Raw genomic sequence first — 56,866 nt, 5'->3', positions numbered from 1 at the left:
TCATTTTTTCAACTTGTTCTTGACGTTTTTGCAGCTCTACCAAGACTTGACGATTGTCCTCTGTCAAGGGTTGAGACAAGGTATTTGCCTCAAAAGCAGCCTGCCACTCTTCCTGTTCACTTAGGTCATAAATCTGGATTTTCGCCTCAGACTGCAGCGCTAGTAGGAGACTGTCCAAGTCATCTTTGGGCAAGATGAGAGACAGTTTTTGCATCTGACTAACGGCCATAGCTTGCTACCACCTTTTCTACAATGGCTTCAACTAACCCAGCTCGCTTATCGGTCATCGCTTGCTGTACTTTGGCATCATTGCGCGCAACCGTTTCTTCCAGATCTTTCGTTAAACGGACGAGTTTTTCCTGGGCATTTTTTTCTGCCTCTGTGACCAATTGCTTGGTTTCCTCATCGTAATGCTGTGCCACTGTTGCAAGGCGATCGCGTGAATCCGTTCGGATTTGTTCGACTTGAGCTTCATAGCCTACGATCACGCCTTGAGCAGCTTGCTCGATCTCTTGCATCATCTCGAGTGTTGCATTCGACATCGTCACACCTCCTTATTCAACTATCATTCTTCGAACAACAGTACAATTATCTTAAATTATACCACAATTCATACCGTTTGTTCAGGCCCAACTGGGAATTTTCAGAAAATTGTGGACAACCAATAAGACCTTAGTTTCAAGTTTGGTAGCGCTCTCTTCTTTTCTCATATCCTGTTACTAGTTTCAATATTTTTTGGTTGCTTTTACTTGAATAAAAGGGTGTCTCCATGTTATAATGTGTAATATATTATAGGAGTATCCTGTTATTTCATCTCGTGAGAAAGGAGGATTGCTGTGAAACAAGATCAAGATTTACGCGCCATTATCGCCAGCCATGAAGCTGAGTTAACAGATATGGAACGCGACATTGCCCAATATTTTTTATCGTCAGAAGCACGACAGCACTCCCTGTCCTCTTCTCGTGTAACGGAGTTACTCCACGTCTCAAAGGCAGCTTTAACGCGTTTCTCTCAAAAATGTGGCTTTTCCGGCTATCGGGAGTTTGTCTATCATTTTAATGAGGAAACAAAGAATCAAAAACAAGTGCAAGAACATGACGAACTCACTCTCAGCGTCTTGCAACGCTACCACCATATCAGCAACGTCACTGAAAGTCTGGCAAAAGATTCCCAAGTGGATCGGGTAGCTGAGCTGATCAATCAAGCGGACCGAGTCTATTTCTTCGGGATTGGTAGTTCCGGTTTAGTCGCTCGAGAAATGAAATTGCGCTTTATGCGACTAGGCGTTGTTTGTGAAGCCCTGACTGATCAAGACGGCTTTGCTTGGACGACCAGTATTCTCGATTCCTCTTGTTTAGTCATCGGCTTCTCATTGTCAGGAGGCACAAACTCCATTACAGACAGTCTTCTGAATGCGAAAGAAAAAGAGGCTAAAACGGTTCTTTTGACTGCTAACCCGGCTGCTAACCACCAAGGATTCACAGAAGTGTTACCAGCCGCACCCCTTCCTAGTAGTACCTATATCGATCGTATCTCTGCGATTTTACCACTCCTCATCGTGGTCGATTTAATCTATGCCCATTTCCTTAATAAAAGCCGAGAACAAAAGGAAATTGTCTTTAATAGCTACTGGGAAAACAAAAAGCTTTCTAGTCAACGTTCTCGAAAATCATAATATAGTCTCCCTATTTAAAAAGCATGAAAGATAAGGTTTTCTTCGTCTTTCATGCTTTTTGTGATGAAGCAAAAACAAGTCGTCAATGCGACTTGTTTTATGTTCCATGTTTTTGTCTAAAGTGGTAGTAGGCCCCCAACATACCCGCGGCATTTTGATGGTGAGCAAATTCTAAACGGATCTTATCTGCTAGGCTAGGAACCAGTTCCGCACACAGAGCTTGATAGATTTTAGGTTTGAGAATCGCTTCCTGAGCCATAATGCCCCCTCCAAGAACGATGACTTCCGGATTGACCACATAAACGATATTAGCCAATCCTTTTCCAAGATAGGTCACCATCCGATCAATTCCAACCATACAGATTTTATCTCCTTCAGTTGCCTGCTTGAAGATCCGGCGACCATTCCACTGTTCCACAGGGTCACCATGATGTTCTGCCACATACTCGACTAAAGCCGTCGTTGAAGCCAGATCCTGAAAGGCACCGTCTGGCAAATGAAGATAGCCAACCTCACAGGCTGAATTGCTAAAGCCATGAAAGACTTGACCATCCAGTAAGAGGCAACCGCCGATCCCTGTTCCAATTGTCAAGCAAACAGCATTGTTCGATCCTTTTGCATGACCTGTTGTGACTTCTGCAAGACCGGCACAATTGACATCATTTTCAATCTCGCAAGGGATCTGAAAGGCCTCCTCAATTTCCTTTTTGAACTGAGTTCCAGCATAATTAGGAATTTGTGGTCCGGCATAAAAGATTTCTCCCTTATCCGGATCGACCATCCCTGCTGAGGAAATCGCGACCCCTGCTAAGGTATGCTTCTTCAAATAACGGGCTACTATTTCCTTTGTTGTTTTAAGTATATGAGGTCCTCCTTTTTGGGCCTCTGTTGGCATTTCATGGGTCTCTAAGAGTTGCCCGTTTGCATCGGCTAGACCATATTTGATACTCGTTCCGCCGATATCAATTACAACATATGGATTCATCTAGACCTCCTTTGATCAAAGGAATCTGTCTTTTGTGTCCTGAATGAGTTGAGCAGCACGTTGAATCACTTCTTGATCCGCTTCTACTACTGGCGTCAAAGGGGAGCGAACAGATCCCAAGTCCAAACCTTCATTGATGCGCAAAACCGCTTTGATGACCGCATACATATTGCCATGAGCAGACGTCAAGACTCCGATAATATCATTGATGGCAAACTGCAAGGCACGCGCAGTCTCTAAGTCTTTCTCAGCAATTAGCTGATTGAGCTTCAAGAATAGCTCTGGCATAGCACCATAGGTGCCACCGATACCAGCATGTGCTCCCATGAGACGGCCACCTAAGAATTGTTCATCCGGACCATTAAAGACGATATGGTTATCACCTCCTAAAGAAGCAAAAGTTTGAATGTCCTGAACAGGCATCGAAGAATTTTTCACCCCAATCACCCGTGGATTTTTCAACATTTCCTTGTAAAGACTCGGTGTCAAAGCTACCCCAGCCAATTGCGGGATATTGTAGATGACAAAGTCTGTATGGGGTGCAGCTGCACTGATTTCATTCCAGTAGTGGGCCACACTGTATTCTGGCAAGCGGAAATAGATCGGCGGAATGGCCGCAATGGCATCCACTCCTAGTTTTTCTGCATGTCGTGCCAATTCCACGCTATCCTTGGTGTTGTTGCAGGCTACGTGAGCGATGATGGTCAATTTTCCTTTAGCTACTGCCATGACTTCTTCCAAGATCAGCTTGCGATCGGCCACGCTCTGGTAGATACATTCGCCAGAGGATCCGTTGACATACAAGCCCTGCACACCTTTCGCGATAAAATATTCTACGAGAGCACGCACCCGCTCCGGGCTAATTTCCCCTTGGTCATCATAGCAGGCATAAAAAGCAGGGATGACTCCTTCATATTTTTTTAAATCTGACATATTTTCTCCTTTTGTCACTATTGAATTCATTTTATTCTTGGTAGTGGGCAAAAATCTTTTCCATTAATCCAACTTGTGCATAAGCCAAGCTTGAAAAACCGAACAAGAAAAAGATCATGAGTCCCAATAGGAAAGCTAAGACTGAGCTTGCAAGAGCCATACATAGAAGTAAGAGAGCACTTCCCATGACGAAGAACCAAGGAAAATGGAGCCCTGTCACAATCATGGCTTTTTGCAAACACTCCTTCCAATCCAATTGGTAACGGGCTGCAATTGGATAGGCCGCTAGCATGACCAGAACTAGGAAGATAAAGAGCCCTAGACACACAGCTTTTAACACCTGCATCGGCAAGGCTGTCTGGCTCCAAAAGAGCAACAAGTCAAAGAGACAAATACCTGCAATAAGCAGTTCCAGACTTCCTAGTCGCAAGCCTATCTTCCAATTTTCGTGAAAGGCGTTGATGTAGGTCCGAATGACTGGTAGGCGACGTTGGTGTTTGATGGCAAAAACCGTTTGATACAAACTAATTTTCGCAATTCCAATCGTGAGAACTGGTAAACAACTTAGCACAAATAAAAGATTAACGGTTACCAAGTCGAGCACCTTCTCACTGATGCGCATCACTACATTGTCCGTGTTAAAGACGGATTTGATCAATCCTGCCCCCTTAGATGACATAGGCACTCCTTTCTAACATGATCAATCGATCGCAATTTTAAATAGATACTTTTTCACAATATCTTCTTGCCCTGCATAGCCATTGGGCTGGTGAGGCTCCCCTGGAAAGAAAATCGCAAAATTATGATAACCCAGATGAAGCGGATAAGACTCCTGACAATGGACAAAACCGATGTCTGATGCTTCATCAAATGCGAGCGCCTCACCTGTCACACGAGATCCATAACTCGAAAACTCATGCCCTTCTACTAATAAATGCAAATCGGCATATCTTTTGTGGTGTTCAAAGCGATCATTTTCTGCTTTGTTGAGTGTATTTTCTTGAACGACGAGAAAGACCTTATCCCCATCAATATCGTATCTCCCCAATTCAAAAGAATCCTTCCGATGCTCATAGAGAAAGTCAATGGCCTGATCTAGATTGGGGTGGATCCCTTTGTAAAAGGTGATGTTTTTTAAATCATCAAATATCATATTCTCATCCTTTCGATACTTCTCAGCCTAGAAAACCTATCTGCACACAACTATCGTTTGTACAAGTGGATAACTTATCCTTTGACCGCTCCCATAGTAATCCCTTGGGTGAAGGATTTTTGGAAAACGAGGAAGACCGTAACGATTGGAACCGCTGCTAGGGCTGCCCCAGCCATGATCAAGCCATAGTTGGTTGCCATTTCAGCCTGCATGGTCGCAACCCCTAGTGAAATGGTCAAGTTTTGACGAGAGGTCAACATAACCAATTGCATAAAGTAGTCGTTCCAAGTGTTGATGAAGGTGAAGATGGCAAGGGCTGCAAATCCCGGTTTGACAATTGGGAAGGCAACGCTCCAGAAAGTTCGCAACTCTCCACAACCATCGATCTTAGCAGATTCTAAGAGTTCTGTTGGGATGTTTTCACTAAATTGCTTCATCAAGAAGACACCGAATGGCCATCCAACCAGTGGTAAGATCACCGCTGCAAGGGTATCGTGAATTCCCATGAAGTTGATAATCCGTACCAATGGAACCAAGACAACTTGCTTCGGAAGGGCCATAGCTGCGATAAAGATAGCAAAAAGAATTCGTTGACCATAAAAGCGTTTCTTAGCCAAGACATAGCCCGCCAAGGAAGAGGTCATACACACCAAGAGCATGGTTGCAAGGGAGATAAAGACACTGTTCCACAACCATTGTAGGGCTGGATTTTGTACCATCAACTGTTGGAAGTTTTCCATGGTTGGTGTCTTTGGCCACCATTGAGGTGGGATCATAATGGTATCTGGCTGAGACTTAAAGGCCCCTGTCAAAATCCAATAAAATGGGAAAATGAACAAGACTGTCAAAAGGAGCAAAATGATCGTTGAAATCACTGTAAAGGCAGTGATGGGTTTCTTTTGTGTTGGTTTCATCTGAGACTCCTTTCTTTAGTATTCTACGTCGTTTCCGAGGATCTTGAATTGCGCAAAACTGATAATGGCAATCATCACCGCAAGGAAGACACCCATGGTGTTGGCATAACCGTATTCAGAGAGTTTAAAGGCTTTTTCATAGAGGTAGTACATAAGGGTACTTGTTGAGTAGTTCGGACCACCGGATGTCAACAATTGGATCAAGGCGAAACATTGGAAAGAGTTAATGGTCGTAATGATGGCAATGTACAAAGTTGTTGGCAACAAGCTTGGCCATTTGATTTTCCAGAAAACTTGGAATTCTGTCGCACCATCCACACGCGCGGCTTCTACAAGTGAATTGTCAATATTTCCCATGGCCGCAATGTAGAGGATGATCGGCTGACCAACTGAAGTGGTCAACAAAATAATGATGATGGCCATCAAAGCCCAGTGTTTGTCCCCCAACCAAGAAATGTTTTGGTTGATGACATGTCCAGATTTCAATACAAAGTTCAAAATCCCTGATAGCGGATCATAGATCCATTTCCACACAACCGTTACCGCTACACTCCCTGTAACAACAGGAAGGAAGAAGACGAAACGGTAGAAGGAACGCGCAATGGCATTTTGATGATAGGTCTGAGAAGCCACAAACAAGGAGAACAATACGACGATCGGAACCGAGCCGATAACGATAATGACGGTATTGATTAAGGACTTCACAAAAACTTTATCCGCAAACATGCGGGAATAATTTTCTAAACCGACAAACTTGAAGGATGTCATAGAATAGTTGAAGAAACTTGTCACAAAGCCCATAATCATGGGGGCTAGGACAAAGACCGTAAAGAAGATTAAAATGGGTGCTAGGAATGCGTAGGAAACGAGTGTCTCCCTCATTCGGATTTTGTTTACCTTCACAGTAAGGCACCTCCTAGTGTTCTTTTTCTATTTTCTGTCTACCTCTTTTCTACTCATTTATTGCGAATTGAGAAAAGAAGATTCAGAAAGAATGAAGACCCCTTCGTTCCATTCCAAATAGAGAGCTACGGATTCGAAGGGGCCTGCATATTCTCATTTCTATGAGAGACTTAGATTTGCTTCATAGACTGATTATTTTTTCTTAATAGTTTCATTTGCTTTTTCAGTAAAGGTCTTCAAAGCTGGTTCTGCTTTTTCATCTCCATTTGAAACAGATTGCAACATTGGGAACCATAGAGTCCGCATTTCTGCAAAACCATCGATTGTGTTGTAGTATGGAGAGTAGTATTTTGTCCAAGTGCTGATGGTTTCCATCCGTTTGTCATCGTACAACTTACCAAATGAACTACGAACTGGGAAAGCTCCTGTACGCACAACATCTTTTGGACCCCATTTTTTATCGTCTGCGATGAACTGTACAAATTTTTTAGCAGCAGCAATTTTCTTTTCATCTTTATTATTGAAGACCGCAAATCCATTGACAAGGTATTCCAATTTTGGCTTGCCTGAATCAGATGGGAATGGCACTTCTACTACTTCAACCTTACTTGCATCCAACAATTTCGCTTGAATACCGTTTTGTGAAGGTGCCCACAAGATGGTATAAGAAGTTTGACCATTCGCAAAGTTTTGGATGTCTGCTCCACCATCGAATTGAGAACCATTCATCAGCAAGCCGTCATTGATCCATTTAGAAGCTTTTTCCAAACCTTTGACAAATTTTGGATCATCCGTTGTATATTTAGTTACTTTTTCATCTGTAACAGAACCACCGTAAAGGTTGGCGATAAAGGCACGAGTACCTTGGTCTCCACCTTGACCATTACTGAAGAGTGATCCTGGTGTATAACCCTTGTCTTTCAAAGCTTTCAAGACTTTTTCAAAGTCGTCTGTTGTCCAACCTTCTTTGACAAGATCCAACACACCCGCATCTTTAAGCATCTTCTTATTCATAGCCATGTAGAATGGTGCTGAACTAATTGGATACATGTAAGCTGTATCGCCTGCCTTGCTGGCTTGGATGATATTTTCATTGTTAACATCTTTCACGAAATCATCTGTAAAGAGATCGTTCAAATCTGCCAATTTACCATTTTTACCGTATTGGATAATCCGCCCTGGTGCGTCAAAGAGCACATCTGGAGCAGTTCCTGCTTCGATAGCTGTCGTGATTTTTTCAGGGCCTGACTTGAAGTCGATGGTTTCTAACTTCACTTTAATATCTGGATTGGCTTTTTCGAAAGCTTCGATAATAGATTTTTCGTAGGTTCCTACACCATCATCAGCTTTCTCTTGAGTAAAGACTGGGAAGGCCCACCAAGTGATTTCTGTTTTACCAGAGTTATCGCTTGAAGATTCGGATTTAGATCCTCCGCCAGATCCACAAGCTGCGAGTGCTAGAAGAGCTGCACCAGCTACCAACGAGCACAATACTTTTTTCATTTTCATGTGATTTCTCCTAAAAAGTGCGGTAAGATTTCTCTTACAGGGGATTATCCTCAATGAGGACGCCTATTCTTGTTTCAGATTCGACTACTCTCTATAGGGTCTCCTCCTCCTTCAATCTTCTGTTTTGTTTTCTCATTTTAAGGCTGCGACAAAGCGCTCGGTGATCTCTTTTGGTCGGGTAATAGCGCCACCTACGACGATGCCGCGAACTCCGAGATCATAGATTTTCTTGGCCTGATCAGGATAGTGGATCTTGCCTTCTGCGATGACATCCACTCCTGCTTGGCAGAGGCTATGGATCAGTTCAAAATCTGGTCCATCGACCTTTGGACTGTAGTCCGTATAGCCGGACAGGGTCGTTCCGACAAAGTCTACTCCCGCCTCAACAGCTGTCAATCCTTCTTCCAAGGTAGAGATATCAGCCATCAAAAGTTGATCGGGATATTTTTCTTTGACTTGACGGATAAAGTCACCAATCAAAAGACCATCATGACGGGGACGTTTGGTACAATCCAGGGCAATGACCGCGATGTCCAAAGCTGCTAATTCATCGACTTCTTTCATGGTTGCCGTGATAAAAGGTTCTTCAGGTGGGTAGTCACGCTTGATAATCCCAATGATTGGTAACTTGGTCACTTCCTTGATTTCCTTGATATCCCGGACACTGTTGGCTCGGATCCCGACAGCTCCACCCTGCTCAGCCGCTTTGACCAAGAGAGGAATGACTCCTCCTTCTTCTGTATAGAGCGGTTCATGAGGGAGAGCTTGACAAGAAACAATGATGCCATCTTTGATTTGTTCAATCAGTTCATCTTTTGTAATCTTTGACATAACTCCTTCTCCTTTGATAATAAGGCAACTCGAGTACTTGTAAATTGATTATAATCTATTTTTAAAGCACTTACAATATTAATCGTGCAATTGGATTATAGTTTCACATTTTAGGGGAAAATAAAAAGATCTCTGAAACTAGTTTCAGAGATCGACATGATGACGATTCACTAGGCCATCTTTTGAGTTGCTTTTTCCTTTACGACAAATACAAAACCGATAGAGCCGACGACAGCTCCAAGCAAGATCCAGTAGACCATATCCGATGAAGCAATTGGGCCTACCAAGAGACCTGCTAATAAAAAGAGATTGATATACAGTCTAGTATCGCGATAGAAGGTCCAATTGAAATGGTAGCTACCTTCTGGGTACTGCCGTGTCGATACAGACGGTTGAAAGACCTGCAGAAGAATCAAAATCCCTACAAAAGCAAGATAAGCTAGGCTAACTACCGAAAGCGGAGCCTGCATCGTCATAACCACAGTTGCTAAAAGCAAGACCAAGAGCCAGAAATGAAAGTCCATCCAGAATTCACGATGATAATAAAACCGTTTCATAAGATCACACCTTTCTATTATGTAATCGTTTTCTGCACTTATATTATAAGACAAGGAATTTTTTTTTGCAAGGTGAAATCGGTTAGTTGGGGTTGAAAATAGGACCAGAATATCTCTGGTCCGTCTAAAAAAACTATGAACAAAGAGTAACGAGCACATCATTCACTGATGTCATTTTCGATAATCACCTTGAGTGCGTGGTTTTCACCCGCATGTTTAAAGACATCATAGGCTTTTTCAACTTCTGAGAGTTTGAAGTGGTGGGTGATAAGTTTGGTTGCATCGATCTTGCCTGACTTCAAGACATTGAGCAACATTTCAGTGGTATTGGCATTGACAAGACCGGTGTTGAGGGTAATGTTCTTGATCCACAAATCGTCCAAATTGAAGCTAACTGGTTTTCCATGGACACCGACATTGGCAATATGACCACCGACAGAGATGACGTTTTGGCAGACATCGAAAGTAGCAGGATAGCCCACACATTCCATGGAGATATCGACACCACGACCTTCGGTCACTTCATTGATAAAGTCCTTGATTTCAGCGATATCACTGGAGCAGATGGTATGAGTTGCTCCAAATTTCTTAGCTGCTTCAAGACGAGATTCAGATAAGTCCACCATGATAATCGTAGCTGGCGAGAAGAATTGAACAGTCAAGAGAGCCGCAAGACCGATCGGACCAGCTCCAACGATACAGACATTGTCCCCTGGTTTCACATGAGATGGAAGCACCCCAATTTCATAAGACGTTGGGAGAATGTCTGAGAGCATCACCAAGGCTTCGTCATCCACCGTTTCAGGCGCATGATAAAGACTGCCATCCGCATGTGGAATGTGGACATACTCTGCTTGGGTTCCGTTGATCAAGTGACCCAAAATCCAACCACCATCTTCACAGTGAGAAGGAAGACTACGTTTACAGTAGTAGCAGGTGTTACAAGCTGTGACACAAGAGATGATGACCTTGTCTCCCACCTTGAAGTTGCTAACCGCATCACCGACTTCTTCAACAATCCCAATTCCTTCGTGACCTAAAATCGTGCCTTCTTTACAAGCAGGGACATCTCCTCCTAAAATGTGAAGGTCTGTGCCACAGATGGTTGTTTTCAAGATCCGCACAATTGCATCTGTTGGGTTCTTGATCTCTGGTTTTGGTTGGTCGATCAGTTGCAGATTGCCTGCAGATACATAAGTTGCAGCTTTCATAAGCGACTCCTTTTCTTTGTTGGTTTGATAAAACCATTTTATTTTCGTTTCTTTGTGAATATTATAACATATTAAGTAAACGCTTACAAGAATTTATGAGCACATTTTTAAAAGTTTTTTGAGCAAACAAAAACATTCCTCTTATCTCTACCTGAGGAATGTTTCAATCACCTTGTTCTAATTGTTGACGCTGCCTATAGTACTCTTGCTGCTCGCGCTCACGCTCTTCTTCTAAGCGCTCTTCATAGCGCTTGAGTTCTGCCTCAAACTCTTCTTGCAAGGCAAATAAACGCTCCAAGCCACTTTGAACCTCCGCACTTGGGGCTTGAAAATGAAGGGCACTCAGCCAGTCTACTAAATTTTCTGTATGTTGGCGGACATCCATACGCATATCCGCATAATCCCACTCCAACTCGCTAAGTTTCTGGTTGAAGCGGTAATGTCGATCTTCTAGTTGTTCTAATTCACTATTTCCTGAATGGTACATCACATACCTCCTTTAATCGGACTCAATAAAATCGGCTTTTTCACTGATTTCAGTGCTGCTTCTGCCGCGTCCGCTGCTCCTCCTGTAAATCCATCTTTCAAATCATTAACTAGAGTTGTTGTAGCAAAAGAGCGCATTTTTTCGGATTGACCGCTCAAAGTCACCTGCAAACTCATCCCTTCCAACATCATCAAGGCTTTTTGCGTTGCAATCAAACTCCGAATTGCAATCCGCTCTTGCTCCTTTTTAATCTCTCGATGGAGCTCCTCAACGCGTTCTCTATCCTCTCCCAGGATCTCTAACATCTTTTTCTCCTACTTATGAAAATCAAAGGCCACTGCTTGTCCCTTGTCCAAGTCTACCAATTGGGTTGACGCAGCCTCCAGCTGCCCTGCCAAGTCTGACAAGCGAGTGGAATAGGCTTTTGCTTGAGCGAGGTTCTCCGCCTCTACCGCTTGGTCCCAACAAATATCCATGGAGAACTCTCCTAATAGTTGCTCCACTTCTGCGTCTGTCAAAAATTGGGCCATGCTGTGGGCCATTTGTGACACCTCCGCAACCTTATGGGAAACCGTCTCCTTGGCCACTTCTAGCTGATCTTTGAGCTCGGCCTCAAAGACCGTCGCTTGCGCTGAAGCATTTTGTGCTACTGCCAGTACCAATTCCTCTCGTAATTGAATGGTCTGGGTACCAGATGCTCCTGCCAATTGCTGATGGAGACTCGGAATGCTGGGCCTTTCCTGCCCATACATGGAGACCACCGAAGCAGATGATGGCTGATTTTCTGAAGCGGACGTTGCCCGATCTCGTTGGGGCATTTCAATAATTTTCTGTGCCTGATCTTGCACTTCACCTTCTAACTCCATTTGAGATGGCCTCCTTTCTTGGATTTGTTTTCTCGTTTCCTATAACTGAAAAACTATCCTAACCCTTCAACTACAAGCAGATTCACATACTATAGGGTATCATAAATTAGCCCGTAATGCTATAAAAATAGCACAGATTCTTAAAAAAAGTCTAATTTTTTATGAAAAAACGGTTCGGAGCTCTGAAAAACAACAAAGACAGCCAATCCCTCAGCTCCCTTTTTTCGATTGAAACCTGAAAAGGCCATCAAAAATCCCCCGCTCTTTTGAGCGAGGGATAGCTGATAAACATCAGTTGTTCCTTGGCGTCTTATTTACGACGTCCTGGACGTTCCTTGTAACCATAGTATGCATCTTCGATGATTTCTTGCATATGGTCTACCATTGGAAGACGTGGGTTAGCTGGTGAACATTGATCTTCGTAAGCAAGGAAGGCCAATTCACGAGAATGTTTCTTCCATTCTTTTTCATCAACCCCTTGTGCTTTGAAGTTCATTTCAATACCACAGCGTTCACCAAGTTCGTACACAGCTTTTGCGTAGGCATCAACGGCTTCTTCTGGTGTAGAGCATGGAAGTCCTAACATACGAGCGATATCTTGGTATTTTTCATCTGCACGGTAGTAGTTGTACTTAGGCCATGTAGCTGTCTTGGCTGGGCGTGTACCGTTGTAGCGGATAACGTACGGAAGCAAGATCGCATTGGTCCGTCCGTGGATGGTGTGGAATTGTGCACCGATCTTGTGGGCCATTGAGTGAGAAATACCGAGGAAGGCATTGGCGAAGGCCATACCTGCGATCGTTGACGCATTGTGCATCTTTTCGCGTGAATGGAAGTCCGCATTCTTCACTGAGCTTTCCAAGTTTTCAAAGACAAGTTTGATAGCTTGAAGGGCAAGACCATCTGTGAAGTCGCTAGCCATTTGTGATACGTAAGCTTCTGTCGCGTGCGTCAAGACGTCCATACCAGTGTCTGCTGCAACAGATCCTGGAACTGTCAATACCAAAGCAGGGTCTACGATGGCAACGGTTGGTGTCAATGAGTAGTCAGCGATTGGGTATTTACGGTTGTTTGCTTTATCAGAGATAACGGCAAATGGTGTTACTTCAGATCCTGTACCAGATGTTGTTGGGATGGCGATGAATTTCGTCTTCTTACCAAGCAATGGGAACTTGAAGGCACGTTTACGGATATCCATGAATTTTTGAACCAAGTCACGGAAGTCCACTTCTGGTTGTTCGTAGAAGAGCCACATAACTTTGGCCGCATCCATTGGTGATCCACCACCAAGAGCAATGATCGTATCTGGTTTGAAGGCACGCATGATCTCTGTACCACGTTCAACAGTTGTGATATCTGGATCTGGTTCTACGTCTGCAAAGATTTGATAAACCACCTTGTTGCGACGAAGGTCAAGCTGTTCGATGATACGATCAAGGAAACCAAGCTCTACCATAGCGTGGTCTGTAACGATCATGACACGTTCAACGTCACGACATTTTTGTAGGTATTCAATTGAATCACGTTCAAAGTATGTTTTTGAAGGTAGTTTCATCCATTGCATGTTATTTCTCCGGCGTCCGACTTTTTTGATATTCAAGAGGTTGATGGCACTAACGTTGTCCCCAACAGAGTTGCGTCCGTAAGAACCACATCCAAGTGTCAATGATGGCAAGAAGGCATTGTAAACATCCCCGATACCACCGAAAGTCGAAGGAGAGTTGCAGATAACGCGAATAGCTTTAACTGCTTTACCAAATTCTTTTGTCAATTCTTCATCAGCAGTATGGATGGCTGCTGAGTGGCCAAGACCGTTGAATTCAACCATTTGGCGAGCTTTGTTAATTCCGTCTTCACGGCTTTCAGATTTCAAAACAGCGATAACTGGTGACAATTTTTCACGAGTCAACGGTTCTTTTTCACCAACTTCTTTACATTCTGCCGCAAGGATATTGGTTCCTTCTGGTACAGAGAAGCCAGCTTGTTCAGCGATCCATGCTGCCGGTTTCCCAACGATGTCCGCATTCAATTTTGCACCCGCACAGTTCTTGCTGTTAGCTTTCACACCGAAGCAGAACTCTTCAAGAAGGGCTTTTTCTTTTTTGTTGACAAAGTAAGTATGGTAAGATTTGAATTCTTCAACAAACTCATCGTAGATTTCTTTATCGATGATGACCGCTTGTTCAGACGCACAGACCATTCCGTTGTCAAATGATTTAGACATGACGATATCGTGGGCTGCTTGGCGGATGTTAGCTGATTTTTCAACATAAGCAGGTACGTTTCCGGCACCTACCCCAAGAGCTGGTTTCCCACAAGAATAAGCCGCCTTCACCATGGCATTCCCACCGGTCGCGAGGATCGTAGCAACTCCCTCGTGGTTCATCAGTGCACTCGTTGCTTCCATAGAAGGTTGAGTAATCCATTGCACACAGTTCTCAGGCGCTCCAGCTGCAATTGCCGCATCGCGTACGATTTGTGCTGCATGAGCTGATGATTCTTGAGCAGATGGGTGGAAGGCAAAGACGATAGGGTTCCGTGTCTTCAAGGAAATCAAAGCTTTAAAGATTGCTGTTGAAGTTGGGTTTGTTGTAGGAGTGATCCCGCAGACAACTCCGACGGGCTCAGCAATAAGAGTCAAACCAGTGACGTCATCTTCTGAAATGACACCAACTGTCTTAGTGTGACGCATGTTGTTTACAACGTGCTCACAAGCGAACAAGTTTTTAGTCGCCTTGTCTTCAAAGACTCCACGACCAGTTTCTTCATAGGCATGAAGAGCAAGCTCACCGTGTGCGTCAAGAGCAGCTACAGATGCTTTTGCAACGATGTAGTCTACTTGTTCCTGATCCAATTTGCGCATTTCTTCAAGCGCAACAAGCGCTTTTTGCACCAACTCGTCTACGTGTTTTTCAGCAGCGAGTTTCTTTTCTTCAGGTGAGAGAGTTTTTTTATCAGCCATTTGATGCTTTCCTCCAATGTTTGAAACCCTTATCCTTTTCCGGAACTTTTTCTTGTTTTCAGAAACTTTCAAGAATAGTGTAAGAAATTTCGATTTGTTAATTATTTCACAATATAATTGTACTCTATTTTGAGATTTTTGTAAACACTTCCAAGCAACTTTCACAAAGATTTTTTTGAAATTTGTGAAAGTTTTATCAATTTAATTGCTGTAAAAGCAATTCTTTAGCAAAATTGTGAAAAAATAATTAAAAAAATTTTTTCTTCACAAAGTGATATTTTCAATTGATTTTTGTAAGCGTTTTCTTGATCTTACTAAAAAAAGCAACTTTTTACAAGTATAAAGTTGCTCTTTGTTTTGTTTTGTTAGGATTTGTTTTGTTTCAGTTTCAGAGATACTTTTTTACTTCTTGACTGGACCTTTTTCAGCCTTGTCAAGAGCTTCTTTGACTGTTTGAGCATAGAGTTCCCCACCATTGGTTTCCATATTGAAGTGAACAGAGTCTGTTCCCACCCAAATATTTGGATTTTCCATGGCTACTTGATACCAGTCTGCAATGGTGATAAAGTCGTATTTCTTGGCTAGTTCTAACTCATAAAGACGAGTTTGAACCGATTCGCTGGACTGATCGTTGGCATATCGACCATCATATGGTGTCACAAGGATTAAGCGACGGCCTTTTGGAAGTTTTTCAACATACTGATCCAGCAACTCTTTGTAGTTGCTTACAGTATTGGTTCCTAGGGCAATGACCACATTTTTTAGGAGAACTTTATTGGAGATATCGGTCTCAAAGACCTTCATTCCATTTTCCAGCTGACGGCTCACCACCGCATCGATCTGGATGCCAGGGATCGCTTTAGTCAGGTAATCCTGCGCCCGCAAGTTAACGGAGTCACCGATCATGGTCACACCATTTGAGACGTTATAGTCTGTTGCAGTCGCATTGTCCACCTGCGTCCGCGTAACCTGCATTTTGCTATCTGCTTGATTGAGCCCACTCACAACCAAACTCTCATCAAAAGCTCCGACTGTTGGTGCAAAGGCAGAGATTCCGAACATCAAGAGAGCCAGTGGAATCATGAGGTAAAAGATAGGCTTGGTCAAAAAACTCAGATCCATCTTCATACCAAAGACACGAGGCTCCTTGCCTGCAATGGTTGGCTCTAAAATATAGAAGGAAAGAGCCGTTAGAATCAAGGAAACGATCGTCGTCACAAGGGCTGCCATCATATTTCCCAAGTGTTGAGAAAAGATGATAAAGAAAGGCCAGTGGAAAAGATAGACACCATAACTGGTATCTGCCAAGAAATTGAGGATGGCTGGTTCCTTTTTATCTGGTGTCTTTTCATGGAGAATACGGGCCGACAGAATCATGGCACAAGCTGCGATTGTCGCCGCTAAAAAGCCAAACAGATAGGTCCACAAGCTATCAAATGGCAAGAAAAGACTGAGCACAAACAAGAAGGCAAAGCTTCCGCCCAAGACCGACAAAGTCTTTTTCATACTCCAAGACTGCACCAGCTTTGTAAAGTTCGGGCTGACATTAGCAATCCCTGTTACCGTTGCTAGGCACGATCCCGCAAAGAAGGGGAAGATGTGAGTGAAACTAGAGAAATAGATAGTGGAGAAGTTAGCTGTCAGAAAGGCGCGGATGAACATGGACAAGAAGGTAAAGAGAAAGAGCCCGCTGGATGCTAAGAAGAGCATACCTCGGTATTTTCCAACCGTCTTAGCCCGCTTAGCCAAGAACCATGCTAGGAGCGCCCATAGTACATAGTAATGCACTTCTAGGGCCAAACTCCAGGTATGAAGAAAGAGATGTGGAATGAAGTTGCTTTCGTAACTACCACCAGTTGCCATCTCAAAAAAATTGGTCACAAAACCAAAGACCGCCGCAATCTGTGTCCCAATACCAGCCACGTAGTCCCGTTGCACCATAAAGGTAAAGGGCATCACGACCAAGACCATAAAGACAAGGGGGGGTACGATCCGGTAAAAGCGCCGTTTCAAGAAAGCCAAGTAGTCGATTCCTTGCTTGCGCGCAAATTCATCGATCAAGAGCGCTGTAATCAAAAATCCTGAAAAGGTGAAGAAAATATCTACCCCAATGAAGCCTCCAGGAAAGGCTTTTTGGAAGAAATGGTAAAGCAATACCAATAAGAGTCCTGTGACACGGACGAGTGAAAACCATTTAATGCGCATTCTGATAAATCCCCTGCTTGAATGTTCCTTTGTATATGACGTTGGCTTCTGTGGTTAAGGTGCCTTTGCCCTCGGGCTGACCATTGACAAACTGCCCTTCATAGGTCCAGCCATCCTTGGACTTAAATTTGCCATAACCACTAAAAGAGCCGTTGACGAGGTTTCCTGTATAAGTATCGCCGTTTTTAAAGGTGACGGTTCCCTTGCCATTCATCTTGCCACGAACTAAACTTCCCTTGTAACGGATAGCGCCCTTGTCCAAGGTCAAGACACCCTGACCCGGAATAGATGAAAAGAAGACCAGCAAAGCAGATAAGACAATCACTACCAATGCTACTATTTCTAAATTTTTTCTTGTTAGATAGACCTTATAAGTCTCTAAAAATTCTTTCATATTCTGTATTCTCTCACATATCAAACTCTTCAGAAGTTGCTAGCTGATCTAACCAAGCTTCACAGCCCGCCAGAACCCTGCGATAGGTTTCCTCAAAATCACCGGTATACCATGGATCTGGCACACTTTCATCAGCAAAAAGATGGATCTTATGCTCTGTCCCTGCAGGAGCCATTTGTTTTAGATCTGCAACATTGTTTTCGTCCATCCCTAGGATCAGATCAAAGGCATAAAAATCCTCTTCCTTGATCTGTAAGGAAGTCTTAGCTGGATCATAAGGGACTTGGTATTGTTGAAAGATTTTCTGGGTCCCCCGATGGATGGGATTGCCATGTTCCCAACTAGAGGTGGCCCGACTTTCAATCTCATACTGATCGGTCAAGTCCTTCATGACGAACTCTGCCATGGGGCTCCGACAAATATTTCCTAAGCAGACAAAGACGATTTTTTTCATGACACCACCTAACTCCTTGTTCGGACTACCCAATTTACATGAGCTCTTCGCTTTCCACTATGGAAAACCAGCATACTATGACTATTATAACAAAAATGTGACAGAAAGATGACAAAGGGGCTCTATCATTTTAAAGAAAAATCAGATTCCCTTTTCAAATCTGATTTTTTTCTCTATTTTGGAAAACGAACCTCTAATTGAGGCCATTTGGTCTGCCAATTTTTCTTTTTCATACGTTCCGTATACACCGCCAAACGCTCTGGGCTGGCTAAAAAATGAGGAGTCGGCTGAACGATGAAGTCTTCGATATCCCTGGTTCCATAGGGGAGAAAGAGCTCCAACTGACCATCTTTCCTTAGGCGAACCGCAAGAGCCGTACACTGCTCGGGGTATTTAGAAACCGCATCACAAGCACTGCGATAAGGGGCCGTCCCGGGGCTATGCTGGTGCATGTAGACTTGATTCTTCACTTCCCAAGCGTACTGAGGATAGGTCTTCTTTAATTCCTGCTCGATCTGCTGCGTCTCCTCATAGCTGATCGCAGGGTCATAAAAGACCAGATCCAGATCCGTCATCGCATCAAACCCAGGTCTTCCAGAGAGCTGGTTCCAGATGAAATTTCGCACCGCACCCGCTGCAAGCCAGGCATCTGCCAAGCCTAGATCTCGAATAATGGTTAAGACAGTCATCATCTCCGGATCCGCTTGGATTTGTTCTACTATCACTTTTTCCGTCAGCATCTTCTTCTAGTCTCCATTGTAGGGATAACCCAGGTGTTCATAAGCCTTGCGGGTCGCCACGCGCCCTGTCCGGGTCCGCATGATAAAGCCTTTTTGAATCAAGTAAGGCTCATACATATCTTCTACGGTCTCGCGCTCTTCGGCAATATTGACCGATAGAGTCCCAAGCCCGACCGGGCCACCGCCGTACATTTCAATCATGGTGCGCAGGATCTTTTGATCGACATAGTCCAGTCCTTCATGGTCCACATCCAGCATAGAGAGGGCCTTGTCCGTAATGGTATCGTCAATCAAGCCATCGCCCATAATCTGAGCAAAATCGCGCACCCGTTTGAGCAAGCGGTTGGCAATCCGAGGAGTCCCACGACTGCGAAGAGAAAGCTCTTCGGCAGCCTCGTGGGTAATTTCCATCTCAAAGATCTCGGCGGTCCGCTCGACAATCTCTGTCAGATCATCTTGCTCATAGTATTCCATGTGCCCGGTAATCCCAAAGCGAGCGCGCAAGGGATTGGACAGCATACCCGCTCGCGTCGTCGCCCCAATCAAAGTAAAGGGAGGAAGGTCCAGGTGGACACTCCGACTGGTCTCACCAGCGCCAATCATGATATCGATGTAAAAATCCTCCATGGCACTGTAAAGCACTTCTTCGACTGACATAGGCAGACGGTGGATCTCATCGATAAAGAGAACATCGCCCGGCTCTAGGTCATTAAGGATAGCTACCAGGTCACCAGCCTTTTCAATGACAGGACCGGAAGTCTGCTTGAGATTAACACCCAGCTCATTGGCAATGACAAAGGCCATCGTAGTTTTCCCCAATCCCGGGGGGCCAAAAAGAAGGACATGGTCCAGCGCTTCATCCCGAAGCTTAGCCGCTTCAATAAAGATTTTCAGCTGGTCCTTGACCTTATCCTGGCCGATATATTCATGTAAATATTGCGGGCGCAGCGTCCGTTCAACAGCCTCTTCATCGCCCATGATTTCATTGTCTAAAATTCTACTCATACAGTCTATTATAGCAAAAAATGACGTCTCTGATGATTTAAAATCATATTCTATTCGATATATTACTAATTATTGATTGTCGATTTTCGGAACCGATTTTCCTCTTAAAATAACTTGTTTCTTTTTAAGGATCGTAGTTCTCACTACCGTTCGAACTGCATCAATGTACCTAAGTTCGTCTGCGTCCCGATTGGACTTGACTCACTAAGGTACGTAGAAAAAGCCACCGGTTTTGGTGGCTCTTATAGGGAGATTATTATGAAAAAGTTTTAGGAGTTTTATCATTCAAAGTTAGGAGGTCTTTGATGATGGTATTAGTATACGATAGGAAGCTTAAACTTTCCTTATAGTTTTTCTAAATTTTTTTTGAGAAAAAGAGGAGGTCTCAAGCAAGAATTTCACATCCTTGTTTGGCCACTCCCCTTTCCTCTTTATTTCTTAGCGATGGCATGGTAGCTAGTCTTACTGGTAAAGACTTGACCTGCTCTCAGGATAACCTTTTCAGCCTGGTCACTGTGAATGGCATCTGGCACTGTTTGGAATTCTAGAGCCAAGCCATTGTGCTGAACCATTGGTTGGCCTTGCAGACGAACGGTTTCATCTACGAAATTGGCTGAATACACCACCAAGGCGGGAGCCTCTGACTTGAAGGTCAAGAAGCGTCCAGATGGTTGATGGTAGAAGAAGCCTGCATTTTCATGTCCATCTGGTAGAGCGAAAGGATGGTCCAATCCTTCTACCAGGCGGATTTGCGAATCTGAATCCTTAAAGAGATCCTCTAACAGCATGGCTTGGTAGAGATGCTGAACGATTGGACTTTCTCTATCCACAGTGTGAAGAGGGACGCCATCTGGGTGGATAGGGTAAAGCCCCTGATGATTGATCTGAAAGACATGGTCATTAATCGGCTGAGTGAAGTTGCCTGATAGGTTGAAATAGCTGTGGTTGGTCGGGTTGACTAAGGTGTCTTGATCCGTTTCTACCCGATAAGCAATCTCGAGTTCACCATCTTCCGTTAAACCATAGGTCACCCAGATCTTGAGATTTCCAGGGAAACCGCCGGTCCCATCCGCCCGTTCTGTATAGAGAGTGATTTCTTGGTCCGTTACCGACTCCACGCTAAACAAGGCACTGTCCCAACCAGTCGACCCACTGTGGTTGCAGTTGGCACCGTTATTAACTTCCAAGTGATAGGTCTCTCCATTGAGTTCAAAACTGGCCCCCGCAATCCGGCCCGCTACTGGACCAATACTAGCCCCATATTTAGGGCTGTTGCCTACATAGTTCTCAAAGCGATCAAAGCCTAGGATAATATTAGCAAACCGGTCTTCTTTATCAGGTGTCACATATTCTAAAATCGTCGCACCATAAGTCATGACAGACAATTGGTAGCCCTTGTCATTTTCGAAGCGATAAGCACGAACTTCCTGATTCTGCCATTCCCCAAACACGCTTTCTTGATACTGTTTCACAAATCTTCTCCTCTCACTGTTTTTCTCCATTATATCAGTTTCACAAGATGAAACACTCCACTTTTTATAGAAAAATAATGGCTATTCTTTATCAAATGGATGAATGATCACCCCTTGTACAACCCGATTGACGGTACCAGTCGGTGAAGGTGTGTCTGGGCGATTTTGAACCTTGAGCGAAGTCAAGAGAGAAATCAACTGACCGTAGATAATGTATGGGAAGGCACGGTAGATATCTAGAGAGTCTGCTGATGCTTCCACCAACACTTCTCGTACATGCTCAATGCCTGCAGCTTGATCGGACAAGAGAACGACCTGACGGGCAATCTGATCCCCAGCCACTTCTCCAACCAAATCCAAATCGTATTGGCGCGTATAAGGATCAATGGAGCCAAAGACCAAGACCAGAGTCTGCTCATTGATGAGGGATTTCGGTCCATGACGGAAGCCGACAGGACTCTCATACATGGTCGCGATTTTACCTGCAGTCAATTCCAAAATCTTGAGCTGGGCTTCATGGGCTAGCCCAAAGAAAGGTCCCGCTCCTAGATAGATCACGCGCTCGAAGTCTAGATCGACCACTTCCTTGACCTCACGGTCCTTCTCCAAGATCTTCTCTGACAGATGAATCAATTCTTCTACCCGTTTTTCTTTGGTTTTTTCCTCACTTGGATCAAAGACCAAGAGAGCTGTCAGGAGCATAGAGGTAAAGCTCGAAGTCATGGCAAAGCCAGCATCATTGGTTTCTTTAGGTTGGAGAAGCAGGAGGTTGCGCTCATCTCCGTGGGCCTGCTGGGCCAGTTTTCCTTCTTCCGCACAAGTAATGGTGATCTGATAGAGTTCATCGACCAAGTCTTGAGCTAACTCAACTGTCGCAACACTTTCAGGTGAGTTGCCACTTCGTGCAAAGGAAACTAAGACCGTCGGCACTTCTTTTTTGAGATAGGTTTGTGGATGCGCCACGATATCGGTCGTCGCAATGGATTGGAAATTCCAGTGGCGTTCATCGTGCACTTCCTGCAAATATGGAACTAAGGTATCTCCCACATAGGCTGAGGTCCCAGCCCCTGTCAAGATGACCTTGATATAGGCATGCTCTTGCCCAATTTTTTCTAAGAAAGCTTTTATTGCCGCTTGTCTTTCTTGGTACAAGCGAGCTGTTTCCTTCCAAACACTTGGTTGTTGGTAGATCTCACGCGTGGTGATCTCTGCTCCTAGCTCCTGCAAGTCTTCTTTTGTATAGTCTAACATAGAACCTGTTGTTCCTTTCTACAATCTAACATTGATAAATGGGAAAGGAGCCTGAGATGATACTCCCAGACTCCCTACCAACCTACTCATCTTCATCATCATCAAGGTTTGACAAGAGGTCATTGACCTTGACAATACTTTCTTTTGCACGTTCAGGGTAGTCCCCTTCGCTACCAGTCAGACTGCTATTGATGAATTCGATAACCATCGGAAGATTCATCCCTGCGTATAAGTCAATCGCACGTCCTTCAAGGATCAAGCGGCTCACAGTGTTGCAAGGAGTCCCTCCTAATAGATCTGCAAATACAATATAGTCTTCTAGGCTTTGAACTGTTGCTTCAAATTTAGCAGTAAAGTCTTCTGGCCCTTCTTCTGGTAAGAGTGCAACTGTATGGATGGATTCTTGTGGTCCCATAATCATCTCTGTGCTGGCTTTAAGCTCTTCACAAAAGTGACCATGGCTGACCAATACTAACTGTTTTGCCATACCTTACTCCATTATGCCATTCCAAAGAAGAAGTGGCCAAATGCTGAGAATGCGATTGCTGCAAGGATGATGAGCAAGATAGCTTTTGTAGAGTTCATACCCTTACGTCCAAGCAACCAGTAGATTACACCTGTGATGATAGCTGGTACCAAACGTGGGAAGATAAGGTTGAGCATATCTTGAATTTCAATCGCTTTGTCCCCAATGTGTGGAGTCCAAGAAACTTCAACACCAATCATGCTGGCAATCAAGGCACCAACCATGAAGATACCCAGAACGGCAGCTGCATCGATCAAAGCTGTCAAGGTACTTTGCATGTTGTTGATGAGGTTAACCCCTTCTTTATAGGCAAATTCCAATTGTTTCCAACGGAAAATGTCATAAGCAACTGCCACAGCGATCCACAAGAAGATACCGGCTGGGTTTCCTGCAACAGCCAAAGTTGCTGCGATTGAACCCATAATAGCTGGTACCAATGATCCAAAGATTGAGTCTCCAAGAGGAGCGAATGGTCCCATGAGACCTGTCTTGATCCCGTTCACCGCATCTTTTGATTTGACACCATCTTTTTCTTCCAAAGCAAGGTCAAAACCAGTGATAATGGTGTGGAAGAATGGTGAAGTATTGAAGAATTGCGTATGCAATTTCATCATTTCTTTCAATTCTGGAGTGCCATCACCATACATTTTACGCAACTGAGGTAAAAGCATATAAAGGTAACCAGAAGCCTGCATCCGTTCGTAGTTCCAACCCAATTGGAAGGTGAAGAGGCTACGTTTGTTGATTTGTTTAAAATCTTCTTTTGTTAGTTTATAATTAGAATTCGTCATCTTCAATTTCCCCGCTTTCTGATTCAGTTACTGGAGCAGCCACGACTGTACGTTGACTGTTTTTGAAGTGTTGTACTGCAAGGAAGATACCGATGATGGCAACCCCAATCATAGATACACTCTTGAAGTTGTTAACAAAAGTAATAGCTTGTTCTTTTGGAAGTTTAGCGAACACTTCAGAACCAACAATGCTAGACACTGCAGCACCAAGGCTTTGAACATTGCTATAAAGCACTGTCAACATTGCTGTTAAGCCAAAGCCAAGTGCTAAGTAGTGAAGGTTACGACGAACAGGAAGGTAACGAAGCAAGATCGCAAATCCAAGACCTGGAAGCATTTGACCTGCAAGTTTCAGACCGTTTGCCAACCATTGTACATTAGCAAGACCTGTAACAACAGTTTCTACGAAAGATCCACCAAAAGCAAGAGCGAAGAAGACCGGAAGGGCACGAGAAAGAGCCCAAGGAATCGCTCCAAGAAGGTAGTTGCGTTCGATGCCTTTGTAATCAAAGCGGTCGATTGCAGCATCTACACGGTGAGCGAAGTAAGTTGTAGTCATACGACCAAGAATATCAAAGTAGGTCAACAAAGTTGCCACCGGCACAGCGATTGTAGCAATAGCAATCTCTGGATCAATCCCTTTTGCTACTGAGAAGGCAGTCGCAAGAACAGCACCAGAAGTCGCGTCAATACGAGAAGCTCCACCGAAAGTACCAACACCGAGCACTGTCAATTGAAGAGAAGCTCCGATAAATAGACCTGTCTTTAAATCTCCCATGACAAGTCCTGTAATGAAACCAGCAAAGACTGGTGATCCTGCTGATGAAACAATCGTCAACTCATCACAGATTTGATAAGCTGAGTACAAAGTAAGTAGTAAAATTTGCCACCATTGTATCATGACAATTTCCTCCTAAAATTTTTCTTTTTTATTTATAAACTATTTGAGCAACTTCAAGAAGTCTTCAACTGGATCATTTGGAACCATTTGAGCAGTTAGCTTAACTCCTTTTTCAGCTAGCTTGTGGAAAGCTTCCACATCGGCATCCACTACGTTGATCGAGCGGGTAATCGCACGCGTCTCATCAGATTGAGACATGTTCCCTACGTTTAAGGTTTCAAGTGGCACACCTGCTTCTACCAAGCCTAGGAAGCGGTCAGGTTTGCGAGCTACGATAAAGAGTCGTTGGCTATCATATTTTCCAGCCAAGATATTTTCCGCAGCCTTTGCGACTGGCAAGATACTGAGCTTAACACCAGGTGGTGTCGCTAGTTTCAAGCCACTTTTTTCGATATCATTTTGAGCGACTTCATCATCGATCACCATGATACGTGAAACATTTAGTTTGGTAGTCCAAAGATTGGCTACCTGCCCGTGGATCAAACGTCCATCGATACGGCATCCTACAATTGTCATAAGTTTTCCCCCTTTACTTCTTTGAATGTAGGTTGTTGAACAAGTTGAAGTGTCTCTTGGTAACGCCCTTCTGTCTCAAAGACGATCAGGCTATTGGCTCCTTCTTTGAGGAAACCATGAGGCACATAAAGTGAAGTGGTTGGTCCGACTTCCCAGAAGCGACCAAGGTTGTGACCGTTGACAAAGACGACCCCTTTCCCAAATCCTGTCATATCCAGATAGGTGTCAAGGGTGTGGTCCAGATGAAAATCATATCGGTAAAATGCTGGAGCACCTGCCTGCCATTCCTTTGAAAAATCGAGCTGACTGAGATCTTGTAAATCCAGCGGGTACTGCTTCCAATGAAGGTGGAAATGCAAATCCACACAGACACCTGTGCGAATACCCTTGCGCTGGCTATCAGCTAAGAGCTTGTGCCCGTAGTTGACACGTCCCATATTCTCAAGCAAGATTTTTAAATTCGTAACCGCTTTCTTTTTTCCTTTGATAAAAAGATCTTCACCGATCTCTGTCTGGTATTGCGTTGCCAGATGACGATCATTCACGTACACCTGCGCCCGATCTCGACCATCGATGATCCGAAGTCTTTCCTCCGGCGCATCCATTTCAACATCTGTCTCATACAAGAGATAGCCAGTATATTGGCCCAGCTCTTCCATCCGTTTTGGATAGAGACTGGTCTCTTTCTGAGCCAAATTGTCCAGATTCCCAAAAAGACTAGTCTTGGCTGCCAAATATAAGGTCTGCTCTGGCAAACATTCTTTGATGAGAGGTTCTTGCTGTGGGTATTCCGGATAATAAGTTGCCATCATTTTTTGAATAGCATCATACTTCTCCGTCGGATTGCCCTGCTCATTGAGCAAAGCCCCGTAGTCATAGGACGTCACCTGTGGCAAATCCAGCATCCCCCGAGCTGAGCAACCATTCATAAAGCCGAAATTGGTTCCACCATGAAACATGTAGAGATTGATCGAGCCGAGCTCCAAGACCTCATGGACAGCTTCTGCCAACTCCTCTGGGCCCCTTTGAATCACGGGTTCCTTCCAGCGGGTAAACCAGCCATCCCAGAATTCCATACACATCAAAGGCCATTTCTTGCCGTATTCGTTAAAGAATTCTTTCATTTGACCAAAGTTATAGGCTGCTTTAGAACCGAAGTTCCCTGTCACAAAGAGGTCCTCTTCGATCAAGGTTCCTGTTCTTAGCGTTGCTCGCCATGGCCCATCTGATGTAAAGAGGGGGCAGGTCACGCCTTTTCCCTTCATCAAATCCCGAATGGCACGAAGATAATCCTTATCCTCTCCATAAGAGCCGTACTCATTTTCCACCTGCATCATAAGGATTGGACCACCCCGATCCACTTGGTAGGGTGTCAACAATCCAAGCAAGCGAACATAATAACGATCTACCGCTTCGATAAAGGCTGGGTCTGATGAGCGGATTCGCAGGTCTTCTTCTAAGAGCCAGGCTGGCAATCCACCAAATTCCCACTCTGCACAGATAAAGGGCGACGGCCTTACAATCATGTAAAGTCCTAGGGACTGGGCTGTTTGGATGAAACGCTCTAGATCCAATCGACCACTAAAGTCAAATTCCCCTTTGCGAGGTTCATGCGCATTCCAAGGGACATAAGTCTCAACCGTGTTAAAACCCAAAGCCTTTAGATTATACAAGGAATGATACCAGTCTGCTGGGTCAATTCGGAAATAATGGATCGCTCCGGACAAAATCTTGAAGGGTTGACCTTTTAAATAGAAAGCATCGCGAATCTCAAAAACTCCCATAAACGCCCCCTTTCTTATATGTAACCCTTTTCAGTTATTAATATAATAAATTTTTTTAAAAATGTCAACACTTTTAGAAAAAATATGTTAAAATAGGGTTAAATAAGAGAAATCTAAAGAGAGGTAGCACTATGGCAATTCCAAAGTACCAACACATCAAAGATGAATTGAAACAGCAAATTATCTCAGGAAAATTTGAAAATGGGGATAAATTTTATACTGAAGCTGAACTCATCAAAATTTATGATGTTAGCTCTATCACCGTTGTCCGTGCTTTGAACGACCTCGCTGCCGATGGCTACATTGTCCGCCAGCAGGGAAAAGGGACCTTTGTTTCTCGTGCTCGAAAACACAAACTGGTTGAATTTTCAGATGTTGAAACCTTCCCCATCCAAAAGGCCAAAGTCAAAGTTCTCTCTATTAAACGTGGAAACACCTTGAGCATCCTAGACAAACTAGGCCTCAACCCAACGCAATTCTACTATAAGATCGAACGGACCCGCCAGACAGGGGATGATACGTATATCTTCCACCAAACCTATATTCCTGAACAATATATCAATCCAAACTATCCAAATTTGGAATACTATAGTTCTATCTATGATCGCTTCAAAGAGGATTACCACATTCATATGAATGATGAGCACTTCGAAGAAATCAATGAAATCGTCTTTCCTACACCGAGCAAGGTGGCTAAAGTTTTGGAGATCGATGAAAATTTCCCAACTGTTAAACAAGTGAAGACGACCAAGTTAGAGGCTACTGGCCAAATCCTTGAATACACGGAAACCTATAAACGCGGTGACTACTACAAGATCAAGTTCATCTCCTGTGACCGCGATCACTAAGAACTAAAAAGACTGAGACATCTCGGTCTTTTTTATATCTCCAGTATAGCATGTTGAAAACGATTTCTAAAGACCTCTTTAAAAATATATATAATTAGTGATAGTTTAGCTATAAAAAGTTTAAAAAAGAAGCAGATTCCTCTGCTTCTTTTCGTCTATTTTTCAAATTCCCTTTTTCGTTGCGATTAGTCACCCAAACCGATGCGTTCGAAGATTTCATCCACCCGTTTGGTGTAGTAAGCTGGGTTGAAGATTTCGTCAATTTCTTCTTGAGTGAGACGTGAAGTTACTTCTGGATCTGCTTCAAGAAGTGGTTTGAAGTCAACTTGGTTATCCCATGATTGGGCAGTCTTTGGTTGAACAAGGTCGTAAGCCTGTTCACGCGTCATGCCTTTTTCAATCAAGGTCAACATGGCACGTTGACTGAAGATCAAACCAAATGTAGAGTTCATGTTGCGGATCATGTTTTCTGGGAAGACTGTCAAGTTCTTCACAATGTTTCCGAAACGGTTGAGCATGTAGTCAATCAAGATAGTTGTATCTGGTGCGATGATCCGCTCAGCTGATGAGTGAGAGATATCCCGTTCGTGCCAAAGGGACACATTTTCATAAGCTGTGACCATGTGACCACGGATCACACGCGCAAGACCTGTCATGTTTTCAGAACCGATTGGGTTGCGTTTGTGAGGCATCGCAGATGAACCTTTTTGACCTTTAGCAAAGAACTCTTCCACTTCACGTTGTTCAGATTTTTGAAGACCACGGATTTCCGTTGCCATCCGCTCAATCGAAGTTGCGATGCTAGCAAGAACTGCAAAGTACTCAGCATGAAGGTCACGAGGAAGGACCTGTGTAGAGATTTCTTGAGCACGGATACCCAATTTATCGCAGACGTATTTTTCAACGAATGGTGGGATGTTGGCAAAATTACCAACCGCACCAGAAATCTTACCAGCTTCCACACCAGCAGCCGCATGCTCGAAACGTTCGATGTTGCGCTTCATTTCGCTGTACCAAGTAGCCAATTTAAGACCAAAAGTTGTAGGCTCAGCGTGCACACCGTGGGTACGACCCATCATGATGGTGAACTTGTGCTCCTTGGCCTTGTCAGCGATGATGTTGAGGAAGTTTTCAAGGTCACGACGGATGATGTCGTTGGCTTGCTTGTAAAGGTAACCGTAGGCAGTATCGACTACGTCAGTAGAAGTCAACCCATAGTGAACCCACTTACGCTCTTCACCAAGCGTCTCAGAAACCGCACGTGTGAAGGCCACCACATCGTGACGAGTTTGCTGCTCGATTTCCAAAATACGGTCGATGTCAAAGTCCGCTTTCTCGCGAATCAAAGCCACATCTTCCTTAGGAATTTCTCCCAACTCAGCCCATGCTTCGTCAGCCAAGATTTCCACCTCAAGCCAAGCACGGTATTTATTTTCTTCAGTCCAAATGTTCGCCATCTCAGGGCGGCTATATCTATCAATCATGTTTAATTTTCCTTTCTTTTGATGTTTCCCATCAGTTAGCAACCGACTGGCGCTTTACTCAAATTCTTCTTTCCCAATCCACACAGATGGATAATGATCTAGTGTATTCAAATCCGTATCCAGCGGGGCATCATAGATAGCTAAATAGTTATCAGGATATTGTGCAACTAGCTCTTCATACTTTGCTTTCACTTTTTCGTGATCACTACTAGCATACAAAACTTCGACGACTGCCCCCATCTTCTCTTTTTCAACAAATGCATTAACGATGAGTTGAATCATAAAACCTCCTAAATCGAAATGCCCTTCATATTTGCTTCAAGAATGGGCATCTCAACACCTAACTCCTGACCTGTCTGATAGACACTTTGACAACAGTAGAAAATATCCTGTTTATCATTGTGTAAGGTCATGATCTTTCGTGTCAGCTCATTTTTTGCAAACATGATTTTCATGGCTTTTCCTGCAATCCAAGCGGGAATTTTGTAAGGTAAGAGTTCAGCTTTATAAAGCTTCAAATTTACACCACGTGCTTCTACGACTTTCAAAGCCTCTCGAATGGCCTTGATGGCCAATGATAATTCCGAAGAACTATTCATCAAGTTCAAAGCCAGCTGTTCTGGATTTTCCAATTTTCCCGAACGCGCAGCTGTCGAAGTGACACCTGCATTAATCGCCATGTGAATCCAAATCCACTCGACCATATCATGAGGTACTTCCCACTTCAAATCTGCAGAAGCTAGTAAATCCGTCAGATCAGCATAGTCAGAAATGTGTGCTTTTTGCTCACCTTCTAGCATTAAATGGTCAAACAAGACACCATCTAAATGGTCCTCCTGCATATGACCACCCGCTGTCGGAAAAGCTAGAATATAGTCGTAATCTCCTGCCCACTCTTGGACCTCTTTTCGAGTATCCCAGAAATTACAGAAGAAAACAAGGGTGCCTTTGATATTATTTTTTCGCAAGGTTTCCACAGCTTCTTTGACAAACCCATGACGCACACTCAGAAAAATAAAATCATATTCCGAATTAGCTTCTGCCACACGAACCTCATAGGTATCGTGTTTGTTCTCACCTTTGGAATGATAACGACCATCTAGCAGATCAACCGACAACTCCTTGGGAGCAGTGCTTTTCTTACTATCTCTCAGTACGTGTTCCACCTGATGACCTGCTTTTTGAAAAGCATAGGCATAAGTAGTCCCGATTACCCCAAGTCCTAAAATCGCTATTTTCATCTAAAAATCAATTCCTTTCCAGCAGTGGTTGTCTGGCTTCTCTTGTCGATTTTCGCCTGCGACAAGCCTAGTCAACCTTGCAGGGGTAAGACGACGGACCTTATAACTGGGGTCCTGTCTTACTCCCCAAACTCTTCAACCTTATCCGGTTCATCACTAAACAAGGTCACATGTCCCATTTTGCGGTTGTGCTTTGCTTCTAGTTTACCATATAAGTGGAGGTGGGCGCTTGGATTTTCTGTCACATATGTTTCAGCAGCCTCGACGTGTTGGCCGAGGACGTTGAGCATGACAGCTGGGGCATGCAATTGGATAGTTGGCAATGGTGTTCCCAGAACACCCAGAATATGAGTATCAAACTGGGAGAAGTCACAGGCTTCGATAGAGTAGTGCCCCGAGTTGTGTGGGCGTGGCGCAATTTCATTGACGATGATGTCGTCAGCGGTCGCAAACATTTCCACGCAAAGAGTTCCAGACAAGTTCAGCTGTTCAGCGATTCGCACTGCCATGGCTTTGGCTTTTTCAGCTAAACTTGCTGAAATACGAGCTGGCACGATAGTCTTAGACAGGATATTGTTGCGGTGGATATTTTCCTGAACGGGGAAAACCGTCACATCCTTACCATTCCCAGACACGATGACTGAAATCTCAAGGTCAAAATTGACGAACTCTTCTAAAACGCAGTCTGCTGAATCGGCTAGGGCGTAGGCTTCTTCCAAATCTGCTTTTGAACGAATGACCTTTTGTCCATGGCCATCGTAGCCACCTGTCGCAGTTTTGAGGACATAGTTTTTAGAAAGGTCAATATCTGCCAAGTCTTTGCTAGAAGTCACGACCTTGTAGGGTGCCACAGTGACTTGAGCCTTGTTTGACAAAAAGTCCTTTTCAAAAATCCGGTTTTGGGAGATGCGAAGCAGGTCTGTTCCTTGTGGGAGCTGTCCTTCTTTGATAACAGCGTCAAGGCCGTCAGCATCGACATTTTCAAATTCATAAGTGAGAACATCACAGCGATCTGCCAACTGACGAAGGGCATCTACGTCGTCGTAAGGGGCCACGATGATTTCCGCCACACGGGAGGCTGGACAATCAGCTGCTGGGTCCAAGGCGATAACCTTGTGTCCCATGTAGATAGCTGAGATCGCCATCATCTGACCAAGCTGACCGCCACCGATGATGCCAATGGTTTTAGTTGAGCTCATTTGTAGACTCCTCTGCGATTTTTCCTTGTTCCTCTGCGAAATCTGCCAACGCTGTCGCAATGGCCTGGTCCTCTACTGAAAGGAGACGGAGGGCAAAGAGGGCCGCGTTAGTCGCACCAGCTTCACCGATGGCCATGGTTGCGACTGGCACTCCACCTGGCATCTGAACGATAGAATAAAGCGAATCCACACCACTAAGAGCACGTGATTTGACGGGCACACCGATGACTGGAAGGGTTGTTTTGGCAGCTACCATCCCTGGCAAGTGAGCAGCGCCACCAGCACCTGCGATGATGACCTTGATGCCACGGCTACGTGCTTCTTCCGCATGTTTGAACATGAGATCCGGCGTCCGGTGTGCGGAAACAACTTTCTTTTCGTAAGCGACGCCAAAGTTGTCGAGGACTTCAGCTGTTTTTTGCATGGTTGCCCAGTCGGATTTTGAGCCCATGATGATGGAAATAATTGGTTTAGTCATAATTTTCCCTTTTCTTTTTTGATAATGCTCTTAGGTGGTGGGGACGGAAGCAAACCTTCGGTTTCATTCCTAAACCTTGAGCCTAAGGTCTCAAAGTTTCCCCCGACCAGTACAGAAACTGTTCTGGTCTTTTCACCACGGCGACCATTATCTTCGTTTAGCTCGCTTTCGCTCGCTCTGTTAATCTTTTATCGCCTTGCTACCGATATCGGTTCGGTAGAACAGGCCTTCTGTGTTTTGTTTGCTGAGTTCGTTGTAGATGATGTTTTGGCCATCTTTGACGGTGTCTGCTGTGGTAACCAGCATGTAAACACGTCCTCCGTTTGAGAGGAGGTCTTGGCCATTTTCAGCGAATTTCGCTCCAGCATAGTAAGTGATGATGACGCCTTCTGTCTTGGCTGGAAGCTTGACACCCTTCTCATAAGCCAGTGGGTAACCGTTTGAGGCGACAACCACGCCCAGTGTCACACCCTTATCCGTCCAAGTGATGGCTGGCTCTTGGCCATCCAAAATGTCCGTGATATTTTGTGCAAAGTCGGATGTTAAACGAGGCAAGATGATTTGCGTTTCAGGATCTCCGAAGCGAGCATTAAACTCGATAACTTTGGGTCCATCAGCTGTCAAGATAAGCCCAGCGTAAAGGACACCAAGATAAGGACGGCCTTCTTTAATCATACCTTCAAGAACCGGCTTGACAATGGTGTCAACCGCTGTGTCAACCACGCTCTGTGGCAAGTGAGGAACCGGCGCATAGGCACCCATTCCGCCAGTGTTAGGGCCCTTGTCACCATCGTAGGCACGTTTGTGGTCCTGTGCCGTTGGCATAATGTAGAATTTATCTCCATTGACAAAGGCAAAGAGAGAAAACTCTTCCCCGTCAAGAAATTCCTCGATGACCACTCGCGCACCTGAATCACCGAATTTATTGTCCAAAAGCATTTCGTGAGCAGCTTCGACGGCTTGCTCAACCGTTTCAGCAACGACGACACCTTTACCTAGGGCCAAACCGTCTGCCTTGACGACGATTGGAGCGCCTTTTCCCTCGATGTAGGCCTTGGCTTCCTCGAAATCTGAAAATGTGCCATAGGCTGCTGTCGGAACGTCGTATTTGACCATGATTTCCTTAGCAAAATCCTTAGACCACTCCAGCTCAGCCGCAGCCTTAGTCGGACCAAATGCTTTGAGTCCTGCCACATTGAAATCATCCACGATACCAGCCGCAAGGGCATCATCTGGACCGATAAAGGTCCAAGCAATATCGTTCGCCTTTGCGAAGTCAATCAGCTTAGAATGTTCGGAAATTCCGATATTGATCAAATCAAGACCGTCTAATCGCATCCCGTCATTACCAGGAGCCACAAAAACCTGCTCAACGTCTCTAGACTCCAACAATTTCTTGGCAATCGCATGCTCACGACCGCCAGATCCAATAACCAAAAGTTTCATTTTGAACCTCTTTTGCGAATTATTTTATTAAATTATATCATAATCGTTCGTTTTATTCTAATGATTTCAGCAACAGTCTCCCATTTTCAGTAGAATCCAAACATTTTTTGCTATTTTCTCCTATTTCTCATTTTTTTCCGAATAGTATAGGTGAGACCTACTAATTGACGAAAAGGAGTATTATGCAAACGATCAAAAAATTTGTAGTCCTGACTTGTGCGGCATGGGGGATGCAAGCCTCTATTGCTCATGCAGATCAAGCGACCAATGCCATCTATGCCGAAAAAGGCAAACTGATGATTCATCTTGGAAACGTCCCAGATAGGTATCAAAAGATCCAAGTCCCCGTCTGGTCTGATCAAAATGGCCAAGATGACCTGATTTGGTATCCTGTGGAGCGCAGTGACAAGGGATTCGACCTACAAGTGCCTTTGACCAACCATTCTGATCAAGCCGGACTTTATCATGTCCATGTCTATGAGGTGGAGGCAAATGAGCAGCTAACCGGACTTTACCCTCTCACGACAAGCGTCCAGCAAAAAGACCTGACTTCCTCCCAGCCCAAGATCACGATCACACCCATCTCCTCACAGGAATTGGAGATAGACCTGAAGTTATTTGAGGATGTAGAGGAGATTGTCTTCCCGATCTGGTCTGAAGAAAATGGACAGGACGATCTGGTCTGGTACCCAGCAAAGAAGGTCGCACCTGGACACTTCCAACTGCGCTTTCAAGCTCAAAAACACAAGGGAAGCGGGCTATTTCACCTACACGTCTATCAGAAAAACCAGGGACAACTAAAAGGGCTATTCCCCACTAGCTTTCAAGTGGAAAAGGCAAAGCCAAAGCTCACGCCACTCGCGACACACCCGGAAAATACCTATCCGATCGGTGAATGTACCTGGGGAGTCAAAGAATTAGCCCCTTGGGCCCACAACTGGTGGGGAAACGGTGGCATGTGGGCGGCTAGTGCACGCGCTGCGGGATTCCGGACAGGAAACACCCCAGAGGTCGGTGCCATCGCCTGTTGGGACAATGGGGGATATGGTCATGTCGCTCTTGTAACAGAGGTCGAACACGAACAAAAAATTCAGATCCAAGAAGCTAACTACAACGGCTATCGCTATATCTACAACTTCCGTGGTTGGTTCGATCCAACCAACCCCATCTGGGGAACGGTCACCTATATCTACCCAGATTAAGGTCTTCTTAACTAGCAGAAAAGGCACCCATCCATTGATGTGTGCCGTTTTTGATTAATGACGAAAGTGACGAACCCCTGTAAAGATCATAGTTAAACCATGTTTATCAGCCACTTCGATTGACTCTTCTCTTGGTCACGGACTGAGCCACTTAGTTAGACCGTCTTTGAAGTCACGGATATTGTTGACTTTTATTTCATGTACTTTTCTAAGCTTATTTGAATTTTTGGCATAATTTGGTGCATGACTTTAAGATTCGTATAGGCTAATGCCATCGCTACGAAAAGATATGCAATGACTGACAGCAGAGAAACACCAGAAGGCCAATAGTGGAAAATAATCATTAAGACAATGGGCAATTCTAGAATTACTGTGACGACCCCGGGAACATAGCCTCTAAATTGCAGACACATGATATAATGGATCATGAAATGAGACGTATATGCTATTACAAATGAGAAATAGAGTAAAGTGTTGTGAGTCATCTGACAAAGCCCCGAAATAAATAGCAAAATGACAAACTCCTCTAAAACACCTACTGCAAAGGCAGAACTCAGTGTAACAGAACCAAAGAATGGTTTCTTAAAAGCTACTAACTTTTGACGATACCGTTTTTTCCACAAGGGCATAAAGATCATTTCTTCAAAATCGTGTAAAATAAATAAAATAGGTAGCATCCAAACATCAAAAAGAATGCTCATCTCTTCACCTCCTTAATAACAACTAACAATTGTACAATGTTAAGCATAAATGATAATCATACATCGCGCGCAACACTTTTAGTATAAAGATAAACTGTTACAAAAACAAGAGTTTCAGTGAAATTGGCACAGTTTGAACAAAAGTGTGACAGGAAAGGAAAACTACCATGGAATATCAAACGCGGCAATGGCTGGAAGAAGCCTTGTTCGATTTATTAGCAACTAAGAAGTCTCTCCAAAATATCAGCATTGCTGAACTCAGCGAGCATGCTCAGATTGCTAGACGAACGTTTTATCGTTATTACCATTCAAAAGAGGAAGTTCTTACGAATTATTTAGACCGCTTAATCCAAGACTATATTATCGAACTTCAGACAGAAAAACTGACTAATTTTGAAGATTTAGTGAACCTTTTCTTTCAGTATTGGAGCCAGTACACTGAACCATTAAAAATTTTGCAAGATGCAAGATTGCAAGCACTTGTTTTACAAAGGTGGTATGATAAGCTTCCTGCTGTTTATACTAGCATAAAGGCACCTTGGCATGTTACAAACAGTAATCAAAGACAAATCACCTATGATAGTAGATTCATAGTTGGCGGTCTCTACAATATTTTTAATGAATGGTTAAAAGGAGATTGTCAGGAAATGCCTGTTAACGAGCTAGTCACTACAGCCTTAAACACCATAAAACGTATGAAGGATAGTTAAGTGAGAAGCTGTTTTTTCAAGATTAGTTACGAACAATTCTCACAAATCGTTTTAATGATTTCTAAAACTAAAACGCTTATTATTTTAGACATACAAAAAGAGAAGACCGCTTGTATCTTCTCTTTTTGTTAGCAATAAATCATTCATCCTAGTTGAGAATGAGCTAATTTTTAAATACCCATTAATGTCTAAAATGTCTTACCCCTGTAAAGATCATGGTTAAACCATGTTTATCAGCCGCTTCGATAGACTCTTGGTCACGGACTGATCCACCTGGCTGGATGATCGCCTTGATACCTGCTTTAGCGATTTCTTCCACGTTATCTGCAAATGGGAAGAAGGCATCTGAAGCAAGAACAGCGCCATCAAGACGGTCTTTAGCTTGATCAATGGCGATGCGGACTGAAGCCACACGGTTAGTTTGACCAGGACCAACACCAAGTGTCATGTGGTCGTTAGTCACAATGATACCGTTTGATTTGACATACTTGATGGCTTTCCAAGCAAACTCAAGAGCTGTCGCTTCTGTCTCAGTTGGTTGGCGTTTGGTCACCACTTGCCAGTCAGCTGGACTTTCTTTCACCACGTCTTGGTTTTGAACGAGGAGACCTCCAACAACACCAGTGTATTCTGCTTCTGCTTCACTAGCATCTTGAGCATCAAATGGCAATTCAAGGATACGCAAGTTTTTCTTCTTAGTAGTCAAGATTTCAAGCGCTTCGTCTGTATAGCTTGGTGCAATGATAATTTCAAGGAAGACACCGTGCATTTTTTGAGCTGTCGCAGCGTCGACTTCACGGTTGAGAACGACGATACCACCGAAAATTGATACTGGATCAGACTCATAAGCGTAGTCCCAGGCTGTTTCGATGTCGTCAGCTTGACCAATTCCACATGGGTTCATGTGTTTGAGAGCCACAACAGTTGGACGGTCTTTGAAATCACGGATGATCCGGATCGCAGCATCAGCGTCACGGATATTGTTAAATGACAATTCTTTACCATTTAGCTGTTTAGCAGATGCAATAGAGTATTCCGTTGGAAGAGCTTTTTGATAGAAGTCTGCGTCTTGTTGAGGGTTTTCACCGTAACGCATTGGTTGCTTAAGGTCATAAGTCAAAGTGAGTTTTTCAGGTTTGCTTTCACCCACTTGAGCTGTGAAGTATGCCGCAATCAAGGCATCATAAGCTGCTGTGTGGCGGAAAACCTTAGCTGCCAAGCGTTGGCGAGTTTCGTAGCTTGTTTCGCCGTTAGCTGACAATTCGTCCAGCACAACAGCATAGTCAGCAGGGTCTACTACAACCGTTACGCTAGCGTGGTTCTTCGCTGCGGAACGAAGCATAGACGGACCACCGATATCGATGTTTTCAACCGCGTCAGCGTAAGTCACGTCTGGTTTGAGAATGGTTTCCTTGAATGGGTAAAGATTTACTACAACAAGGTCGATCAATTCAATCTTATTGTCCTTAGCCGCTTGAAGGTGGCTATCAAGGTCACGACGAGCAAGAAGACCACCGTGGATATTTGGATGGAGAGTCTTCACACGACCGTCCATCATTTCTGGGAAACCAGTCACATCGTCAATGGCAATGGTATCAACCCCAGCATTGTCAAGGGCAACTTTTGTACCACCTGTTGAGATGATATCCCAACCAAGTTTTTTTAGTTCTTGGGCAAATTCAACAATGCCCGCTTTATCTGAAACACTAATTAGTGCGCGTTTAGTCATGTCTTCTCCTATTTGTTTGATTCAAAACTATATACAGCTTCGGAAAAGTTCCGTGTTGAGTTCAATACTTTATAAGAATATTTATGTTGGGGAAAATTTCCATTCGTTGTTCGTGAGACTTTTTCTTGAACAACATAGTATCTTCCACTTCTATTTTTTAATAATATATAAGTATTTTTATTTTGATTATTTACTACTCTTCTTAACTCTGTATAACTGCTATATTCAGATTCTAGAATATATGTTTTAGGAAACAATTCCTCATTAATTGAAGGTACTATGAATATAGTATTAAATAAATTAATAACTGAGGTGATGATATTTACAATTACTAGAGTTCCCAAAATGGGGGACCAACTAACTAATTGAACTAAGGAAGTATTTGGTTTGTAAAATAATATCAACAGAAAAATATAGGGAAAAACATCTATAGCTAGAGATGTAACAATATTAAAAATCCTTATCATTGCAACACCAAATGACCAATTATCCCCTGAAATACTCTTTGTGTATTTCGTTTTCTTTTTAATCTTTTCATCTATGCTATCTAATATCAGAAAAATAAAACCTATTCCAAATAATAGCAATACTGATTTAAAATACAAATCTGTGAGTAGTGATGCTAGATTTCTAAAGTCATCAAATAATAATTTATTAATCGATTTAATTATTTCTTTAAAGTATTGAGGGAATATAGTTGCAATAAATGATAACCAAAATATAAAATATCCAAAATTGATATTATACTTCAAAAGATATTTCTCTATATTTTTGTATAAATTACTAAACATATTATTTTTCTCTTCTCTCCACTCCCAAACGTTCCAAGACTTCTGGATAGAGTTTGTACTCTGTTTCGTGGATGCGCGTCTCGAAAGTATCAAGGGTATCCCCTGCTAGTCGTGGCACACGCACTTGTTTGATGACCTTACCGGTATCCACGCCAGAATCCACCCAATGAATGGTCACGCCAGACTGGTCGACACCAGCATTCCAAGCATCTTCAATGCCATGAGCACCTGGAAATTCTGGAAGGTAAGCAGGGTGAATATTGATGATACGGCCTTCATAAGCTGCTAGCAAAGTTGGACCGACGATTTTCATATAACCCGCTAAGCAAACCAAATCTATCTGGTGTTCATCCAAGAGGTGAACAATCGCTTCTTCGTAAGCTGCTTTATTATCAAATTCCCTGAGTTCAAAGGCATGGCTAGCCACATTAAGATTCTTGGCACGTTCCAAGACATAGGCATCGCGGTGATCTGAAAAGACAAATTCTACTGGAAATTGTTTCGCAATCACCTGAAAGTTTGAGCCGTTGCCAGAGGCAAAAACAGCAATCTTTTTAGCCATTATTTAATCACCACACTTGCGCCATCTTTCTTCACAATTCGACCGATTTCATAAACAGGTTCGTCAAGAAGTTCTTTGACACGTTCCACATTTTCTGGTTTAACCGCAAGCATGAGACCAATACCCATGTTGAAGATTTCAAACATCTCTTCATGTTTGATTTGGCCATATTTTTCAAGGGCTTTGAAGATTGGAAGAACCGGCACTTTGCTTTCATCAATTTCAGCAGCCAAGTCATCTGCGAACATACGAGGCACATTTTCGATGAAACCACCACCTGTGATATGGGCAATTCCATTCACCAATCCTTCTTTGATGAGTGGCAAAGCCGCTTTGACGTAGATACGAGTTGGCTCCAAAAGAACGTCTTTAAGTTTTTTGCCTTCCAATTCTGGGAGAACTTCTTCACCTGTATAATCGGCAAAGACACGACGAACAAGTGAGTAACCATTTGAGTGGATTCCGCTTGAAGCAAGTCCAAGAATCACATCCCCTTCAGCTACTTTTGAACCGTCAATGATTTGAGATTTTTCTGCAACACCGACAGCAAACCCAGCCAAATCATAGTCGTCTTCACCATACATACCAGGCATTTCAGCCGTTTCACCACCAATGAGTGCTGCACCAGCTTGTACACAACCTTCAGCCACACCTGCAACAACTTGTTCTAGTTTGGCTGGTTCATTTTTACCAGTTGCGATATAGTCTAGGAAGTAAAGGGGCTCCGCACCTGCAGCGATGATATCGTTAACACACATAGCAACACAGTCTTGACCGATCGTATCGTGTTTGTCATACTTGATAGCTAGCATGAGCTTGGTTCCAACACCATCTGTTCCTGAGATCAAAACGGGTTCTTTGACACCTGTTTTTGAAAGGTCGAACATGCCACCAAAACCACCAAGAGCTCCCATGACACCAGCACGTTCCGTACGAGCAACGTGTTTCTTGATCCGTTCAACAACCTCATAACCCGCTTCAACATCCACACCAGATTGAGCGTATGCATTCTTATTTGTCATTTTTTAATCCTTTTCTTTTTTTGAGAAAGAGTGCGACGTATTTTTAGATAAACAATTATTTTATCTAAAAATACTAGTCAGGTCTCTAGCTTTGGTCCCATAGGGCAAAGCGTCTACTGACAAATGCTTTAGCTTTTAGTCAGTAGAGAGACGTGTAGCGTAAGCATTTTTATTTGTCATTTGTTTATTCCTTTTCTTTTGCACTGCTCTTAATAGAAAGAAGTATGTTCTTTCAAACTTTCCACATAGCGTTCTTCGTAGTCATACAAAGGTGTTGGATATTTTCCATCAAAGTAAGCCACACAAAGACCGCCGTTCGGGGCATCTGTGTCAATTCCAATAGAATCAATCAAGCCATCGATTGACAAATACGTCAAGCTATCCGCACCAATGATTTCGCGCGTTTCCTCAACTGTATGATTGGCTGCAATCAATTCCTTACGTGTTTGAATATCAATACCGTAGAAACATGGATAAGCCAGAGCTGGACTTCCGATTGCTACGTGAACCTCTGTTGCTCCTGCTTCTTTTAGCAAATTAACGATCCGACGCGAGGTCGTCCCACGTACGATAGAATCATCGATCATGACAACCCGTTTGCCTTTCACGACACCGGATACGGCAGAAAGCTTCATCCGAACCCCTTGCTCCCGTAGTTCTTGTGTTGGTTGGATAAAGGTCCGTTGGGTGTATTGGTTTTTAATCAAGCCCATTTCATTTGGTAGGCCAGATTCTTCCGCAAATCCCATGGCTGCACTAAGTGAAGAGTTAGGTACACCGACCACAATATCTGCTTCATGTTTAAATTCACGTGCCAATTGAGCCCCCATACGTTTACGGGCTGTATGGACATTCACGCCTTGAATATTGGAGTCCGGACGGGCAAAGTAGATATACTCCATCGAGCAAACAGCCAATTGGGTATCAGTTGTATAGTTATCGTAAGTAATGCCATTATCATCAATGATCACGACTTCACCTGGATTCACATCGCGGATCCACTCAGCACCAACCACTTCAAAAGCACAGGTTTCAGAGGAAACTACGATTGCGCCATTGGCCATTTTCCCAATCGAAAGAGGACGGAAACCATTTGGATCCAAGGCCGCAATCAGCTTATCTTCCAGCATGAGAAGGTAAGCAAATCCACCTTTCACCGTATTCAAGGCTTCTTTCACCTTACCCATGAAGGATGGGTTGTGGCTCCGACGAATCAAGTGCGCCAAGATTTCTGAATCAGAAGTTGAGCTAAAGATGGCTCCGTTATTTTCTAACTCCCGTTTGAGGGACTTGGCATTGGTCAAATTCCCGTTGTGAGCAAGTCCAAACTGGGTATCATGAAAGCGAAAGAGGAAGGGCTGGATGTTATCCACCGAAGCTTCCCCAGCTGTCGCATAGCGAACATGTCCAATCGCTCCCGTCCCTGTTAACTTATCCAAGTTAGCAGGATTCCGAAATACTTCTGAGAGAAGACCCGTATCACGATACCGTTTTAATTGACCCGCATCATTCGAAAGGATCCCCGCCCCTTCTTGACCACGGTGTTGAAGACTGTGTAATCCGAAATAAGTCAGTTTTGCAGCATCTGGGTGTCCCCAGATCCCAAAAATACCACATTCTTCATTAAGAGATTTAACTTCGTATGTCATTTTGTATACCTTTTATTTTCCAGTAAAGTATTTAACCGCTGACGCAAAGAGGTGTTGATCTTTATTTCCTGGAATATTTTGGAAGAGACCGTCTTCGAAACGTTCTGAGTGACCCATCTTCCCAATGATTTGACCGTTCTTACTTGTGATACCTTCAATAGCATTAACAGATCCGTTAGGATTGTATTTAGAATCCATGCTTGGTTTACCTTCGAAGTCAACATATTGGGTAAAGATTTGACCATTGTCACGAAGCTCTGCAAATTCTTCAGCTGTCACGACAAACTTTCCTTCACCGTGTGATACTGGGATGGCATGGATATCACCAACTTTCACGCCTGCAAGCCATGGTGAGTTCGTGTTGGCAATCCGTGTTTCAACCATCTTAGCCACGTGTTGGTTGGCATCATTGTAGAAGAGGGTTGGACTCGTGCTGCTCGCATCTTCAAAGTTACCGTATGGAAGAAGACCTGATTTGACGAGGGCCTGGAATCCATTACAGATACCGATAATCAAACCACCACGTTCGATGAAGTGATCAATCGCTGCACGTACTTTTTCATTGAGCAAGATGTTCACGATAAATTTAGCTGATCCATCTGGTTCATCCGCTGCTGAGAAGCCACCTGCAAAGAAGATAATATTAGCTTTTTCGATGTTGTCAACCATAGTGTCAACGGACTTGACAATTGCTTCTTCATTCAGCGTGACAAATGGTACCAAGTTAACTGTTGCACCTTCTTTTTCAAAGGCCTTAGCTGAATCGTACTCAGAGTTCGTACCCGGGAATACTGGGATGTAAACCACTGGTGTCTCAACTGTTTCTTTAGCTTTGATAACAGCATCTGATGCCACAGCGGGTACTTCTTCCAACTCAGTTGCTTGTGCAAATTCCGTCGGATAAACCTCTTCCAATTTACCTTGGAAGGCACTGTCAAGTTTGTGTCCATCAAGCGTTACACCATTGACAGTAAGTGTAAAGTCAGCTTCTGTTTGTCCAATCTTGGCAACACCTGCAATTTCTTCAGGAGATGTGAAGATGAATCCGCCCAATTGGGCTGTCAAGCTGGTGTCAAGGTCAGCTAATTCGACGTTAGCACCGATATGGTTCCCAAATGTTGCAAGGGCAAGAGCTTCAACCACACCACCGTATTTGACAGCGGATCCAGATGTGACTTTGTGAGTTGCTTGGATAGCTTCAAATTGAGTAAAGTTAGACTTGATAAGATCAAAGTCAATTTCTTGTGCTAAAGCTTGACCTGGAATATAGTAAATATTTTCACCAGCAGCCTTAAATTCTGGAGAAAGGACCTTACGGCTATCTGCAGTTGTGACACCAAAAGCAACCAAGGTTGGTGGTACTGTTAATTCTTCAAAGGTACCAGACATAGAGTCCTTCCCACCGATAGATGGCAACCCAAGTTGAATTTGAGCTTCAATGGACCCAAGAAGAGCTGCTACTGGTTGACCAAAACGCTCTGCTTGTTTATCCATCCGCTCGAAGTACTCTTGGTAAGAGAAACGAGCCTTAGACCAGTTTGCACCAGCAGCAACCAAACGAGCAGTTGCTTCGATGACCGCATAAGCCGCACCATGATATGGAGACCATTCTGCTACATAAGGGTTGAACCCTTGCGCCATGACAGAGGCAGTTGTTGTCACGCCATGTTGAACTGGCAATTTCTGTACAGAAGCTTCCGTTGGTGTGATTTGGTAGCGACCACCAAGTGGGTGATTGACTGTAGAACGACCAACTGAGCTATCGAAGATGGTTTGTAACCCTTTTTGACTAGCATGGTTCAGATCAGCCAAGACTTCAAGCGTATCCGCTTCAAGGGTTTCGGCAGATGTTTGACGTTCTTCTGGAAGATTGACATCCTTGTCAACCACCTTGGCATCTACAACGACACGCACACCGTTTGTATCAAGGAAACGACGTTCCAAATCAACGATGGTTTCCCCATTCCAGTGCATGACAAGATTTGGTTTTTCAGTTACTGTCGCAACGACAACCGCATCAATATTTTCTTTATTACATGCTGCAACGAAGGCGTCTACATCTTCTGGACGAACTACAACGGCCATCCGTTCTTGAGATTCAGAGATGGCAATTTCGGTACCGTTCAAACCTTGGTATTTCAATGGCACTTTGTCTAGATCAATTTCAAGTCCATCAGCCAATTCACCAATCGCTACACAGACGCCACCAGCACCAAAGTCATTTGATTTCTTGATCAGACGAGTCACATCACCATTACGGAAAAGACGTTGAATCTTCCGTTCTTCGATGGCATTCCCTTTTTGAACCTCAGCACCAGCTGTTTCAACAGATTCAACCGTTTGAACTTTAGAAGAACCTGTCGCACCACCGACACCGTCACGTCCAGTCTTACCACCGAGCAAGATAATCACATCACCTGCTTCAGGTTTTTCACGGACAACATTTTCCTTAGGAGCCGCACCGACAACAGCACCTAGCTCCATACGCTTAGCAACAAAACCTGGGTGGAAGTATTCACGAACATAAGTTGTTGCAAGACCAATTTGGTTCCCATATGAAGAATAACCGTGAGCTGCTGTTTTAGAAATCACTTGTTGTGGTAATTTACCAGCACGAGTTTCAGCAATTGGTGTTGTAATATCCCCAGCACCTGAGATACGCATGGCTTGGTAAACATAGGAACGACCTGACAATGGGTCACGAATGGCCCCACCGATACAAGTAGCCGCACCACCAAATGGTTCGATCTCCGTTGGGTGGTTGTGGGTTTCGTTCTTGAACATGAGAAGCCATGGCTCTTTCACACCATTGACATCCACTTCAATTTCAACAGAGCAGGCATTGATTTCATCAGACACTTCCATGTCGTCCAAACGACCATTGACACGCTCATAACGACCAAAAATAGTCGCCATATCCATCAAGGTTTGAGGTTTTTCGGTACGTCCCAACTCATCACGCATGGCAATATACTTGTCATAAGTCGCTTGCAATTGTTTTTCAAATTTAGAAGCTGAGAAGTCGATGTTTTTCAACTCAGTCTCGAAAGTGGTGTGACGACAGTGGTCAGACCAGTAAGTATCCAACACCTTCAACTCAGTCTCAGTTGGCACACGACCAATAGACTTGAAGTAATCTTGAATGAAGAGAAGGTCATCCACTTCCATTGCCAATCCTTGCTCTGCCTTATACTTAGCAAAATCTTCTGCCGTATAAGTTTCAAAGAAATCCAAACTTGGAATGGTCTTGTCAGACTCAGAGAAATCCTGTTTCGCAATGCCAACAGTGATGTCTTTGAAACGAGAATCCACTGGGTTCAAGAGGTAGTTTTTAACAGCTTCCAACTCACTCGCATCAATATCCTTGTTAACCAAGTAAAGTTGCGCTGTGTTCACCGTTACATCATTTGAACTACCAAGCAAAAGCAAAGCTTCCTGTGAAGATGCCGCACGTTGGTCAAATTGACCAGGCAAACTTTCGATCGCAAAGAAAGCATGCTTCTCAAGATCAGCCTGAACCGCAGCTTCATCCAAAACAGTATCGGTCACTTGCTCAGAGAAGATATGTTTTTCCGCACGCGCAAACAAGTCCTCTGCCAAACCAAAAACATCGTAAACCTGAACAATCCGAAGATCCTTCAAGGTTTTCAACTGAAGATTATGCTGTAATTCTTTTACTAAAGAGTCCGATTTCACACGAAAATCAGCTTTTTTCTCAACGAAAATACGTTTATCCATTTTATTTCCTTTATCTATTTCTACTTAAAGATTGTAGTGAAGACCAAGTATTCTATTTGTAAAAGGCTACTTCAATCCTTGCAATTTTTCCAATACAACTTCATAAACATCTGTCAAGCTACCAAGATCACGACGGAGTGAAAAGGTCTAGTAGACCTTTTCAGCCTGAGTCCTTTTACTTGAAAGACGAAGGTTTTCCGTTTCAAAAAGATTACTTCAACCCTTGCAATTTTTCCAATACAACTTCATAAACATCTGTCAAACTGCCCAAGTCCCTACGGAAAACATCCTTGTCCATATGGTGCCCTTCAGCATCCCAAAGGCGGCAGTTATCTGGTGAAAATTCATCTGCCAAGATGATCTTACCATCCTTATCAAAGCCAAATTCCAATTTGAAATCAATCAAACGAAGACCAATTTGTGCAAACCAATCTTTCAGCAATTCATTGATACGACGCGTTTCTTCCTTGATATAGGCAATTTGTTCGTCGTTAGCAATATCCAAAAACTTCACATGCTCGTCATTGATAAATGGGTCATCCAAATTATCGTTCTTATAGTAAAATTCAACGATTGGAGTTTTTAAGTCCAAACCTTCTTCAACGCCAAACCGTTTTGAGAAAGAGCCCGCAGTCACGTTACGAAGAACAACCTCCAAAGGAATAATTTTCACTTTCTTGTTTAGTTGTTCAGTATCAGAAATACGTTCGATAAAGTGAGTAGCTACTCCCGCAGCATTCAATTTTTCAAAAATAAGAGACGAAATCTGATTATTTAGCACACCTTTTCCCTTAATAGTCTCCTTACGAGCCCCATTTAGCATGGTTGCCTGGTCCTTATAGACCGACTTAATCACATTTTCGTCCTCAGTAGTATAGATATCCTTAGCTTTTCCAGTATAAATTAGTTGATTGGTCATGACTTTGTTCGCCTTTCGTATTTTATCACCTTCATTCTATCACATACAAAGTGGATTTTCAATAAATTTCCGTACAATATAGGCAGAAACCGAATGAAAAGGACAGAAAAAAAGATCATCCAGAACAATCTCTGAACGATCCCTTTTCAACTAGTTACTAGCAGTTCGTTTTTCGATATAGTCAACGACATCTCCTACCGTGTTAAAATCATCAATAGCCTTGTCTGGAATCTCCAATTGGTATTCATCCTCAAGATTGATAATAAATTCCATCAATTCAACAGAGTCGGCTTGTAAATCCTTGCGCAAATCTGATTTCAAAGAAACTTGGAAATCAGGTCCCTTGCGGTCTTTGAGAAATTCCTCAATTGTAGCTAAAATTTCGTTTTGTTTACTCATACATTATCCTTCCTTCGATAATTCCTTCACTGATTTTCCAACAACATCTGTCTCTAACATAGTCCGAATCTGACGAATGGTACTATAGACTGCTTTTGCATCACTCGAACCATGCGTTTTAACAACAGGTGCTTGAAGGCCAAATAAAACCGCTCCTCCAACATCTGAGAAATCCAAGGTTTGTTTCAATGATTTCAACCGGTCCTTGAGGAGAAAAGCTCCTAGTTTCGCCTTCCAGTTTCCAGTAGCAATTGCTTGTTTCAGTTGCTTCAAGATTCCAAAAGCTGTTCCTTCCATCGTTTTCAAGACAGCGTTTCCCGTGAAACCATCCGCCACAACAACATCAGCAACACCATCCATCAAATCACGCGCTTCCACATTTCCAACAAAATGAATCGACGCATCCTCAGATAACAATTGGTAAGTTTCCTTGCGCAAAGGATCTCCCTTACTAGCTTCTGTCCCATTGTTCAATAGACCCACACGTGGTTTTTGAATCCCACGAACGTTTTCCGCATAGTAAGACCCCATCACAGCATACTGATGCAAGTGCTCTGGTGTATTTTCCGCATTAGCACCTAAGTCCAACATGTCATACCCGCGACCATCAACCGTCGGAAGTGTGGACATCAAGCCAGGGCGTTCCACCCCTTTGATACGGCCAACGATAAAGAAGCCTGCTGCCAACAAAGCACCTGTATTTCCTGCAGAAAGCATGGCATCCATCTCACCAGCCTTCACATCTTTAGCAGCCAAGACCATAGAGGCCTGTTTCTTCCGACGAATAGCACGTGCCGGCTCATCATCTGAATCGATTTTTTCTTCCGTATGAACAATCGATACACGCTCTGTTGCTGTTAAATAGTTTTTGATTTTTGCCTCATCACCATACAAGACAATCTCAATATCATCAAAATCACGAATGGCTTGATTCACGCCTTCTACCAAGGCTTGAGGTGCATTATCGCCCCCCATTGCATCTACTGCAATTTTTTTCATGTTTCACCTCCAGATGAATCTTTCATAATCGCTCCCCAATCACTTAAGGAATCGATAAACTTTTTAGCTTTTAAATGGATCCCTACATACTCCTCATACAACTGATCAATTGCCTGACGTAGCGCTGCTTTCATCTCCGCTTGTAGAGAAATCGTCTCTAGCTCACTGAATCGCACTGCTTGAAACTGATCCAATAAATAGAGAACATTTGGATTCCAGTGAGCGCGTCTCTCATCCTGATCATAATGATCCGGACAAAGGACCCCACTATACCGAAAGGAATAGTCAAAAGGAAGACCAACCCGATGGCAGAAACAGCATTCATGCAGGTTCAAGACAACCCCAAATCGCGAAAGGATCTGAATCTCAAAAATATTGGTCAAAACCTCATAATCCAAGCCTTCTTCCATCAAAGACAGGGTCTTTTCCAAAAAAGCAAACAAGGCCGGATCCACCTGATTATCCTGAATACTGGCATCTGCAAGCGCCAGAACATAGGTCGCATAAGAAAGGGCAAAAAGATCTGCATTGATTTTCTTATAAACCTGCACATCTTGAAAATCATCGATATAACTCAGCCCATCATCATTGATTTTCAGCAACATATCCGCCGTTACCAAGGGTTGTAACATGGGATTCAATCGTGATTTTCCCGCATGTTTCACAAAAAACATCCGCTTGCCCGACTTCTCCGTGAAGATCTTGACCAATTTATCATCCTCACGAAACTCCCGATTATACAGCACAATGCCCCGGGTCTCAATTGACTCCAGCATGTTCTTCCATATACTCCTTCAAGCGTCTCATAGCTTCCTTTATAACCTCCATGCTGGCTGCATACGACAAGCGCACATAGCCTTCGCCATATTGACCAAAAGCAGCCCCAGGAATAAAGGCAACCGCTTTTTCACGCGCAAAATCTTGTAAGAAAGCAAAGGAATCCTGATTGTAACCAGCTGGGATTTTAGCAAAAATATAGAAAGCCCCGTCTGGCTTAATCATCTCAAACCCAAGCGCGGACATCTTTTCGATAATATAATCGCGACGCTTCACATATTCCTTCTTCATCGGCTCTGCATCATCCCGACCTTCCGTCAAAGCTTCAATCGCAGCATACTGGTTCATCGTTCCAGCAGCCGTTACCAAATACTGATGACTCTTGATGATTTGAGCCGTCAATACAGCCGGAGCAAAGATAAAGCCAAGTCGCCAGCCTGTCATGGCATGAGACTTAGATAAACCATTAATGACAATGGTCTGCTCAGGAATGAAGGATGCCATAGAGACATGCGCTTCTCCAGTATAAGTTAGCTCTGAATAAACTTCGTCACAAATCACAAAGACTTCATGCTTTTTTAGGACAGCAGCCAATTCTGCCATCTGTTCGCGCGAATAAGTGACACCCGTTGGATTAGCTGGATAATTGAGAATAACAGCCTTCAATTTTTCACCCTGCTCTAGAATAGCCTTTTCCAACTTTTCAGGAGTCAAGACAAAACGATCTGCTGTCGTATCAATTTCAACAACATCCGCCCCAACCAAATTCACAATCGGTTCATAACCAGGATAAGCTGGCGCTGGGAGTAGCACTACATCCCCAGGTTCCAAGATCGCTGTCAAGGTGGCAGATAGGGCTTCAGTCGCACCAATCGTCACCAATATCTCATCCTCAGGACGGTAGTGAATACCATATTTATCAGCCACAAACTGACTTGCAGCCTCACGCAAAGCCAGTAAACCACTCATCCCAGTGTAATGGCTAAAATTCGCATCAATTGCAGCCTTTCCTGCTTCTTTTACATGTTCAGGAGTTGTAAAATCCGGTTCCCCCAACGTCAAACGCAAGACACCAGGAATGGAAGAAATTGATTGATCGAACTGACGAATCAAAGAAACTTCAATCCGATTCAGATTTTTATTAAAACGTTTCGTTAAATCCATAGAACACCTCCAAAAACACTTATATTCATTATACTATAAATAGGACCCCATCGCAAAAGAACAAACCAGATCCCCATCTTTTGTTCACCATCAAAGGACATTTCAACATTCCTTCCATATAAAAAAGACTTAGCAATGCTAAGTCTTTCAAGACATTATTGTTGACCACGTGTTGCTACATATTTCAATTGATCAGCATGTTTCGCCACAAAATCCTTCATTTCTGAATCAGGAATTTGACGAAGGTAGAGGTTAGAACGAATGGTTTCATCCTCTTCACGACAAGTTGACAATACTAAATACTTATCAGATGCTTTGATCTTGATGTTAGGATTCTTCGTACGAGCTGACTCATAGATATTCTTCAACTGAGTAGTGAAATCTTTATCATCTGTAAAGCTTGTACGGTAGAAAGCAGTGTCCTCTGGAACAATGACCAAGCCCATCGCTTCATAGTAGTATTTCCGCTCTGGTGTCTCAATCACGACATATGGATGTTGGTCAAAATACTCTTGTTTGTCGTAGTAGTTGACATCGTTAAACATGCGGTGATCGCCGACCTGACTTCCACGAGCATGACCAAACAGCCAAGTCAAACGATCACTGAAGTCTTTCTTGTTATCCATATCCATGAAGACTGTCCCCATGTATGGCTCATTCCCACCATCAAACGTCTTATTCAAATAAGTTTCATTATCAGTAGTTTGTACAACAGGTTCATCCAACTCAGTACCTGGTGCGTAGACATAAGCAATTGCTTCAGGGTTAACAGCTGTTAACTGAGCAAAACGATTTTTCAAGTAATCTTTTTCTTCTTGACTTGGTTCATATTTAGTTTCTTGCTTGGTTGAACTTGTTCCAGTTGTCTTTTTAGCTGTGCTAGATGACTTAGTTCCTCCAAAAGGATTAAAGAAAATAAATCCAGCTACAAGTACAACAACTGCAACAAGAGCAGCAATCATAACACCTAATTTATTTGAAGCTTTATTTCCAGCTCTTTTCATTCAATTGATCTCCTCTTGATGATTTTTTCTAAAAAATAACACTGAACCCGAAGGTCCAGTGATATTTTACGAGCTAATTAATAATCAAATTATTTAACTGCGCTTGTTTTTGGAAGAGCTTTACCAGCTTGTTTTGAACCAGCTTTACCAGCTTCTGCTTTTTTAGCTGCTTCTTCTGCTTTTTTAGCTTCTTCTTGAGATTTAGCTTGTTCAGCTTTAGCTTGTTCTGGAGTAAGTCCATGTTCTTTCAAGTAACGAGCATTCTTTTGTTCTGGAGTTTCGTTCAAGATGTAGTAATTACCTTCTGCTTTTTTAGCTGAATTTTGAACTTTTTGGAATTGTTGTACATATTTGTTACGTACGTTCAAGAATGCAGTGTTGAATGCTGCATCATAAGCTGCTTTGATTTCACCATACTTGTGGCTTCCACCTTCAACTGCATCCAAAGCTGCTTTAGCTGCTACTACATCTGGATCTTGAGCTGCTTCAGCCATGATCTCTGGCATGTGACCGTTAAGGTATTCTTCAACTGTACGAGCACTTACAAATTCTGATTGGTTTTCGTATGCTTCACGTGAATCGAAAGCACCTGGAGTGTTAGCTCCACCGTTTACTGATGGGTTATCGTTTGCGAATGCTGGTGCTGCTGCTGCAAATACTGCAAGAGCTGCTACTGATGATAATAAAACTTTTTTCATTGTTTTATCTCCTTTTTTCTTTTCAAAAATTATTCGTTACTTCGTAACTATGACTAGTATACTAGGATATTCTTCCCATGTCAAGGCTTTTTCTTTAAATTTTTTAAAAAAGTTTAAGGTTTTGACCTATTTGAAAGATGAAATTACGTATTCGTAACATTTCTAAACGAACCCTATTTTACCACTTCATTTTTGGGTAATCGTTTCTTGGGCAAACTAGGATCCACCTTTGCTTCTAGTTCTTTAGCTGCTTGAACTAGTTTTTTCCGATCCTTTTCTTTTTTTAGATCTTTCCACCATTTTCTGATTTCCATTTGTATTTCCTCCTAAACAAAAGAGGCTGTTTTTCAGCCTCCTTATTGTTAACATTTTTTGGCATTTCCGATTTCAAACAGAGGTGAAAGAGGACGATTTTCATGAATGCGAACAATGGCCTCAGCAAGAAGTTTCGCAATCGAAATTTGCTCAATCTTATCAATCAAGCGATCTTCCGGTAGATAAATCGTATCCAATACCACCAACTTCTTAATGGCTGATTTTTGAATGTTGTCCATCGCTGGGCCTGATAAAACAGGATGGGTACAGCTCGCATAAACTTCAACAGCACCTGCTTCTGCAAGGGCATCCGCCGCATGACAGATTGTACCAGCTGTATCAATCATATCATCAATCAAAATACAAGTTTTACCTTCAACACTCCCAATGATATTCATCACTTCACTCGTATTCATCTTATCGACACTCCGGCGTTTATCAATAATCGCAATCGGAGTCTTCAAAAATTCAGCCAATTTCCGAGCACGAGTCACACCACCATGGTCTGGACTGACAACAACATAATCTTTTCCAATCATCCCGCGACGTTCGAAATAGTCTGCGATCAAAGGCGCACCCATTAAGTGGTCAACAGGAATATCAAAGAAACCTTGAATTTGAGCAGCGTGCAAATCAATTGTCAATAGACGATCAACTCCAGCAACCTCAAGCATATTTGCTACCAACTTAGAAGTGATTGGTTCACGAGCCCGAGCTTTCCTGTCTTGACGAGCATAGCCGTAATACGGCATCACCACATTAATAGATTGCGCACTAGCCCGTTTCAACGCATCTACCATAATCAAAATTTCCATAAGATTATCATTAACCGGTGAGCTAGTGGATTGCAAAATATAAACATCTTTCCCACGGATTGATTCTTCAATATTAACCTGAATTTCTCCATCAGAAAATTGACGAACCGTTGACTTTCCAAGCGGTAGTCCCATTTCACGAGACACACGTTGAGCCAATTCTTGATTTGACGACAAAGCAAAGAGCATTAAATCAGAAAATGACATGATTTCCTCCAGTAAAATCTAAAAACCATATTGTACAGTCAGCACAAATTTCTCCTGTAAACATTTTATCGCTTTTTAAGCAAATATTCAAATATTAATTTATGGAAAATACAAAATCCGGCTCTACCGACACTATTTCAAAAAAAGAAGCAGAACAACTGTCCTGCTTCATGGTGATTCTTAGTTTGGATAGATATAAGTTACAGTACCTTGAGCTGTTGTTGGGTTGAACCAACCACGGTAATTTCCAATACTACGGATACCGTTATAGTTAGATTCAGAAACTTGGATACTTGTTGTAGATTGAACAGCTGTTACGACTGCTACGTGACCATATCCACCATCATTCCAACATGCAATAGCACCAACTTGTGGTTGAGATCCTGTACGGAATCCAGCAGCCGCTGCACTTGCAGCCCATTGACCGCCGTTGCCCCAGTAATCGCCAGCCCATGGAGCCAATGTCTTCGCACCCCATGTACATTCACCAACTGGATAAGATGATGCAGATGTACTATAAGTTGGACGAGAAACAGTTGCTACTGGAGCTGCTGTTGCTTGAGTTTGAACAGCAGGTTGAGCTGCTGCTGATGTTTGTGCTGCCGCTGGTGTTGCAGCAGGTGTTTGAGCTGCTGCCTGAACTTGTGCTTGAAGTGTAGTATTTGCAGAAGCTTTCACAGCTGCTTGTTGTTCCTTTTGTTTTGCACGGTAAGCTGCTTCGGCTGCTGCAGCCGCAGCTGCAGCTTTTTCAGCTTCAGCTTTCTGTTGCAACAAAGCGTTCTTTTCGTTTTCAGCAGTTGTTTTTTCAGCTGCCAAATTCAATTGTGCCACTTTCAACTCAGCTTCTTTAGTTGACAAAGCTTGCGCATCATCTTCTAATTGCTGTTTGTTTGCAATAACAGTATTGATAGCGTCGTTGTTTTCTTTTTGTTTTTGTGCAATGTCTTCTTTATCACGTTTTTGCTCTTGCAACATTTTGTTGTTAGCATCTGCAATTTCATTCATAGCAGAAATACGTGAGATAGCTTCTGTCAAAGATCCAGAGCTAACAATCGCATTAATATAGCTTGTTGCAGTTCCAGTTGTTTGAGCACTACGTGCTTGATTTGCAAGTGATTCTTGACGAGCAACAATATTTTTTGACAACTCATCGATCTCAGCTGACAATCGTTCAGATTCTTCATTCAAACGGTCATTTTCAGCTTGAAGATTTTCTTGTTGTTGTTTAATTTCAGATACTTGACCTTGGATTTGATCTACTTGAGCTTGTGCACTTTGTTGTTGTTGATTAATACTATTGATTTTGTTATCTTGAGCAGCAATCTTATCATCTGTTGAGTCAGCTGATACACCTGCTACAACAGCACCTTGTGATAAAGCAACTGTACTCAATAAGATTGTGGCAAATAATTTTTTCTTCATTAGATAAATTTTCCCTTTCTAATAAGACACTAACTAGTATAACAAATTTTTTAAAAATTTATATTACGCTATTGTTACATTTTTATTTCGAGTTTATAAATAAATCTTTTCAAGTAAAGGCTGTAATACGATCATTAGAACCACATTCAAAATTAAACTAGGCGCAATTTGATAGATAATTAGAGTAATCCAATTGAATTTTATACCAACAAAAATAACCAGAAGAAGATTGGTTGAAATCTGAAATATTAGAATCGTTAATAAAAATGTAAAAAAACGAGTCAATCGATTGACCAAAATAACCTGATTACACCGATAAAAAATCACCTGTAACAAAGGAAAGACTAGGAAGGCAATTCCTATAGTGTGTAAAAAATACACATCGAAACAAAAACCAAAGAGGATTCCCAACCAAATACTAGCTATCTCCGAGAAATAGAGGCTCAGTAACATAAAACCATATAGAAATAAAAATGAAGTAGGTTCAAAGGAGTTTGGACTGAAACGAGAAATAAGAAAAGAGATTTGCCCATCAACAAATAAAGATATAAACAAGAATAAAGGAAAAAAATGGTACTTACGTATTACTTTCACACTACTCTCCAATCAATAGTACATAACGATTGACATCTAAATTAGCCTTTGGTTTCACACGAATTTCTTGCCCTAACTGATCAGATACCTTTTGAGTGGAAGTCACAGTCCCAAGAGGTAAGTCACTACTCTTGTATTTCCCTAAGCCACTTGTTGAAACGAGTGTTCCTTTTTTAATTTCAATTGGATCTCCAATTTGCAACAACCGAAACTCACCCGTCTTCTCGTCATAACCATTTAATAAAGCAAAAATAGATTGACCTTGACTCTCAATTTTAAACGTCAGGTGTTTTGAAGAAATAGTATCTTCCACCAATAATTTTACATTACTAGAATTTTTCTCAGTACTATCTACTACACCAATGACCCCGCCAGATGAGAGAACAAACATGGAATCAGTAATTCCATCTAAACTACCTTTATCAATTACAAATTCCTGATCCCAAGAACTATAATTACGGTCAATAATCTCACTAACAACATGTTTAGAACCATATGCAGAATTTTTGATTGACATCAAGTCTTTCAATTCCTTATTTTCTGATTCCAAACGACTAAGTTTTGACTGGTCAATATCCTTTTGATAAAGACGTGATTTCAAAGAAAGATTTTCATCACTCAATTCAGATAAATTCTTAAAATCATTTGCCTTAGATGACACAAGAACAAATGGTACCGATACAGCCTTATCAACAATAGCTAATAGATCAGAAGATTTTAAAACAATTGAAGTTCTAACAGATGGAAAAAGAAATAAAATTCCTGAAACAGTCAAAACAAACACCAAACTAAAAACTTTTAAGAAACGATTCAAGAACATAGAAAAAACCCTCAAAAATATAAAAAATAGTTTGAGATAATATCTCAAACTTCGAAATTATACGGAGAATGGGGGATTCGAACCCCCGCGCCAGTTACCCGACCTAACGATTTAGCAAACCGTCCTCTTCAGCCTCTTGAGTAATTCTCCAAAATGGGCACGAGTGGACTCGAACCACCGACCTCACGCTTATCAGGCGTGCGCTCTAACCACCTGAGCTACGCGCCCAAGTTAAAAACTTGGTAATGAACTAATGTTCAAAGCGGGTGACGAGAATCGAACTCGCGACAACAGCTTGGAAGGCTGTAGTTTTACCACTAAACTACACCCGCTTATTAATAAAAGTAATGGCGCGAGACGGAATCGAACCGCCGACACATGGAGCTTCAATCCATTGCTCTACCAACTGAGCTACCGAGCCAAATTGCGGGAGCAGGATTTGAACCTACGACCTTCGGGTTATGAGCCCGACGAGCTACCGAGCTGCTCCATCCCGCGCTAATTTTAAAAAAAGGAGGATGTGGGATTCGAACCCACGCACGCTTTTACACGCCTGACGGTTTTCAAGACCGTTCCCTTCAGCCGGACTTGGGTAATCCTCCAATATTACAATGGACCTTGTAGGACTTGAACCTACGACCACTCGGTTATGAGCCGAGAGCTCTAACCAGCTGAGCTAAAGGTCCAACAAGATCAACAATATAGCGGCGAAGGGGATCGAACCCCCGACCTCCCGGGTATGAACCGGACGCTCTAGCCAGCTGAGCTACACCGCCATAATATCGGGAAGACAGGATTCGAACCTGCGACACCTTGGTCCCAAACCAAGTACTCTACCAAGCTGAGCTACTTCCCGATCTAAAGCTTACGCTTTATGCACCCTAGAGGAGTCGAACCTCTAACCGCC

The 56,866-nt window shown here is 43.1% G+C and carries 57 protein-coding genes, 9 tRNA genes and 1 pseudogene (1 of these 67 cut by a window edge); 4 read left to right on the top strand and 63 right to left on the bottom strand.

Annotated elements, in window-relative coordinates; genetic code table 11:
- Positions 1 to 229 carry the 5' portion of a V-type ATP synthase subunit I gene (locus ACVC7Q_RS08010; RefSeq protein ID WP_447265486.1) on the bottom strand. The gene continues 1,733 nt to the left of window position 1, outside the view, so only the first 229 of its 1,962 coding nucleotides appear in the window; it begins with the start codon at positions 227 to 229; its stop codon lies off the left edge, out of view.
- On the bottom strand, positions 219 to 542 hold the full coding sequence (locus ACVC7Q_RS08005) for a hypothetical protein (RefSeq protein WP_049507263.1): 324 nt from the start codon (positions 540 to 542) through the stop codon (positions 219 to 221). Before ACVC7Q_RS08005 ends, ACVC7Q_RS08010 begins: the two co-directional genes overlap by 11 nt.
- 294 nt (positions 543 to 836) lie before the next feature.
- On the opposite strand from ACVC7Q_RS08005, the gene ACVC7Q_RS08000 reads away from it, so the two are divergent.
- Positions 837 to 1,676: a MurR/RpiR family transcriptional regulator gene (locus tag ACVC7Q_RS08000; protein ID WP_447265485.1), complete on the top strand. Its 840-nt coding sequence runs from the start codon at positions 837 to 839 to the stop codon at positions 1,674 to 1,676.
- Between the two features lie 97 nt (positions 1,677 to 1,773).
- Here the strand turns inward: ACVC7Q_RS08000 and ACVC7Q_RS07995 are convergent, their stop codons facing one another.
- The 26 genes from ACVC7Q_RS07995 to ACVC7Q_RS07870 form a co-directional block, all read right to left on the bottom strand.
- Complete coding sequence (locus ACVC7Q_RS07995; protein ID WP_447265484.1) at positions 1,774 to 2,661, bottom strand: ROK family protein; 888 nt, start codon at positions 2,659 to 2,661, stop codon at positions 1,774 to 1,776.
- Positions 2,662 to 2,676: 15 nt separating this feature from the next.
- Positions 2,677 to 3,594 (bottom strand): dihydrodipicolinate synthase family protein, encoded by a 918-nt coding sequence (locus ACVC7Q_RS07990; RefSeq protein ID WP_447265483.1) that lies wholly within the window; start codon positions 3,592 to 3,594, stop codon positions 2,677 to 2,679.
- 31 nt (positions 3,595 to 3,625) lie between these two features.
- Positions 3,626 to 4,273, bottom strand: a complete 648-nt coding sequence (locus ACVC7Q_RS07985) for a YesL family protein (RefSeq protein ID WP_447265482.1) — start codon at positions 4,271 to 4,273, stop codon at positions 3,626 to 3,628.
- Positions 4,274 to 4,294: 21 nt separating this feature from the next.
- The gene (locus ACVC7Q_RS07980; protein ID WP_003009416.1) at positions 4,295 to 4,747 is read right to left on the bottom strand and encodes a YhcH/YjgK/YiaL family protein; all 453 of its coding nucleotides are present in this window, start codon (positions 4,745 to 4,747) and stop codon (positions 4,295 to 4,297) included.
- 74 nt (positions 4,748 to 4,821) lie between these two features.
- Entirely contained in the window at positions 4,822 to 5,661 is an 840-nt protein-coding gene (locus tag ACVC7Q_RS07975; RefSeq protein WP_003002334.1) for a carbohydrate ABC transporter permease, read from the bottom strand.
- Between the two features lie 15 nt (positions 5,662 to 5,676).
- A complete protein-coding gene (locus ACVC7Q_RS07970) occupies positions 5,677 to 6,564 on the bottom strand; it encodes a carbohydrate ABC transporter permease (RefSeq protein WP_003009412.1) in 888 nt (295 codons plus the stop codon).
- Between the two features lie 192 nt (positions 6,565 to 6,756).
- Positions 6,757 to 8,073 (bottom strand): extracellular solute-binding protein, encoded by a 1,317-nt coding sequence (locus ACVC7Q_RS07965; protein WP_447265481.1) that lies wholly within the window; start codon positions 8,071 to 8,073, stop codon positions 6,757 to 6,759.
- Between the two features lie 132 nt (positions 8,074 to 8,205).
- Positions 8,206 to 8,904, bottom strand: coding sequence for an N-acetylmannosamine-6-phosphate 2-epimerase (locus ACVC7Q_RS07960; RefSeq protein WP_447265480.1), 699 nt, complete (start codon positions 8,902 to 8,904; stop codon positions 8,206 to 8,208).
- Between the two features lie 170 nt (positions 8,905 to 9,074).
- Complete coding sequence (locus tag ACVC7Q_RS07955; protein ID WP_447265479.1) at positions 9,075 to 9,461, bottom strand: ABC transporter permease; 387 nt, start codon at positions 9,459 to 9,461, stop codon at positions 9,075 to 9,077.
- A gap of 158 nt (positions 9,462 to 9,619) precedes the next feature.
- Positions 9,620 to 10,672 carry a zinc-dependent alcohol dehydrogenase family protein gene (locus ACVC7Q_RS07950; protein WP_447265478.1) on the bottom strand — a complete coding sequence of 351 codons (1,053 nt, stop codon included), beginning with the start codon at positions 10,670 to 10,672 and terminating at the stop codon, positions 9,620 to 9,622.
- Positions 10,673 to 10,835: 163 nt separating this feature from the next.
- Complete coding sequence (locus ACVC7Q_RS07945; protein WP_447265477.1) at positions 10,836 to 11,159, bottom strand: hypothetical protein; 324 nt, start codon at positions 11,157 to 11,159, stop codon at positions 10,836 to 10,838.
- On the bottom strand, positions 11,159 to 11,464 hold the full coding sequence (locus tag ACVC7Q_RS07940) for a hypothetical protein (RefSeq protein WP_447265476.1): 306 nt from the start codon (positions 11,462 to 11,464) through the stop codon (positions 11,159 to 11,161). The genes ACVC7Q_RS07945 and ACVC7Q_RS07940 overlap by 1 nt, the downstream gene beginning before the upstream one ends.
- Before the next feature lie 9 nt (positions 11,465 to 11,473).
- Positions 11,474 to 12,025: a hypothetical protein gene (locus tag ACVC7Q_RS07935; protein WP_447265475.1), complete on the bottom strand. Its 552-nt coding sequence runs from the start codon at positions 12,023 to 12,025 to the stop codon at positions 11,474 to 11,476.
- A gap of 310 nt (positions 12,026 to 12,335) precedes the next feature.
- Positions 12,336 to 14,987: a bifunctional acetaldehyde-CoA/alcohol dehydrogenase gene (gene adhE, locus ACVC7Q_RS07930; RefSeq protein WP_049483964.1), complete on the bottom strand. Its 2,652-nt coding sequence runs from the start codon at positions 14,985 to 14,987 to the stop codon at positions 12,336 to 12,338.
- Positions 14,988 to 15,389: 402 nt separating this feature from the next.
- A complete protein-coding gene (locus tag ACVC7Q_RS07925) occupies positions 15,390 to 17,192 on the bottom strand; it encodes an acyltransferase family protein (protein ID WP_447265474.1) in 1,803 nt (600 codons plus the stop codon).
- Positions 17,182 to 17,586: a hypothetical protein gene (locus ACVC7Q_RS07920; protein WP_447265473.1), complete on the bottom strand. Its 405-nt coding sequence runs from the start codon at positions 17,584 to 17,586 to the stop codon at positions 17,182 to 17,184. Before ACVC7Q_RS07920 ends, ACVC7Q_RS07925 begins: the two co-directional genes overlap by 11 nt.
- Before the next feature lie 13 nt (positions 17,587 to 17,599).
- Positions 17,600 to 18,040 carry a low molecular weight protein-tyrosine-phosphatase gene (locus ACVC7Q_RS07915; RefSeq protein WP_447265472.1) on the bottom strand — a complete coding sequence of 147 codons (441 nt, stop codon included), beginning with the start codon at positions 18,038 to 18,040 and terminating at the stop codon, positions 17,600 to 17,602.
- Between the two features lie 173 nt (positions 18,041 to 18,213).
- Positions 18,214 to 18,780, bottom strand: coding sequence for a nucleotidyltransferase family protein (locus ACVC7Q_RS07910; protein WP_447265471.1), 567 nt, complete (start codon positions 18,778 to 18,780; stop codon positions 18,214 to 18,216).
- 6 nt (positions 18,781 to 18,786) lie between these two features.
- Positions 18,787 to 19,785, bottom strand: a complete 999-nt coding sequence (gene ruvB, locus ACVC7Q_RS07905) for a Holliday junction branch migration DNA helicase RuvB (RefSeq protein WP_045760104.1) — start codon at positions 19,783 to 19,785, stop codon at positions 18,787 to 18,789.
- A 431-nt stretch (positions 19,786 to 20,216) separates the two neighbouring features.
- Positions 20,217 to 21,257 (bottom strand): aldose epimerase family protein, encoded by a 1,041-nt coding sequence (locus ACVC7Q_RS07900; RefSeq protein ID WP_447265470.1) that lies wholly within the window; start codon positions 21,255 to 21,257, stop codon positions 20,217 to 20,219.
- An 81-nt stretch (positions 21,258 to 21,338) separates the two neighbouring features.
- On the bottom strand, positions 21,339 to 22,508 hold the full coding sequence (locus ACVC7Q_RS07895; protein ID WP_447265469.1) for an SIS domain-containing protein: 1,170 nt from the start codon (positions 22,506 to 22,508) through the stop codon (positions 21,339 to 21,341).
- Between the two features lie 82 nt (positions 22,509 to 22,590).
- A complete protein-coding gene (locus tag ACVC7Q_RS07890; protein ID WP_447265468.1) occupies positions 22,591 to 22,995 on the bottom strand; it encodes a PTS sugar transporter subunit IIA in 405 nt (134 codons plus the stop codon).
- An 11-nt stretch (positions 22,996 to 23,006) separates the two neighbouring features.
- Entirely contained in the window at positions 23,007 to 23,825 is an 819-nt protein-coding gene (locus ACVC7Q_RS07885) for a PTS system mannose/fructose/sorbose family transporter subunit IID (protein WP_045760097.1), read from the bottom strand.
- On the bottom strand, positions 23,812 to 24,726 hold the full coding sequence (locus ACVC7Q_RS07880; protein WP_223325580.1) for a PTS mannose/fructose/sorbose/N-acetylgalactosamine transporter subunit IIC: 915 nt from the start codon (positions 24,724 to 24,726) through the stop codon (positions 23,812 to 23,814). The genes ACVC7Q_RS07885 and ACVC7Q_RS07880 overlap by 14 nt, the downstream gene beginning before the upstream one ends.
- Positions 24,727 to 24,765: 39 nt before the next feature.
- Positions 24,766 to 25,242, bottom strand: a complete 477-nt coding sequence (locus tag ACVC7Q_RS07875; RefSeq protein ID WP_447265467.1) for a PTS system mannose/fructose/N-acetylgalactosamine-transporter subunit IIB — start codon at positions 25,240 to 25,242, stop codon at positions 24,766 to 24,768.
- Positions 25,239 to 27,026 carry a glycoside hydrolase family 35 protein gene (locus tag ACVC7Q_RS07870; RefSeq protein ID WP_447265466.1) on the bottom strand — a complete coding sequence of 596 codons (1,788 nt, stop codon included), beginning with the start codon at positions 27,024 to 27,026 and terminating at the stop codon, positions 25,239 to 25,241. Before ACVC7Q_RS07870 ends, ACVC7Q_RS07875 begins: the two co-directional genes overlap by 4 nt.
- Before the next feature lie 131 nt (positions 27,027 to 27,157).
- On the opposite strand from ACVC7Q_RS07870, the gene ACVC7Q_RS07865 reads away from it, so the two are divergent.
- Positions 27,158 to 27,874 carry a GntR family transcriptional regulator gene (locus ACVC7Q_RS07865; RefSeq protein WP_009731970.1) on the top strand — a complete coding sequence of 239 codons (717 nt, stop codon included), beginning with the start codon at positions 27,158 to 27,160 and terminating at the stop codon, positions 27,872 to 27,874.
- 185 nt (positions 27,875 to 28,059) lie between these two features.
- On the opposite strand, the gene purB is transcribed toward ACVC7Q_RS07865, so the two are convergent.
- The 6 genes from purB to purD all read right to left on the bottom strand — a co-directional run bounded on the left by purB (position 28,060) and on the right by purD (position 33,722).
- Positions 28,060 to 29,358 (bottom strand): adenylosuccinate lyase, encoded by a 1,299-nt coding sequence (gene purB / locus ACVC7Q_RS07860; protein WP_447265465.1) that lies wholly within the window; start codon positions 29,356 to 29,358, stop codon positions 28,060 to 28,062.
- Between the two features lie 54 nt (positions 29,359 to 29,412).
- Positions 29,413 to 29,640, bottom strand: a complete 228-nt coding sequence (locus ACVC7Q_RS07855; RefSeq protein ID WP_447265464.1) for a phosphoribosylaminoimidazole carboxylase — start codon at positions 29,638 to 29,640, stop codon at positions 29,413 to 29,415.
- Positions 29,641 to 29,648: 8 nt separating this feature from the next.
- Positions 29,649 to 30,599, bottom strand: coding sequence for a ketopantoate reductase family protein (locus ACVC7Q_RS07850; protein ID WP_447265463.1), 951 nt, complete (start codon positions 30,597 to 30,599; stop codon positions 29,649 to 29,651).
- 119 nt (positions 30,600 to 30,718) lie between these two features.
- On the bottom strand, positions 30,719 to 31,798 hold the full coding sequence (gene purK / locus ACVC7Q_RS07845; protein ID WP_447265462.1) for a 5-(carboxyamino)imidazole ribonucleotide synthase: 1,080 nt from the start codon (positions 31,796 to 31,798) through the stop codon (positions 30,719 to 30,721).
- A complete protein-coding gene (purE, locus tag ACVC7Q_RS07840) occupies positions 31,785 to 32,276 on the bottom strand; it encodes a 5-(carboxyamino)imidazole ribonucleotide mutase (RefSeq protein WP_447265461.1) in 492 nt (163 codons plus the stop codon). Before purE ends, purK begins: the two co-directional genes overlap by 14 nt.
- Positions 32,277 to 32,456: 180 nt before the next feature.
- Positions 32,457 to 33,722 (bottom strand): phosphoribosylamine--glycine ligase, encoded by a 1,266-nt coding sequence (gene purD, locus ACVC7Q_RS07835; RefSeq protein ID WP_447265460.1) that lies wholly within the window; start codon positions 33,720 to 33,722, stop codon positions 32,457 to 32,459.
- A gap of 182 nt (positions 33,723 to 33,904) precedes the next feature.
- On the opposite strand from purD, the gene ACVC7Q_RS07830 reads away from it, so the two are divergent.
- A complete protein-coding gene (locus ACVC7Q_RS07830; RefSeq protein ID WP_447265459.1) occupies positions 33,905 to 34,924 on the top strand; it encodes a GBS Bsp-like repeat-containing protein in 1,020 nt (339 codons plus the stop codon).
- Between the two features lie 54 nt (positions 34,925 to 34,978).
- Here ACVC7Q_RS07830 and ACVC7Q_RS07825 read toward each other — a convergent pair.
- Positions 34,979 to 35,053, bottom strand: a pseudogene (locus tag ACVC7Q_RS07825) (IMP cyclohydrolase); the annotation flags it as partial.
- Positions 35,054 to 35,115: 62 nt separating this feature from the next.
- Entirely contained in the window at positions 35,116 to 35,625 is a 510-nt protein-coding gene (locus tag ACVC7Q_RS07820; protein ID WP_447265458.1) for an HXXEE domain-containing protein, read from the bottom strand.
- Positions 35,626 to 35,792: 167 nt separating this feature from the next.
- Here ACVC7Q_RS07820 and ACVC7Q_RS07815 point away from each other — a divergent pair, with 167 nt between their 5' ends.
- Positions 35,793 to 36,335 carry a TetR/AcrR family transcriptional regulator gene (locus ACVC7Q_RS07815; protein WP_447265457.1) on the top strand — a complete coding sequence of 181 codons (543 nt, stop codon included), beginning with the start codon at positions 35,793 to 35,795 and terminating at the stop codon, positions 36,333 to 36,335.
- Positions 36,336 to 36,516: 181 nt separating this feature from the next.
- Here the strand turns inward: ACVC7Q_RS07815 and purH are convergent, their stop codons facing one another.
- The 27 genes from purH to ACVC7Q_RS07680 form a co-directional block, all read right to left on the bottom strand.
- Complete coding sequence (gene purH / locus ACVC7Q_RS07810; protein WP_447265456.1) at positions 36,517 to 38,064, bottom strand: bifunctional phosphoribosylaminoimidazolecarboxamide formyltransferase/IMP cyclohydrolase; 1,548 nt, start codon at positions 38,062 to 38,064, stop codon at positions 36,517 to 36,519.
- Positions 38,065 to 38,072: 8 nt separating this feature from the next.
- Complete coding sequence (locus ACVC7Q_RS07805; protein ID WP_447265455.1) at positions 38,073 to 38,855, bottom strand: hypothetical protein; 783 nt, start codon at positions 38,853 to 38,855, stop codon at positions 38,073 to 38,075.
- Position 38,856: 1 nt separating this feature from the next.
- Positions 38,857 to 39,417 carry a phosphoribosylglycinamide formyltransferase gene (gene purN, locus ACVC7Q_RS07800; protein WP_447265454.1) on the bottom strand — a complete coding sequence of 187 codons (561 nt, stop codon included), beginning with the start codon at positions 39,415 to 39,417 and terminating at the stop codon, positions 38,857 to 38,859.
- The gene (purM, locus tag ACVC7Q_RS07795; RefSeq protein WP_447265453.1) at positions 39,417 to 40,439 is read right to left on the bottom strand and encodes a phosphoribosylformylglycinamidine cyclo-ligase; all 1,023 of its coding nucleotides are present in this window, start codon (positions 40,437 to 40,439) and stop codon (positions 39,417 to 39,419) included. The genes purN and purM overlap by 1 nt, the downstream gene beginning before the upstream one ends.
- A 209-nt stretch (positions 40,440 to 40,648) precedes the next feature.
- Entirely contained in the window at positions 40,649 to 42,088 is a 1,440-nt protein-coding gene (gene purF / locus ACVC7Q_RS07790; protein ID WP_049475214.1) for an amidophosphoribosyltransferase, read from the bottom strand.
- A gap of 12 nt (positions 42,089 to 42,100) precedes the next feature.
- Complete coding sequence (locus ACVC7Q_RS07785; protein ID WP_447265452.1) at positions 42,101 to 45,826, bottom strand: phosphoribosylformylglycinamidine synthase; 3,726 nt, start codon at positions 45,824 to 45,826, stop codon at positions 42,101 to 42,103.
- A 211-nt stretch (positions 45,827 to 46,037) separates the two neighbouring features.
- Complete coding sequence (gene purC, locus ACVC7Q_RS07780; protein WP_447265451.1) at positions 46,038 to 46,745, bottom strand: phosphoribosylaminoimidazolesuccinocarboxamide synthase; 708 nt, start codon at positions 46,743 to 46,745, stop codon at positions 46,038 to 46,040.
- 150 nt (positions 46,746 to 46,895) lie between these two features.
- Positions 46,896 to 47,144, bottom strand: coding sequence for a phosphopantetheine-binding protein (locus ACVC7Q_RS07775; protein ID WP_023920024.1), 249 nt, complete (start codon positions 47,142 to 47,144; stop codon positions 46,896 to 46,898).
- Positions 47,145 to 47,147: 3 nt separating this feature from the next.
- A complete protein-coding gene (gene plsX, locus ACVC7Q_RS07770; RefSeq protein WP_447265450.1) occupies positions 47,148 to 48,143 on the bottom strand; it encodes a phosphate acyltransferase PlsX in 996 nt (331 codons plus the stop codon).
- Positions 48,140 to 48,919 carry a DNA repair protein RecO gene (gene recO / locus ACVC7Q_RS07765; RefSeq protein ID WP_447265449.1) on the bottom strand — a complete coding sequence of 260 codons (780 nt, stop codon included), beginning with the start codon at positions 48,917 to 48,919 and terminating at the stop codon, positions 48,140 to 48,142. Before recO ends, plsX begins: the two co-directional genes overlap by 4 nt.
- A complete protein-coding gene (locus ACVC7Q_RS07760; protein ID WP_447265448.1) occupies positions 48,903 to 50,084 on the bottom strand; it encodes a pyridoxal phosphate-dependent aminotransferase in 1,182 nt (393 codons plus the stop codon). Before ACVC7Q_RS07760 ends, recO begins: the two co-directional genes overlap by 17 nt.
- Before the next feature lie 155 nt (positions 50,085 to 50,239).
- On the bottom strand, positions 50,240 to 51,088 hold the full coding sequence (gene srtB / locus ACVC7Q_RS07755; protein ID WP_447265447.1) for a class B sortase, LPKTxAVK-specific: 849 nt from the start codon (positions 51,086 to 51,088) through the stop codon (positions 50,240 to 50,242).
- 89 nt (positions 51,089 to 51,177) lie between these two features.
- Positions 51,178 to 51,786, bottom strand: a complete 609-nt coding sequence (abpA, locus tag ACVC7Q_RS07750) for an amylase-binding adhesin AbpA (protein WP_447265446.1) — start codon at positions 51,784 to 51,786, stop codon at positions 51,178 to 51,180.
- 173 nt (positions 51,787 to 51,959) lie between these two features.
- Positions 51,960 to 52,100: a hypothetical protein gene (locus tag ACVC7Q_RS07745; protein WP_447265445.1), complete on the bottom strand. Its 141-nt coding sequence runs from the start codon at positions 52,098 to 52,100 to the stop codon at positions 51,960 to 51,962.
- Between the two features lie 48 nt (positions 52,101 to 52,148).
- The gene (locus ACVC7Q_RS07740) at positions 52,149 to 53,123 is read right to left on the bottom strand and encodes a ribose-phosphate diphosphokinase (RefSeq protein WP_021154183.1); all 975 of its coding nucleotides are present in this window, start codon (positions 53,121 to 53,123) and stop codon (positions 52,149 to 52,151) included.
- 180 nt (positions 53,124 to 53,303) lie between these two features.
- The gene (pcsB, locus tag ACVC7Q_RS07735; protein WP_447265444.1) at positions 53,304 to 54,545 is read right to left on the bottom strand and encodes a peptidoglycan hydrolase PcsB; all 1,242 of its coding nucleotides are present in this window, start codon (positions 54,543 to 54,545) and stop codon (positions 53,304 to 53,306) included.
- A 93-nt stretch (positions 54,546 to 54,638) separates the two neighbouring features.
- Positions 54,639 to 55,139 carry a rod shape-determining protein MreD gene (mreD, locus tag ACVC7Q_RS07730; protein WP_447265443.1) on the bottom strand — a complete coding sequence of 167 codons (501 nt, stop codon included), beginning with the start codon at positions 55,137 to 55,139 and terminating at the stop codon, positions 54,639 to 54,641.
- Between the two features lies 1 nt (position 55,140).
- The gene (gene mreC, locus ACVC7Q_RS07725) at positions 55,141 to 55,959 is read right to left on the bottom strand and encodes a rod shape-determining protein MreC (protein ID WP_447265442.1); all 819 of its coding nucleotides are present in this window, start codon (positions 55,957 to 55,959) and stop codon (positions 55,141 to 55,143) included.
- A gap of 62 nt (positions 55,960 to 56,021) precedes the next feature.
- Positions 56,022 to 56,109 (bottom strand) — tRNA-Ser (locus ACVC7Q_RS07720).
- Between the two features lie 4 nt (positions 56,110 to 56,113).
- Positions 56,114 to 56,187, bottom strand: a tRNA-Ile gene (locus ACVC7Q_RS07715).
- 33 nt (positions 56,188 to 56,220) lie between these two features.
- A tRNA-Gly gene (locus ACVC7Q_RS07710) sits at positions 56,221 to 56,291 on the bottom strand.
- A 16-nt stretch (positions 56,292 to 56,307) separates the two neighbouring features.
- Positions 56,308 to 56,380: transfer RNA gene (locus tag ACVC7Q_RS07705), tRNA-Phe, on the bottom strand.
- 3 nt (positions 56,381 to 56,383) lie between these two features.
- Positions 56,384 to 56,457 (bottom strand) — tRNA-Met (locus tag ACVC7Q_RS07700).
- Between the two features lie 14 nt (positions 56,458 to 56,471).
- Positions 56,472 to 56,561: transfer RNA gene (locus tag ACVC7Q_RS07695), tRNA-Ser, on the bottom strand.
- Between the two features lie 10 nt (positions 56,562 to 56,571).
- Positions 56,572 to 56,645, bottom strand: a tRNA-Ile gene (locus tag ACVC7Q_RS07690).
- A gap of 16 nt (positions 56,646 to 56,661) precedes the next feature.
- Positions 56,662 to 56,735, bottom strand: a tRNA-Met gene (locus ACVC7Q_RS07685).
- 6 nt (positions 56,736 to 56,741) lie between these two features.
- Positions 56,742 to 56,815, bottom strand: a tRNA-Pro gene (locus ACVC7Q_RS07680).
- Positions 56,816 to 56,866 lie beyond the last annotated feature (51 nt).

Source organism: Streptococcus sp. W151, from assembly GCF_053010205.1.
The sequence above is the reverse complement of the archived record's forward strand: the minus strand, read 5'-3'. Positions and strand labels throughout refer to the sequence as shown.

What these genes read in the sequence shown, in the direction of transcription:
- ACVC7Q_RS07785 (WP_447265452.1), bottom strand. Translation starts at nt 45,826, where the DNA reads ATGGATAAACGTATTTTCGTTGAGAAAAAAGCTGATTTTCGTGTGAAA.
- ACVC7Q_RS07830 (WP_447265459.1), top strand. Translation starts at nt 33,905, where the DNA reads ATGCAAACGATCAAAAAATTTGTAGTCCTGACTTGTGCGGCATGGGGG.
- ACVC7Q_RS07740 (WP_021154183.1), bottom strand. Translation starts at nt 53,123, where the DNA reads ATGTCATTTTCTGATTTAATGCTCTTTGCTTTGTCGTCAAATCAAGAA.
- ACVC7Q_RS07990 (WP_447265483.1), bottom strand. Translation starts at nt 3,594, where the DNA reads ATGTCAGATTTAAAAAAATATGAAGGAGTCATCCCTGCTTTTTATGCC.
- ACVC7Q_RS07965 (WP_447265481.1), bottom strand. Translation starts at nt 8,073, where the DNA reads ATGAAAATGAAAAAAGTATTGTGCTCGTTGGTAGCTGGTGCAGCTCTT.
- ACVC7Q_RS07760 (WP_447265448.1), bottom strand. Translation starts at nt 50,084, where the DNA reads ATGGATTTAACGAAACGTTTTAATAAAAATCTGAATCGGATTGAAGTT.
- ACVC7Q_RS07850 (WP_447265463.1), bottom strand. Translation starts at nt 30,599, where the DNA reads ATGAAAATAGCGATTTTAGGACTTGGGGTAATCGGGACTACTTATGCC.
- purC (WP_447265451.1), bottom strand. Translation starts at nt 46,745, where the DNA reads ATGACCAATCAACTAATTTATACTGGAAAAGCTAAGGATATCTATACT.
- ACVC7Q_RS07815 (WP_447265457.1), top strand. Translation starts at nt 35,793, where the DNA reads ATGGAATATCAAACGCGGCAATGGCTGGAAGAAGCCTTGTTCGATTTA.
- ACVC7Q_RS07915 (WP_447265472.1), bottom strand. Translation starts at nt 18,040, where the DNA reads ATGAAAAAAATCGTCTTTGTCTGCTTAGGAAATATTTGTCGGAGCCCC.
- pcsB (WP_447265444.1), bottom strand. Translation starts at nt 54,545, where the DNA reads ATGAAGAAAAAATTATTTGCCACAATCTTATTGAGTACAGTTGCTTTA.
- ACVC7Q_RS07775 (WP_023920024.1), bottom strand. Translation starts at nt 47,144, where the DNA reads ATGAGTAAACAAAACGAAATTTTAGCTACAATTGAGGAATTTCTCAAA.
- ACVC7Q_RS07865 (WP_009731970.1), top strand. Translation starts at nt 27,158, where the DNA reads ATGGCAATTCCAAAGTACCAACACATCAAAGATGAATTGAAACAGCAA.
- ACVC7Q_RS07925 (WP_447265474.1), bottom strand. Translation starts at nt 17,192, where the DNA reads ATGCGCATTAAATGGTTTTCACTCGTCCGTGTCACAGGACTCTTATTG.
- purK (WP_447265462.1), bottom strand. Translation starts at nt 31,798, where the DNA reads ATGAGCTCAACTAAAACCATTGGCATCATCGGTGGCGGTCAGCTTGGT.
- ACVC7Q_RS07995 (WP_447265484.1), bottom strand. Translation starts at nt 2,661, where the DNA reads ATGAATCCATATGTTGTAATTGATATCGGCGGAACGAGTATCAAATAT.
- ACVC7Q_RS07880 (WP_223325580.1), bottom strand. Translation starts at nt 24,726, where the DNA reads ATGATACAATGGTGGCAAATTTTACTACTTACTTTGTACTCAGCTTAT.
- ACVC7Q_RS07870 (WP_447265466.1), bottom strand. Translation starts at nt 27,026, where the DNA reads ATGGGAGTTTTTGAGATTCGCGATGCTTTCTATTTAAAAGGTCAACCC.
- purH (WP_447265456.1), bottom strand. Translation starts at nt 38,064, where the DNA reads ATGACTAAACGCGCACTAATTAGTGTTTCAGATAAAGCGGGCATTGTT.
- ACVC7Q_RS07940 (WP_447265476.1), bottom strand. Translation starts at nt 11,464, where the DNA reads ATGTTAGAGATCCTGGGAGAGGATAGAGAACGCGTTGAGGAGCTCCAT.
- recO (WP_447265449.1), bottom strand. Translation starts at nt 48,919, where the DNA reads ATGCTGGAGTCAATTGAGACCCGGGGCATTGTGCTGTATAATCGGGAG.
- ACVC7Q_RS07960 (WP_447265480.1), bottom strand. Translation starts at nt 8,904, where the DNA reads ATGTCAAAGATTACAAAAGATGAACTGATTGAACAAATCAAAGATGGC.
- ACVC7Q_RS07975 (WP_003002334.1), bottom strand. Translation starts at nt 5,661, where the DNA reads ATGAAACCAACACAAAAGAAACCCATCACTGCCTTTACAGTGATTTCA.
- ACVC7Q_RS07745 (WP_447265445.1), bottom strand. Translation starts at nt 52,100, where the DNA reads ATGGAAATCAGAAAATGGTGGAAAGATCTAAAAAAAGAAAAGGATCGG.
- purD (WP_447265460.1), bottom strand. Translation starts at nt 33,722, where the DNA reads ATGAAACTTTTGGTTATTGGATCTGGCGGTCGTGAGCATGCGATTGCC.
- adhE (WP_049483964.1), bottom strand. Translation starts at nt 14,987, where the DNA reads ATGGCTGATAAAAAAACTCTCTCACCTGAAGAAAAGAAACTCGCTGCT.
- ACVC7Q_RS07875 (WP_447265467.1), bottom strand. Translation starts at nt 25,242, where the DNA reads ATGACAATTGTAGGATGCCGTATCGATGGACGTTTGATCCACGGGCAG.
- ACVC7Q_RS07945 (WP_447265477.1), bottom strand. Translation starts at nt 11,159, where the DNA reads ATGTACCATTCAGGAAATAGTGAATTAGAACAACTAGAAGATCGACAT.
- purM (WP_447265453.1), bottom strand. Translation starts at nt 40,439, where the DNA reads ATGACAAATAAGAATGCATACGCTCAATCTGGTGTGGATGTTGAAGCG.
- ACVC7Q_RS07980 (WP_003009416.1), bottom strand. Translation starts at nt 4,747, where the DNA reads ATGATATTTGATGATTTAAAAAACATCACCTTTTACAAAGGGATCCAC.
- purN (WP_447265454.1), bottom strand. Translation starts at nt 39,417, where the DNA reads ATGGCTAAAAAGATTGCTGTTTTTGCCTCTGGCAACGGCTCAAACTTT.
- ACVC7Q_RS07920 (WP_447265473.1), bottom strand. Translation starts at nt 17,586, where the DNA reads ATGAAAGAATTTTTAGAGACTTATAAGGTCTATCTAACAAGAAAAAAT.
- ACVC7Q_RS07805 (WP_447265455.1), bottom strand. Translation starts at nt 38,855, where the DNA reads ATGTTTAGTAATTTATACAAAAATATAGAGAAATATCTTTTGAAGTAT.
- ACVC7Q_RS07895 (WP_447265469.1), bottom strand. Translation starts at nt 22,508, where the DNA reads ATGTTAGACTATACAAAAGAAGACTTGCAGGAGCTAGGAGCAGAGATC.
- purF (WP_049475214.1), bottom strand. Translation starts at nt 42,088, where the DNA reads ATGACATACGAAGTTAAATCTCTTAATGAAGAATGTGGTATTTTTGGG.
- ACVC7Q_RS07985 (WP_447265482.1), bottom strand. Translation starts at nt 4,273, where the DNA reads ATGTCATCTAAGGGGGCAGGATTGATCAAATCCGTCTTTAACACGGAC.
- ACVC7Q_RS07885 (WP_045760097.1), bottom strand. Translation starts at nt 23,825, where the DNA reads ATGACGAATTCTAATTATAAACTAACAAAAGAAGATTTTAAACAAATC.
- srtB (WP_447265447.1), bottom strand. Translation starts at nt 51,088, where the DNA reads ATGAAAAGAGCTGGAAATAAAGCTTCAAATAAATTAGGTGTTATGATT.
- ACVC7Q_RS07955 (WP_447265479.1), bottom strand. Translation starts at nt 9,461, where the DNA reads ATGAAACGGTTTTATTATCATCGTGAATTCTGGATGGACTTTCATTTC.
- ruvB (WP_045760104.1), bottom strand. Translation starts at nt 19,785, where the DNA reads ATGAGTAGAATTTTAGACAATGAAATCATGGGCGATGAAGAGGCTGTT.
- ACVC7Q_RS07820 (WP_447265458.1), bottom strand. Translation starts at nt 35,625, where the DNA reads ATGAGCATTCTTTTTGATGTTTGGATGCTACCTATTTTATTTATTTTA.
- plsX (WP_447265450.1), bottom strand. Translation starts at nt 48,143, where the DNA reads ATGAAAAAAATTGCAGTAGATGCAATGGGGGGCGATAATGCACCTCAA.
- mreC (WP_447265442.1), bottom strand. Translation starts at nt 55,959, where the DNA reads ATGTTCTTGAATCGTTTCTTAAAAGTTTTTAGTTTGGTGTTTGTTTTG.
- ACVC7Q_RS07950 (WP_447265478.1), bottom strand. Translation starts at nt 10,672, where the DNA reads ATGAAAGCTGCAACTTATGTATCTGCAGGCAATCTGCAACTGATCGAC.
- abpA (WP_447265446.1), bottom strand. Translation starts at nt 51,786, where the DNA reads ATGAAAAAAGTTTTATTATCATCAGTAGCAGCTCTTGCAGTATTTGCA.
- purB (WP_447265465.1), bottom strand. Translation starts at nt 29,358, where the DNA reads ATGATTGATAGATATAGCCGCCCTGAGATGGCGAACATTTGGACTGAA.
- ACVC7Q_RS08005 (WP_049507263.1), bottom strand. Translation starts at nt 542, where the DNA reads ATGTCGAATGCAACACTCGAGATGATGCAAGAGATCGAGCAAGCTGCT.
- ACVC7Q_RS07890 (WP_447265468.1), bottom strand. Translation starts at nt 22,995, where the DNA reads ATGGCAAAACAGTTAGTATTGGTCAGCCATGGTCACTTTTGTGAAGAG.
- ACVC7Q_RS07935 (WP_447265475.1), bottom strand. Translation starts at nt 12,025, where the DNA reads ATGGAGTTAGAAGGTGAAGTGCAAGATCAGGCACAGAAAATTATTGAA.
- ACVC7Q_RS07855 (WP_447265464.1), bottom strand. Translation starts at nt 29,640, where the DNA reads ATGATTCAACTCATCGTTAATGCATTTGTTGAAAAAGAGAAGATGGGG.
- purE (WP_447265461.1), bottom strand. Translation starts at nt 32,276, where the DNA reads ATGACTAAACCAATTATTTCCATCATCATGGGCTCAAAATCCGACTGG.
- ACVC7Q_RS07910 (WP_447265471.1), bottom strand. Translation starts at nt 18,780, where the DNA reads ATGCTGACGGAAAAAGTGATAGTAGAACAAATCCAAGCGGATCCGGAG.